The sequence below is a fragment of the Amycolatopsis sp. NPDC050768 genome, from assembly GCF_040654155.1.
Lineage (GTDB): Bacteria > Actinomycetota > Actinomycetes > Mycobacteriales > Pseudonocardiaceae > Amycolatopsis.
The window spans coordinates 1-45558 of the sequence record NZ_JBFAHL010000035.1 but is presented as its reverse complement, the minus strand read 5'-3'; the positions used below and the strand labels follow the sequence as shown (position 1 = coordinate 45558).

Here is a 45558-nt window from a genome sequence, read left to right as displayed (position 1 = left end):
GACGTCACCCTCCCGCAACCCACCCCCCGTCCCACCTACCTGGCCGACCTGCCGACGTATCCCTTCCAGCACCAGCACTTCTGGCTCACCCCGGACACGCCCGAACCGCTCGACGCCGAGTTCTGGTCCATTGTGGAGAAGAAAGATCCGGCGGCCTTCGCGGAAGCGGTCGGTGGCGACGTCCCGGCCGAGTTGTGGGAACAGGCACTGCCTGCGCTGAACCAGTGGCGCGACCGCCGGCGCCACACCCCCGACGACTGGTGCTACGACGTGGCCTGGAGCCGCGTCGACGAGCCCGCGCCCACCCCCCTGCGCGGCAGGTGGGCGCTCGTCGCCGAGCCGGATGACGTGGTTGCCGAAACGGTGGCCGGCGGGCTGATCGCGCGCGGCGCCGAGGTCGACCGCCTGAGCGTGGCCGACCTGCCGTCGGATCTGTCCGAAGTGGATGGCGTGATCGCTGTGCTGGGCCGGGCCGGGGAGACCGCGGACGCCCTGGTGCGCAAGGGGATCGAGCTGCTGACCGCGGCGCGCCGCGGGCCGGTCCCGATGTGGTGGGTGACCGCCGGTGCCGTGGGCATCGACGACACCGAAGCCCCGCGCGCCGTCGACGCGGCGGCGCTCTGGGGACTCGGCCGGGTCGCGGGCCTCGAGCACCCGCAGATCTGGGGCGGTCTTGCCGACCTGCCCCCGGTCGTGGACAACGCCATGGCCGCCCGGCTGTGCGCGATCCTCGCCGCCGGCGGCGACGAACAGGAGTTCGCGATCCGCCCGTCGGGCACCTTCGTCAGGCGGCTGGTGCGCCGTCCCCTCGGGACCGCGGCGCCGGGCCGGCCCTGGACCGTGCGCGGGACCGCGCTCGTGACCGGCGGAACCGGCGCGCTCGGTGCCCGGGTCGCCCGTGAGCTCGCCGTACGCGGTGCCGAGCACCTCGTGCTGACCAGCCGGCGCGGGCCGGCCGCGCCGGGCGCCGCTGAGCTTGTCGCCGAGTTGGGCGAGCTGGGCTGCACCGTCACCATCGCCGCTTGCGACGTGGCCGATCGTGCCGCATTGGCGGCGGTTCTCGCGGAGATCCCGGAGGACAACCCGCTGCGGGTCGTCGTGCACGCCGCCGGCGTCAGCGGGCGGGGTTTGCTGAAGGACGCGACACCCACCGCGGCCCTGCCGGAGCTCACGGCCAAAGTGGACGGTGCCCGCCACCTCGACGAGCTGACCACCAGCCTGGATCTGGACGCGTTCGTCCTGTTCTCCTCCGGCGCCGCGGTGTGGGGGAGCGCGGGATCCGGTGCCTACGCGGCCGGCAACGCCTTCCTCGACAGCCTCGCCCAGCACCGCCGCGCCCGCGGCCTGCCTGCCACCTCGATCGCCTGGGGCAGCTGGGCCGGTGGCGGCATGGTCGACGACGACACCGCGGCGGCGTTCGCCCGCACCGGCCTGCGGTCGATGCCGCCGGAGTCCGCCCTCGCCGTGCTGGGACGGGCGGTCGAGCTGGACCTCACCGGGCTTACCGTGGCCGACATCGACTGGGAGCTCTTCGCCCGGACGTACTCGCTCGCCCGGCGCCGCCCGCTGATCGCCGCGGTGCCGGAGGCGGCGGCCGCGCTCCGCGCGCAGCCGGTCGCGGACCCCGCACCCGGCGGTGAACTGCGCGAGAGCCTGGCCGAGCTGGCGCCGGGCGAGCGGCACCGGCGGCTGGTGGAGCTGGTGCGGTCGCAGGCGGCCGTCGCCCTCGGGCACGCGGCCGCGGTGGACATCGCCGTCGACCGCTCGTTCCGGGACCTCGGCGTCGATTCGCTGACCGCCGTGGATCTGCGCAACCGACTCGCCACCGCGACGGGGCTGACCCTGCCGGTGACCGTGGTGTTCGACCACCCGACCGTCGCCGCCGTCGCGGAGTTGCTGCGGGACGCGCTGTTCGGCGCGCGGGACACCGCCGCGCCGGTCGCCGCCCGGGCCGAGGAGGACGGGGGCGAAGGGGTCGACGAGGTGGTCGTGGTCGGGATGGCCTGCCGGTTCCCCGGCGACGTCGACTCGCCGGACTCCTTGTGGCAGCTGCTGCTCGCCGGCCGGGACGGGATCCGCGACTTCCCGGACGACCGGGGCTGGGACCTCGGCGCATTGCGTGACGGAGCGTCCGGCGGGTTCGCCCTGCGCGGCGGTTTCCTGGACGCACCGGCCGACTTCGACGCTGCCTTCTTCGGCATCTCCCCGCGAGAGGCGACGGCGATGGACCCGCAGCAGCGGTTGCTGCTGGAGACGTCGTGGGAGGCGCTCGAACGCGCGGGGATCGACCCGCGAGCGCTGCAGGGTAGCCGGACCGGGGTTTTCGTCGGCTCCTCGGCCCACGACTACGCGGCGGTGGTCGCCGCGGCCGACGACGGCGACGCCGCTCACGACTATGCGCTGACCGGCGCGGTGGGCAGCGTGATGTCCGGTCGCATCGCCTACGTGCTCGGCCTGGAAGGACCGGCGGTCACGATCGACACCGCGTGCTCGTCTTCGCTGGTGAGCGTGCACAACGCGGCGCAGGCGCTGCGCGGCGGCGAATGCGATCTCGCCCTGGCGGGCGGTGCGTCGGTGATGGCCACGCCGAACGCCTTCGTCGCGTTCGCCCGGCAGGGCGGGCTCGCGCCGGACGGCCGCTGCCGCGCCTTCGCCGACGACGCCGACGGCACGGGGTGGGGTGAGGGCGCGGGAATGCTCGTGCTCGCCCGCCGCTCGGACGCGGAACGGCTCGGCCGCCCGATCCTCGCCGTCGTGAAGGGGTCCGCGGTCAACTCGGACGGGGCCTCGAACGGGCTCACCGCGCCCAACGGCCGGGCCCAGCAACGGGTGATCCGGCAGGCGCTGGCGGCCGCCGGGCTCGGGCCGGAAGCCGTCGACGCGGTGGAAGCGCACGGCACGGCCACCCGCCTCGGCGACCCGATCGAAGCGGAGGCCCTGCTCGCCACCTACGGCGAGCGGGGACCCGACGCCCCTCCGCTGTGGCTCGGCTCCGTGAAGTCCAACCTGGGCCACACGCAGGCGGCCGCCGGGGTCGCGGGCCTGATCAAGGCCGTGCTGAGCCTGCGCCACGGCATCCTGCCGGCGACCCTGCACGCTTCGGTGCCCTCCTCGCGAGTGGAGTGGTCGGGCGGCCGGGTCGAGGTCCTCACCCGGCAGCGGCCGTGGCCGGAGACGGGACACGCGCGCCGGGTCGGGGTGTCCGCGTTCGGCATCAGCGGCACCAACGCCCACGTGATCCTCGAGCAGGGTCCGGAGCCCGTCGCAAATCCCGTCGCCGCGGCCGGGGGGTTCGTGCCGTGGGCCGTCTCGGCTCGCAGTGCCGCGGCGTTGTCCGCGCAGGCTCGCCGGCTGCGCCTGTTCGCGGGCGCGCATCCGGCTGACACCGCCCGGTCGCTGGCGTCCGGGCGGGCCGCGCTCGAACACCGCGCGGTGATCGTCGGCGACACTCCGGACCGGATCGAGGCGGCGCTGACCGCCCTCGCCGAGGACCGCCCGGCCCCCGGCCTCGTCCGGGGCGTCGCGGGCGGGGCACCGTCCGCGGTGCTGTTCTCCGGTCAGGGTTCGCAGCGCCCGGGGATGGGCCACGAGCTGTACCGCGCGTTCCCGGTGTTCGCGGAGACGTTCGACGCCGCGTGCGCCGAGCTTCAGCGTGACCTCGACGAGGACCTGCGGGACATCGTCTTCGGCCAGTCCGAACCGGGTCTGCTGGACCGGACCCGCTACACGCAGGCCGGGTTGTTCGCGCTGCAGGTCGCGTTGTTCCGGCTCGTCGAGCACGCGGGACTGCGGCCGGACTTCCTGGCCGGGCATTCGATCGGCGAGCTCGCCGCGGCGCACGTGGCCGGGGTGTGGTCGCTGGCGGACGCCTGCAGGGTGGTCTCCGCCCGTGGCCGGCTGATGCAGGCGTTGCCGGCCGGCGGCGCGATGCTCGCCGTCCGCGCGACCGAGGACGAGGTGCGCGCCCGGCTCGGCGGACGGTCCGATGTGGACATCGCGGCCGTGAACGGTCCGGCGGCCGTGGTGATTTCGGGCGAGAGCGACGCCGTCGCCCGGCTGGGTGCCGAGTTCGCGGAGCTCGGCCGCAAGATCACGGCCCTGACGGTCTCGCACGCGTTCCACTCACCGCTCATGGAGCCGATGCTCGGCCGGTTCCGGGAAGTCCTCGCCGGCATCGGGTTCGAGCGGCCCGCCCTGACGATCGTCTCCACCCTCACCGGCCGGCCCGCCGGACCGGAGCTGTGCACCCCGGACTATTGGGTCCGTCAGGTGCGAGAGACGGTCCGCTTCGCCGACGCGGTGCGGACGATGCACACCGAAGGCGTGCGGAGCTTCCTCGAGATCGGCCCGAGCGGCGCCCTTTCCGCACTGGTGCCCGACGTCGCCGACGAGGTGACCGGCAGCGCCGAGAGCCCGGCCGTGGCGTCGGCCACCGTCCTGCGGCCGAACCGGCCGGAGACGGAGTCGTTGCTGCTCGGCCTCGCCGAGATGCACGTGAGGGGCGCCGCCCTCGACTGGTCCGTGCTCGTCGAGGGCGGCACCGGCGAGCACGTCGAGCTCCCCACGTACCCGTTCGAACACCGCCGGTTCTGGCCGGAGCCGGGCACGGCGCCGGCGAACCTGGCGAGCGCCGGGCTCGCCGGGGCGGAGCACCCGTTGCTGCGGGCCGCCCTAACCCCGGCCGGGCGCGACGAACGCGTGTTCACCGGGACGGTGAGCCACCGCGACCAGCGCTGGCTCGCGGACCACACCGTGCTCGGCTCCGTCCTCGTGCCGGGCACGGCGTTCCTCGACGTCGTCGCCTGGGCGGGCCTGCAGGCCGGCTGTACCGAAGTCCGCGAACTGGCTCTGCCGGTGCCGCTGCGGGTCCCCGACGACCGCGCGGTGGCGATCCAGGTCCTCGTCGGGGCGCCCGACGACAGTGGTGTCCGCGCGGTGACCGTCCACTCGCGACCCGACGGCGACGCGGACGCGCCGTGGACCTGTCACGCCGAGGGAACCGTGGCCGAACCGGCCGGGCCGCCGGCCACCATGGACTGGGCCGCCACCTGGCCACCGGCGGACGCGGACCCGGTCGATCTGGACGGCTTCTACCCGGACCTGATCGCCGCCGGGTTCGACTACGGCCCGGCGTTCCGCGGCCTGCGCACCGCGTGGCGGGTGGGTGCCGACGTCTACGCCGACGTCGCGACCGAGACCGAGCCCCGCGCCGGGCACGCGGTCGACCCGGCCTTGCTCGACGCCGCGATGCACGCGCTCGGCCCGGCTCGCCGGCCCGAGGACGCCCCGGGCTCCGCGCGCTTGCCGTTCGTGTGGTCCGGCGTTCGGGTGGCCGGTCCGGGCCGCACCCCGAGCCGGGTGCGGCTCACCCGGGCCGGCGACGGCACCGTGCGGGTCGAGGTCGCCGACGGCACCGGCCGGCCGGTGCTCGAGGTCGGCTCGCTCGTGCTGCGCCCGGTGACCGCGGCCGCGCTGGCGGACGTCCCCGGCGCCGAGCCGGACCCCCTCTACCGCGTCACGCAGGTCCCGCACCCCGAGCCGGCCCCGATCTGTCCGGAGTGGACGGTCGTGCCCGTCGCGGCCGGGGCTGTGTCCGACCTGCCCGCGGTTGTGCCGGTCGTGCTCGCCCAGTGCCCGCCGCCCGGCCCGGATCCGCGCACGGCAGCGCACCGCATAACCGCCGACGTGCTCGCCCTCATGCAAGCCTTCCTGGCCGATCCGCGGGCCACGGACGCGGTGCTCGCGGTGGTGACCCGCGACGCCCGCACCGAACCCGCACACGCCGCCGTCGCCGGCCTCGTACGCACCGCGCACACCGAACACCCCGGCCGCTTCGTCCTGCTCGACACCGAGGAGGACGTGGAGCCCGCCGTGCTGGCCGGCCTGGCGAGCAGCGGTGAACCGGAACTCACGGTGACCGCGGCCGGCGTCACGGTGCCGAAGCTGCTCCCCGCCGGGAACCCGGCGCGCCTGGTCCCGCCCGCGGGCGCGGAGTCTTGGCGCCTCGACCGGACGAACGGGGACTCACCCGACGACGTCGCCCTGGTCCCGGCACCGGAGGCCCTGCGGCCGCTCGCGCCCGGCGAGGTGCGGATCGCGGTGCGGGCGGCGGGCGTGAACTTCCGCGACGTCCTCATCACGCTCGGCATGTACCCGGGGGACGCCCGCCCCGGCACCGAGGCGGCCGGGATCGTCGTCGAGACCGGCTCCGGGGTCGACCGCGTCGCCGTCGGCGACCGGGTGATGGGCCTCGTGCCCGACGCGTTCGCGCCGATCGCGATCACAGGACAGCACGCGGTCGTCCGGCTGCCCCGGACCTGGAGCTTTGTCCAGGGTGCCTCGGCGACCGTCGCCTTCCTCACCGCCTCCTACGGCCTGCGCGACCTGGCCGGGCTGCGCTCGGGCGAGTCGGTCCTCGTGCACGCCGCGGCGGGCGGGGTCGGCGGCGCGGCCGTGCAGCTGGCCCGCTCGTGGGGCGCGGAGGTGTTCGCCACCGCGAGCGAAGGCAAGCAGAACGCGTTGCGGGCCATGGGTTTGCCCGGCGACCACGTGGCGTCGTCGCGGACCACAGAGTTCGGCGCGGCGTTCCGCGCCGCCACCGGCGGGCGCGGGGTGGACGTGGTGCTGAACTCGCTGACCGGACCCGTCGCCGACACGTCTCTGGACCTCGTCGCCGACGGCGGGCGGTTCGTGGAGATCGGCAAACTGGACGTCCGGGACCCGGCGCGGCTGCGTTTTCCGTACCACACCTACGACCTCGGCGACATCCCGCCGGCGCGCACGGCGGAGATCCTCGACGAGCTGGCCGAGGGATTTGCCGGCGGTACTCTCGTCGCGCCTCCGGTCACGTGCTGGCCGGTGACCGAATCGCCGGCGGCGTTGCGCGCGCTGAGCCAGGCCGCGCTCGTCGGCAAGGCGGTGCTGACGTTCGGCCCCGGGTTCGCCCCCGGCGACACCGTGCTCGTCACCGGCGGCGCGGGTTCGCTGGGCCGCGTCGTCGCGAAACACCTCGCCGTCGAGCACGGAGTGCGGCACCTCGTGCTCACCGGGCGCCGTGAGCGGCCGGAGGTCGCGCGGCTGCGGACCGAGCTCGGTGAGCTCGGGGTGACGGTCGAGTTCGCGGCGTGCGACGTCGCGGACGAGGCCGCGATGTCTGCGCTGCTGGCGTCGATCACCGAGCGCGGGCGGCTGGCCGGGGTGGTGCACACCGCGGGCGTCACCGACGACGGCGTGCTCACCGCCCTCGGCCCCGATCGGCTCGCGTCCGTGCTCAGGTCCAAAGTGGACGGAGGCTGGCTGCTGCACCGGCTCACGGAAGGGCTCGGCCTCGACGTCTTCGCACTCTTCTCGTCGGCCTCGGCCGCGTTCGGCGCCGCCGGACAGGGAAACTACGCCGCGGCCAACAGTTTCCTCGACACGCTTGCCCGCTACCGCCACGAGCGCGGCCTGCCGGGCACGGCGCTGGCCTGGGGACCGTGGGAACAGGCCGACGGGCTCACCGCGGACCTGACCGAGCGTGACCGCGCCCGGATGGCCACGCTCGGGGTCGGCCCGATCACCACCGGGCAAGGACTTGACCTGTTCGACCGGGCACTCGCCGAGGCGGCCCCGGACTTCGTCACCGCGCGGATTTCCGTGGCGGGCCTGCGATCCCGGGCCGATACGGTGCCGGCACTGCTCACCGAGCTGGTCCCGGCCCGGCGCCCCGACCCGTCGCCGCGCCCGCAGCCCGGTCCGGCGCTCGACCTGCGGGCGCTGCCCGAGGCCGACCGCGCACAGGCGGTGCTGGGGCTCGTGCGTGAGCAGGCGGCTCTCGTGCTCGGCCACGGTGAGGCAGGGGAGGTCGATCCCGGCCAGGCGTTCCGCGAGCTCGGGTTCGACTCGCTGACCGCGGTCGAACTGCGCAACCACCTGCAACGGGCGACGGACCTGGTGCTGCCGGCGACGCTGGTGTTCGACCACCCGACGCCCCGGACCCTGAGCGAGCACCTGCTCGGCCTGCTCGTGCCCGAGCCGCGTGACCCCCGCGAAACCGTGGTGCACCAGCTGGACCGACTCGAACCGGCCATCGAGGCGCTCGAGGCGGCCGCCGGCGGAACCGACGAGATCGCCGGCCGGCTGCGGCGCCTGCTGCGCCGGCTGGAGCGCGTCGGCGGGCCTGCTCCCGCGAGCGCCGGGCCTGGGCAGGTCGATCCGCTCGAGGTGCTGGCCTTCATCGACAAGGAGTTCGGCGACGTGAGCTGACCCGGCCCGGCCCCGACCACCGTCCCGCCCATCCCGGCCCAGGAGCGAATCGCATGGCGAACACCGAGCAACTCGTCGCTTATCTGAAGCAGGTCACCGGCGACCTGCAGGAGGCCCGCCGCCGCGTCGCCGAACTGGAGGACGCGGCCGACGGCCCGATCGCCGTGGTCGGGATGGGCTGCCGGTTCCCCGGTGGGGCCGACTCCCCGGAGCGGCTCTGGGACCTCGTCGACACCGGTGTCGACGCGATCTCCGACTTCCCCGCCGACCGGGGCTGGCAGACGGCGCACCTGGGCGACGGTGTCCGCAAGCAAGGCGGGTTCCTCTACGACGCGGCCGAGTTCGACCCTGCGTTCTTCGGGATCTCGCCGCACGAGGCCCTCGCGATGGACCCGCAGCAGCGTCTGGTGCTGGAGACGGCGTGGGAGGCCCTCGAAAACGCGGGGATCGACCCGGAGACCCTGCGCGGCACCGCGACGGGGGTCTTCGTGGGAGCCGCCAACCAGCACTACGGCCTGGCCGACGCCGAGGCGCTGCAGCTGGTGCGGGGCCACGTGCTGACCGGCGGCACGACCAGCGTCGCGTCGGGCCGGCTGGCCTACGTCCTCGGTCTCGAGGGGCCGGCGGTCACGGTGGACACCGCCTGCTCGTCCGCCCTGGTCGCGCTGCACCTCGCGGTGCGCTCGCTGCGCGCGGGGGAGAGCACGTTCGCCTTCGCCGCCGGCGCGGCCGTGATGGCCGATCCCGGGCTGTTCGCCGAGTTCGCCCAGCAGGGCGGTCTCGCCGGCGACGGGCGCTGCAAGTCCTTCGCCGCGAACGCCGACGGCACCGGCTGGAGCGAAGGCGCCGGTGTGCTCGCGCTCTGCCGCCTCGAGGACGCCCAGCGGCTCGGGCACCCCGTGCTCGCCGTGATCGCCGGCAGCGCGGTGAACTCCGACGGCGCCTCCAACGGCCTGACCGCGCCCAACGGCCCTTCGCAGCAGCGCGTGATCCGCGCGGCGCTGCAGGACGCCGGGCTCGGCCCCGGGCAGATCGACGTCGTCGAGGCCCACGGGACCGGCACCCGCCTCGGGGACCCCGTGGAGGCGCAGGCGCTGATCGCGACCTACGGCGCCGCGCGGACCGCTGCGGAACCGCTGTGGCTCGGGTCGGTCAAGTCGAACATCGGGCACAGCCAGGCGGCCGCCGGCATGGCGGGTGTCATCAAGATGGTCCAGGCGATGCGGCACGGCACCCTGCCCCGGACGCTGCACGCCGACGAGCCCACCACGCAGGTGGACTGGACCACTGGCACGGTGCGGTTGCTGACCGAGGCCCGCCCGTGGCCGCGGACCGGCCGGCCGCGCCGCGCGGCGGTGTCCGCGTTCGGCATCAGCGGCACCAACGCCCACGTCGTTCTCGAGCAGGCGCCGGATTCCGCCGATACCGCCGCCGTGCCTTCGGTGCGGCTTTCCGGCGAGGGGCAGGCGCTGCCGATCGGTGGCGACGAGGTGGCCGGCTCAGCCGCGCAGGTCCCGGCCGGTACTCCGGTACCCCTGCCGCCGGGGTACCGGCTGCCGTTCGTCTTCTCGGCGCGGGGCGAAGACGCGCTCCGCGGGCAGGCCCGCCGCCTGGCCGCACTGCTCGACCAGCGCTCCGGCACCGAGCTCGCCGACCTGGCCACGTCGCTCGTGACGACCCGCGCCCGCCTCACCGACCGCGCGGTCGTGGTCGCGGACGGCGCCGAGGATCTTCGCTCGGCGCTGGCGTCGGTCGCCGAAGGGCGGCCGGACCCGCGGGTCCGGCGAGGCCGGGCGGGTTCGCCCGGTGGGCTCGCGTTCCTCTTCACGGGCCAGGGCTCGCAGCGCGCCGGAACCGGCGCCGAGCTGGCGGAGCTCGACCCGGTGTTCGCCGCGGCGTTCGACGAGGTGTGCGCGGCGTTCGGCGGCGAGCTCGGTGAACCGCTGCGGCCGCTGGCGTTCGGCAGTCCGGGGGCCGGGCCGCTAGACGACACCCGGTACGCGCAGCCCGTGTTGTTCGCCCTGGAGGTGGCGCTGTTCCGGGTGCTGGAGCACTGGGGGGTGCACCCGGATTTCCTGCTGGGGCACTCGATCGGCGAGCTGAGCGCCGCGCACGTGGCCGGGGTGCTGTCCCTGCCCGACGCGGCCCGGCTGGTCGCCGCCCGCGGCCGGCTCATGAGCGCGCTGCCAGTGGGCGGAGCGATGGTCGCCGTCGAGGCCGCCGAGGCGCGGATGCTCGAACTGCTGGCCGCCGAGGGCGGCGGTGAGCCGGTGTCGATCGCCGCGGTGAACGGTCCCGAATCCGTGGTCCTGTCCGGAGCCGAGGACGCCGTGCTGCGCCTGGCCGGCCTCGCCGCGGCACAGGGGCTGCGCACCCGGCGGCTGCGGGTGAGCCACGCGTTCCACTCGCCCCTGATGGAGCCGATGCTGGCCGAGTTCCGGGCCGTCGCGGAAACGCTGGCGTTCCGGTCGCCGCGGATCCCCATCGTGTCCGGCGTGACGGGCCGACCCCTGGCGGATGAGCTCTGCCGGGCGGACTACTGGGTCACCCACGCCCGTGAGGCGGTCCGGTTCCACGACGGAGTGCGGTTCCTCGCCGAGGCCGGAGTGAGCGCCTTCCTGGAGCTCGGCCCTGGCGGGGTGCTCACCGCGATGGCCCGGGACTGCCTCGGCGACTCCGTCGCGCTGACTGAGGCCACGCTCGTGCGCGACCAGGCCGAGCAGGCGTCGCTGCTCTCGGCCGTCGCCGGCCTGCACGTCCACGGGTCCGAAGTGGACTGGTCCACAGTGGTCGGTCGCGCCGGTGGCCGGCGCGTGGCTCTGCCGACCTACGCGTTCCAGCGCCGGCGGTACTGGCTGCCCGCGCACCAGCCCGACGTCTCGGGCACACCGGCGGCCGGCCGCGGAATCCGCTACCGCGAGGCGTGGGTGCCGATCACGCGGGACGACGGCCACCTGGCCGGAACGTGGGTGGCTGTGCTGCCCCGTGACGGCCGCGGCCTCCCGGCCGTCACGGGGGTGCTCGACGCCCTCGGCCGGCGAGCCGAGCGGCTGGTCAGGGTCGACGGGGCCGACGGGCTGGGCGAGGCGCTCCAGGCGCCGGCAGCCGGCGTTCTGTCGCTGCTCGCACTGGCGCCGGACACCGAGCCGCTCGGGCCGACGTCGGCCGTGCTCGAAGCGCTCGACTCGGCAGGCGCCGACATTCCACTGTGGATTATCACCGCCTCGGCCGTGGTGGCCACCGCCGACGACCGGGCCGTCGAGCCCGGGCAGGCGAGTCTCACCGGCGTGCTCCGCGGCCGGGGCGGCCTGGTCGACCTGCCGCCGGTCGCCGGCCGGCGCGACGCCGAGCTGCTCGTCTCGCTGCTCGCCGACCCGCGGGGCGAGGACGAGGTCGCGGTGCGCGCGGCCGGTCTCTTCGGCCGGCGCCTGTTGCCGGCCGGGGCACCGTCCGGCGCGGATCCGTTCGGCCGGGCCGGCGGCACCGTGCTCGTGACCGGCGACCTGGGCGGGTTCACCCCCGACGTGCTGGGCCGGCTGCGGGCCGACGGTCCCCGTCGGGTGCTGCTCGCGCTCCGGCCCGGCGCCGAGGTGCCGGCCGGTCTTCCCGAGGACGTCGAGGTGGCGCCTTGGCCGACCGGCGCCCCACGCCCTCCGGCGCTGGACACCGACCCCGTGCACGTGGTGCTGCACCTGGAAAACCTGAGCCCGGACGGGTCCGCGCGGCCTGGCCCCGACGAGGTGGCGGAGCGCACCGCGCTCGCCGAACTGGCCGCGACGTGGCCCGGCCTCGACGCGTTCCTCGTGTTCTCCACGGTCGCCGGGATCTGGGGCGGCGCCGGCGATCCGCGGCACCTGGCCGCACACACCCGCCTCGCGGCCCTGGTGCACCGTCGCCGGCTCGCCGGGCAGCCCGCCTGCCTCGTCGCGTGGGGCCCGTTCGCGGGTTCCGGTGAGCGAGCCGGCGCCGCGGGTCTCGTGCCGATGGAGCCCGCCCGCGCGCTCGGCGAGATCAACGCGGCCGGGGACGCGGTCCAGGTGATCGCCGACGTCGACTGGCCGGCGTTCCACCCGACGTTCGCCGCTCTTCGGCCGCGCCCGCTCGTGTCTCTGCTCGACGAGGTCCGCGCTCTGCCGGCCGCGCCGGCGCCACGGCCGGGACCGCTCACCGGCCTGCCGGCGGGCGAACTCGACGGCCGCCTGCTCACCGTCGTCCGGACGGCGGCCGCGCTGGTGCTCGGCCACCCGTCCGCGGACGCCGTGCCACCTGAGAGCCGGTTCCAGGAACTGGGTTTCGACTCGCTGCTCGCCGTCCGGTTCCGTGACGCCCTGGCCGAGGCGACCGGGCTGGCGGTGCCGGCGACGGTCGGCTACGACCACCCGACCCCGCTCGCCGTCGCCACGTTCCTCGGCGATCTCGTGCGCGGCGCCGACAGCGCCGACGGCGCCGACGAGCGCCCCACCCCGGCCGTGCACAGCGGCGACCCGATCGCGGTCGTCGCGATGGCCTGCCGGTACCCGGGCGGCGTGACCGCGCCGGAACAGTTGTGGGACCTCGTGTCCGACGGGCGCGACGCGATCGGGCCGTTCCCGGCCGATCGTGGCTGGGACCTGCGCGAGCTGCGGCAGGCCGGGGACGCCGAAGCGGGCCGTGCGCTGCCGCTCAAGGGTGGTTTCCTGGCCGGCGCCGCGGAGTTCGACGCCGCCTTCTTCGGTATCTCGCCCCGCGAGGCGACCGCGATGGATCCGCAGCAGCGGGTGTTGCTGGAGGTCTGCTGGGAGTCGCTCGAACGAGCCGGGCTCGACGCGGGCGCGCTGCGCGGCAGCCGGACCGGTGTGTTCGTCGGCGTCGCCGGCTCCGACTACCAGGGCGTGCTGGACCGGGCCACCGGGGCCGACGGCCACGCGATGACCGGCACCGCCTCGAGCGTCGTGTCCGGCCGGGTGAGCTACACGTTCGGCTTCGAAGGCCCGGCGCTGACGGTGGACACCGCGTGTTCGTCGTCGCTGGTGGCCATCCACCTCGCCGCCCGCGCGCTGCGGGCCGGCGAGTGCGACCTCGCGCTCGCGGGCGGCGTCACCGTGATGAACACGCCGGGTGGTTTCCTCGAGTTCGCCCGCCAGGGTGGCCTCGCGCCCGACGGCCGCTGCAAGTCGTTCGCCGCCACCGCGGACGGGACGGGCTGGTCCGAAGGTGCCGGAGTGCTTGTGCTGCAACGGCTTTCCGACGCCCGGCGCGACGGCAACCGGGTGCTGGCCGTGATCGCCGGCAGCGCGCTGAACTCCGACGGCGCGTCCAACGGCCTCACCGCCCCGAACGGGCCCGCGCAGCAGCGTGTGATCCGCGCGGCGCTGGCCGACGCCGGCCTCCGTCCGTCCGATGTGGACGCGGTGGAGGCCCACGGCACGGGCACCGTGCTCGGCGACCCGATCGAGGCGCAGGCGCTGCTCGCCACCTACGGCCGGGCCCGCGCGGACGAGCAGCCCCTCTGGCTCGGCTCCCTCAAGTCCAACATCGGGCACACCATGGCGGCCGCCGGCGTCGGCGGCGTGATCAAGATGATCCTCGCGATGCGGCACGGGCACCTGCCCGCCACCCTGCACGTGGACCAGCCGACCGGCAAGGTCGACTGGACGGCCGGGGCGGTCCGTCTGCTGACGGAGACCCGGTCGTGGCCGGAGACCGGGCGTCCGCGCCGCGCCGGCGTGTCGTCGTTCGGGATGAGCGGTACCAACGCGCACCTGGTGCTGGCGCAGCCCGACCCGGAGCCTGCAGCCGATCCGGTGTCCGACACCGCTACGCCGGACGCCCCGGAAACCGTTCTGCCCTGGGTGCTCAGTGCCCGCTCGCCGGAGGCACTGGCCGGGTTGGCGGGACGGCTGACCGAAGAGGTCGCCGGCGGTGCGCTGGCGGACGTGCCGCCCGCGCTGCTCGGGCGGGCGCTGCTGGATTCGCGGACCCGGCTGGAGCACCGCGCGGTGGTCCTCGGCCGGGATCGCGCGCAGCTGCTCGACCGGCTCGCCCGGCTCGCGGTCGAGCCCGAGCCCGCCGGTGTGGTGCGGGGTGTCGCCTTGCCCCCGGTTCGCGGGCACGTCTGGGTGTTCCCCGGCCAAGGTGGCCAGTGGGCCGGGATGGCGGCCGCGCTGCTCGAAAGCTCGCCCGTGTTCGCGGTCCGCTGGGCCGAGTGCGAACGCGCGCTGGCGCCCTACCTCGAGCGGTCGCTCACCGAGCTGGCCGCGGCGGACGAGGGGTACCTGGCGGGCGGCCGGGTGGACGTGGTGCAGCCCGCGTTGTTCGCGATGATGGTTTCGCTCGCCGAGGTGTGGCAGTCGTTCGGAGTCGAGCCCGCGGCCGTCGTCGGCCACTCCCAGGGCGAGATCGCCGCCGCGTGTGTGGCCGGGGTGCTGTCGCTCGAAGACGCCGCGAAGGTGGTCGCGCTGCGGGCCAAGGCTCTCACCGCGCTGGCGGGTGCCGGCGGCATGATCTCGCTCGCCGCGCCGGTCGACGTCGTCGCCGAGCTCGTGGGCGCCTGGTCCGGGCGGGCTTCCGTGGCCGCGGTCAACGGCCCGGCCGCCGTCGTCGTGTCCGGTGAGCCGGCCGCGCTGGCGGAGATCCTCGCCGAGGCGGGCGAGCGCGGCATCCGCAACCGGCGGATCGACGTCGACTACGCGTCGCACTCCGCCCAGGTCGAGGTGATCCGGGACGAGGTCGAGTCGGTGCTGGCCGGCATCCGGCCCCGCCAGGGAACCGTGCCGTTCTTCTCGACCGTGACCGGCGAGTGGCTGGACGGGACCACAGCGGACGCCGCCTACTGGTACCGCAACCTGCGTGCGCAGGTGCGGTTCCACGAAGCCGTGGAAACGCTGATGGCCGAAGGGTTCCGCTCGTTCGTCGAGGTCAGTCCGCACCCGGTGCTGGGTGTCGCGATCACGGAGGCCGCGGACCTGGCCGAGCTCGAGACCGCCGTCGCGGGAACGCTGCGCCGGGACGACGGCGGGCTCGAGCGGATGCTCACCTCCGTGGCCGAGGTGTTCGTGGCCGGTGCCCCGGCCGACTTCTCACCGGTGCTGCCCGCGGCCGCCCGGCCATTGCCCGAGCTGCCGACGTATCCGTTCCAGCGCAGGCGGTTCTGGCCCGAAGGTGCGCCGGCGACCGCGACCGGCGACCCCGAGGACGCCCGGTTCTGGGAGCTGGTCGACGGCCTGGACGCCGAGAAGATGGCCGGCACCCTGGGGCTCGCGGACACCGCCCCGCTGAGCGAAGTGCTGCCGGCGCTCTCGTCGTGGCGGCGTGGCCGCCGCGATCAGGCCGCGCTCGACTCGTGGCGCTACGCCGAGACCTGGCAGCCGCTCCCGCCCGCGGCGGTGCGCGGCGGCCGGTGGCTGGTGGTGGTCCCGGACCGGCTCGCCGCCGACCCGGCGGTCACCGTCGTGCTGAGGGCCGTCCCGGACCACGTGCTCGTGCCGGTCGGGGCGGAAGACGTCCGGACCGGTGGTGAAGGACCCGGCGGTGAAGAACACGGCGGTGAAGAACACGGCGGCGAAGGGAACACTGCCGCCGGCGCCCTCACGGAGCGGTTGCGCACCGCGTTGGCCGACCCGGCGATCACCGGAATCCTGTCGCTGACCGCGCTCGACACCGGCGCGCACCCGGCCGACGACGTGGTCCCGGCCGGGCTCGCACTCACTCTGGCGCTCGTCCAGGCCTTGGTGGACCTCGGCGCCGGCGTACCGCTGTGGTGCTGCACCGACGGGGCGGTCGGGGTGCCCGGCGACGGCGGCCCGCGCCGGCCCGAGCAGGCGGCGGCCTGGGCTCTCGGCCGGGTCGCCGCGCTCGAGCACCCCAAGCTGTGGGGCGGTCTGATCGACCTGCCCCGGCACCTGGACCAGCCGGTGATCGACGGGCTCGCGGCTGCCCTCTGCCGGGAAGACGGTGAGGACCAGCTCGCCCTTCGCGAGGACGGCCTGTACGGCCGGCGCCTGACCCACGGCGACGGCGGTCGCGTCACCGGCGGCGGCTGGCGGCCGTCGGGCACGGTGCTGGTCACCGGGGGAACGGGCGCGCTCGGCCTGCGCGTCGCCCGGGCGCTCGCCGCCGGCGGGGCCGGGCACCTCGTCCTGATCAGCCGGAGCGGGGACGCCGCGCCGGGGGTCGCCGACCTGGTTGCCGAACTCGCCGGTGCACACGGCGTCGGGGTCACCGTCGCCGCCTGCGACACCGCCGACCGGACCGAGGTCGCGGCCGTCCTCGACCGCGTGCAGCGGGACTCCGGGCCGGTCACAGCCGTGGTGCACGCGGCAGGCGCCGGCGTGCTGGGCCCGCTGGCCGAGGCGTCGTTCGCCGACCTGCGGACGGTGCTGGGCGCGAAGGTCGCCGGGATCGAGAACGTCGAGGCGGCGCTGGAGACCGCCCGGCTGGAGGCGGTCGTGTACTTCTCGTCGATCACCGCCGTCTGGGGCGCGGGTGACCACGGGGCCTACGCCGCGGCCAACGCAGTGCTCGACGCCCGCGCCCAGAGGCGGACGGCCGACGGCGTGCCGACCCTGTCGGTGGCCTGGGGCCCGTGGGCGGGTGGCGGCATGGTCGCCGACGAGATCCACGACACCCTGCGCCGGCGCGGGCTGCCGGTGCTCGACCCCGACCTGGCGGTCGCCGGTCTGCTCCGCCTGCTGGCCGAGGGCAGCGGTGCCGCGATCCTCGCGGAGGTCGACTGGGCGCGGTTCGTGCCGGTGTTCACCTCCGGCCGCGCTTCCCGCCTGCTCGACGCCCTGCCCGAGGCCCAGCCCGAGCCGGAAGTCGCGGAAACCGGCCCGGTGGCGGGAAACACGACGCTGCGCCGGCTGTCCGAACTGGACGAATCCCAGCGGGTGCGCGCGCTGCGCGAGCTGGTTCGCGAACACACCGCCGCGGTCCTCGGCCACCCGGACGCGGCGGCCGTCGAGCCGCGGCGCGCGTTCTCCGACGCGGGGCTCGACTCGCTTACCGCCGTCGAGCTGCGTGACCGGCTGACCAAGGCCACCGAGGTCCGGTTGCCGACCACGGTCGTGTTCGACCACCCCACGCCCGTCGCCCTCGCCGCCTTCCTGGACCGGTTGGCGTTCGGTGCGCGAACCACCGCCGCGGCGCCGGGCCCGGCACGGATCGTGGCCAAGCCCGAGACCGCCGACCCGATCGCGATCGTCGCGATGAGCTGCCGGTTCCCGGGCGGCATCGACTCGCCGGAGCAGCTGTGGCAGGCGGTGTCCGGTGAAGCCGACCTCATCACCCCGTTCCCGGCCGACCGCGGCTGGCCGCTGGGGAGCCTGTTCGATCCGGACCCGGACGCGCCCGGGACCAGCTACGTCGACCACGCCGGATTCCTGCGCGACGCCACGATGTTCGACCCGGAGTTCTTCGGCATCTCGCCTCGCGAGGCCGTGGCGATGGATCCGCAGCAGCGGGTGCTGCTCGAGACGGCGTGGGAGGTGCTGGAGCGCGCCGGGATCGACCCGAAGTCGTTGCGGGGCAGCCGGACCGGCGTCTACGTCGGCACGACGGACCAGGCCTACGGCGGCCGCCTGACGGCACCGGGCGCGGGCATGGAGGGCTACCTGGCCACGGGTGGCTCGACCAGCGTCGCGTCCGGCCGGATCTCCTACCTGTTCGGCTTCGAAGGACCCGCGGTCAGCATCGACACGGCCTGCTCGGCTTCGCTCGTCGCACTGCACCTCGCCGCGGGGTCGCTGCGCAGCGGCGAGAGCGACCTCGCGCTCGCCGGTGGCGTGATGGTGATGTCGGACCCGACGTCGTTCGTCGCCTTCAGCCGCCAGCGCGCGCTGGCCGCCGACGGGCGGTGCAAGTCGTTCGCCGCGGCGGCCGACGGGTTCACGCTGGCCGAAGGCGCCGGCCTGCTCCTGCTCGAACGGCTTTCCGACGCGCGCCGGCACGGCCATGAGGTCCTCGGGCTGGTGCGGGGGAGCGCGATCAACTCCGACGGCGCGTCCAACGGGCTCACCGCGCCCAATGGCCCGTCGCAGGAGCGGGTGATCCTCGGCGCGCTCGCCGACGCCGGGCTCGAACCGTCCGAAGTGGACGCTGTCGAAGCGCACGGCACCGGCACCCGGCTCGGCGATCCCATCGAGGCCCAGGCGCTGCTCGCGACCTACGGCCGGGCGCACTCCGCCGAGGCCCCGCTCTGGGTCGGGTCGGTGAAGTCCAACATCGGCCACACCCAGCACGCGGCCGGTGCCGCCGGGATCATCAAGATGGTCATGGCCATGCGCCACGCGACGTTGCCGCGGACCCTCCACGTCGACGCGCCGTCGCCGCACGTCGACTGGTCGGCCGGCGCGGTCGAACTGCTCACGGAGGCCCGGCCGTGGCCGGAGACCGGGCGCCCGCGCCGCTTCGGCGTGTCCTCGTTCGGAATCAGCGGCACCAACGCGCACGTGGTGCTGGAGCAGGCGCCGGCAGCCGAGCCGGAGCCGGCACCCGACCCCGTGGCGGAACCCGGACCGCTGCCCGTGGTCGTCTCGGCGCGCAGCCGGGCGGCGCTGGCCGAGCAGGCCGCACGCTTCTCGGCCCTGGTGACCGCGGATCCGGCCCTGCCTCCCGCCGACCTCGCGTTCTCCTCGCTGACCTCACGCGCGGTGCTGGACCACAGCGCCGTGCTGGTGGCCGAGGACCGCGACGAGCTGCTGGCCGGTCTGGCGCGCCTCGCCACACCGGACGGCTCGGACGTGATCCGGGAACGTTCCGCCGAGGGCGAGCTCGCCGTGGTGTTCGCCGGACAGGGTGCACAGCGGACCGGGATGGGAAGCGTTCTGTACCAACGGTTCCCGGTGTTCGCCCGAGCCCTCGACGAGGTGTGCGCTCAGCTCGACCGGCACCTGCGGCGGCCACTGCGGAACGTCATGTTCGCGAAGGCCGGCACCGAGGACGCGGCGCTGCTCGACCGGACCGAGTACGCCCAGTGCGCGCTGTTCGCGTTCGAGGTCGCGCTCTTCCGCCTCCTCGAACAGTGGGGCGTGCGCCCGGACGCGCTGCTCGGGCATTCGATCGGCGAGCTGACCGCGGCGCACCTCGCCGGCGTTTGGACGCTGGAAGACGCGGCTCGGGTCGTCGCCGCACGGGGCCGGCTGATGCAGGAGCTGCCGGCCGGAGGCGCGATGATCGCCGTCGCCGCCGCGGAGCCGGTGGTGCGCGAGTGCCTGGCCGGGCTCGCCGGGCAGGCGACGATCGCAGCCGTCAACGGACCCGAGGCCGTGGTCGTCTCGGGTGCCGAGGACGCAGTGCTCGCGGTCGCCGCCACCCTGGCGGAGCGCGGTGCCCGCACCCGGCGGCTGGCGGTCTCGCACGCGTTCCACTCGCCGCTGATGGAGCCGATGCTCGCGGAGTTCGCCGGGATCCTCGCCGGCGTCGAGGCCGCCGACCCGGCGGTGGTGGTGATCTCCGACGTCACGGGCGAACCCGTGAAGGCCGGGCAACTGGCCGATCCGGCGTACTGGGTCGACCAGGTCCGCCGCGAGGTCCGGTTCGCCGACGGGGTCCGCACCCTGGTGTCCCGGGGCGTCACCACGTTCCTGGAGGCCGGCCCCGGGGCCGAGCTGACGGCCGCGGTGCTGTCGGTGGTCGAGGAACCGGTGGGCGCGCTCGCGTGCCTGCGCCGCGACGGGGACGAGGTGCGGGCCTTGTTCACCACTCTCGGCCGGCTGCACGCCCGCGGCGTGGCCGTCGACGTTCCCGCGGTGTTCGAGGGCACCGGCGCCCGCCGGGTCGAGCTGCCGACGTACGCGTTCCAGCGCCGCAGGTTCTGGTTGCAGCGCGACCACGCGACGACGGATCCGGCGTCGGCCGGGCTCGCGGCGACCGGCCATCCGGTGTTCACGACGAGGGCCGATCTCCCGGGCGGCGCCCGGCTCTACCACGGTCGCGTGACCGGTGCGGGGGAGGCGGACCTGACTGCGGCAGCGCTGTGGGTGGCCGCCGACCTCGGCTGCGCGCGGATCGACCGGCTCGGCGCGCACCGGCCCGTTCCGGCCGGTGCCGACCTGGCCGTGCAGCTTCGGGTGAGCGCACCGGAATCGGACGGCCGCCGGGAGCTGACCGTGCACCACCGGCTCGCCGCCACTCCCGAGCAAGCCTGGGAGCACACGATCATTGCCACACTGCGGCCGGCGGCGGGCGAACCGTCGTTCGACCTCTCGGCGTGGCCACCGGCCGGTGCGCTGGAGCTCGACGGGACCGGCGGCACCGCGGTCTGGGCCGCCGCTGCGGACCTCTATGCGGAAGTGCGCCTCGAGTCCGGCGCAGGCGAGGCGGACACGCTCGGTGTCCTGGCCCCGGATCTGCTCGCCGCGCTCGACACGCTGGTCCCGCAAGCCGACCGCGCGCGAGGCGGGCAGGGGCGGCGGATCCGCGCCTGGCACGGCGTCACGCTCGTCGCGACCGGCGCCGAAACCCTGCGCGTCCACCTCACGCCCAGCGATCCCGATGGGCTCACCCTGCGGCTCGCGGACCCGGCAGGTCGGCCGGTCGCGGTGGCCGAACGCCTGGAGCTGGGTGATCCGGCACCCGTCCGGCCCACTGTGGCGGGGGCGGCGCTGCACCGGCTCGACTGGGTGCCGGCGGGCCCGGCCGCGGAGCTCGACGTCAGCTGGGCCGTACTCGGCGGGCACGACGGTGTGGACTTCGCCCGCGCGCTCGGATCGCAGCCGGGGCGACAGATCCGCAGCTGGCCCGACCTCGCCGCGTTGCGCGAGGACCTCGGCACCGGCCGAACCGACGCCGTCGCACCGGACCTGCTCGTGGTGGTCGTCGAGCCACCGGTGCGCGGTCTCGCCGACGCCGCGCACCACAGCGCCGAAGAGGTGCTCGAGCTGGTTCGTGCGCTCGTCGCCGAGGAGCACCTGGCCGGCACGCGGTTCGTGACGCTGACCCGGGGCGCGACCGGCGCCGCGACGAGTGCCCGGCCCGCCGCGGCGGCCGGGTGGGGGCTGCTGCTCTCCGCCCAGGCCGAGTACCCGGACCGGTTCGTCCTCGTGGACCTCGACGACTGGGCGGGTGACGCCGAGCAGGTTCCGGCGGCGGTGGCCGTCGCACTGGCCACCGGTGAGCAGCAGCTGGCGATCCGCGCAGGTGAGGTGCTCGTGCCGCGGCTCGCGGTCGAGGTGCCCGGCCCTGATACCGAACCCTGGCCTGCGGGGACGGTGCTCGTCACCGGCGCCACCGGCGCGATCGGCGAGGTGATCGCCCGGCACCTGGCCGCGGCGGGTGCCGAGCGGCTGCTGCTGCTCAGCCGCGGCGGGCCCGGTGCCCCGGGTGCCGACCGGCTCGTGGCCGACCTCGCGACGCACGGCACCGTGGCCGAAGTCGTCGCCTGCGACGTCGGCGACCGGGACGCCCTCGCGGCGGTGCTCGACGACATCCCCGCCGAGTTCCCGCTCAGCGCGGTCGTGCACGTGGCCGGCGTGGTCGACGACGGCACCCTCACCGCGCTCACCCCCGCGCGGTTGCACGCCGTGCTGCGGCCGAAGGTCGACGCGGCGGTGAACCTCCACGAGCTGACCGCGGGGCTCGACCTCGCCAGGTTCGTGCTCTTCTCCTCCGCGGTGGGCACGCTGGGTGCCGCCGGGCAGGCGAACTACGCGGCCGGGAACGCCTTCCTCGACGCCCTTGCCCGGCAGCGCCGCGCGGCCGGGTTGCCCGGGACGTCGCTCGCGTGGGGGCTGTGGGGCACCGGCGGCGGCATGAGCGGTGGGCTCGACGAGGTCGACCGGCGGCGGATGGCTCGCGCGGGTGTCGTCCCCCTGACCGAGGACGCCGGGCGCGGGCTCTTCGAGGCGGCCTGGGCGTCCGGCGAGGCGGTGCTGCTGCCGATGCACCTCGACCTGGGGGTGCTGCGCGGAAACGCGCGGTCCGGCACGCTGCCCGCCGCCTTGCGGGGCCTGGTGCCGGCCCCGTTGCGCCGGGCCGCGACCGCGGAGGTCGCCCAGTTGCCGTTCGCCGAACGCCTCGCGGGCCTCTCAGCGCAGCGCCGCGCCGAGGAACTGCTCGACGTGGTGCGCCGGCAGGTCGCCGCGGTGCTTTCCCTCGGCGACCCCGCCGGCGTGGACGAGCGCAAGCAGTTCCGCGACCTCGGCTTCGACTCGTTGACCGCGATCGAGCTGCGCAACGCCCTGACCGCCGCCACGGACCTGCCGCTTTCCGCGGCCGTCGTGTTCGACTACCCGACCCCCGCGGAGCTCGCCGCGCACCTCGAAGCCGGCTTGCGCAAGGCGGAACCGGGTGGCCCGCCGCCGGTGGTGGCGACCCAGCTGGACCAGCTCGAGGCCACCGTCGCCGGGCTCGCCGCGGACGACCGTGAGCGCTCGCGCATCGCGGAGCGGCTCAAGGCGCTGGTCCTCGCGTGCGAGCAGGCCGACCAGTCCACTTCGGACGTTTCCGTCGAAGCGCGGCTCGACACCGCGTCCGACGAAGAGATCTTCGATTTCATCCGCACCGAGCTCGGGCGGGACCGATGACGAGGAGTGCTTTCGATGGCCGATGAGCAGGAGCTCCGGGACTACCTGAAGTGGGTCACGACCGACCTGCACCGGACCCGGCAGCGGCTGGCCGAGCTGGAGGACGGAGCCACCGAGCCGATCGCCGTCATCGGCATGGCGTGCCGTTACCCGGGCGGGATCAAGTCGCCCGCCGATCTGTGGCGCACGGTCTCCGAGGGCGTCGACGTGATCGGGCCGCTCCCGGACGACCGCGGGTGGGGAGATCTGGACGCGCTCTACGATCCCGACCCGGACAACCCCGGCACGTGCTACGTGCGTGAAGGCGGCTTCCTGACCGATGTGGCGGAGTTCGACGGCGGGTTCTTCGGGATCTCGCCCCGCGAGTCGACCGCGATGGACCCCCAGCAGCGGCTCCTGCTGGAATCCTGCTGGGAGGCCGTGGAACAGGCCGGCCTTACCGCGGACGCGTTGCGCGGCAGCCGCACCGGGGTGTACGCCGGAGTGTCGCAACAGGACTACGCGACGCTGCTGGCGTCGTCGGAGATCGGCATCGACGGGTACGCCGCGACCGGCATCGCGAACAGCGTCCTGTCCGGCCGGGTGTCGTACGTGCTCGGGCTGGAGGGCCCGGCGGTCACCGTGGACACCGCGTGCTCGTCGTCGCTCGTGGCGCTGCACCTCGCGGTTCAGGCCTTGCGCACCGGTGAATGCGATCTCGCGTTCGCCGGTGGTGCCACGGTGATGTCGACCCCCGCGGTCCTCGTCGCGCTGTCGCGCCAGCGCGCGCTCGGCCAGGACGGGCGGTGCAAGGCCTTCTCGGCCGACGCCGACGGCGCGGGCTGGAGCGAGGGCGCCGGTGTGCTGCTCGTGGAACGGCTGTCCGACGCCCGGCGGCTGGGCCATCCCGTGCTGGCCGTGGTGCGCGGGAGCGCGGTGAATCAGGATGGCGCGTCGAACGGCCTGACCGCCCCGAACGGCCCCGCGCAGCAGCGGGTGATCCGCGCTGCGCTGGCGCAGGCCGGGCTGACGCCGGCCGACGTGACGGCTGTCGAGGCACACGGCACCGGCACGAAACTCGGCGATCCGATCGAAGCGGACGCGCTGCTCGCCACCTACGGCCAGGCCCACACACCGGCCGACCCGCTGTGGCTGGGCTCGGTGAAGTCGAACCTCGGCCACACGCAGGCCGCGTCCGGGGTGGCCGGGGTGATCAAGATGGTCGAGGCGCTGCGCCGCCGCGAGCTGCCCCGGACCCTGCACGCCGACGAGCGGACTCCGTTCGTGAACTGGGATTCCGGTGCCGTCGAGCTGCTCACGCACGCCCGTCCGTGGCCGGTCGCCGAAGACGGGCCGCGTTCGGTGCGCCGCGCCGGGGTGTCGTCGTTCGGCATCAGCGGGACCAATGCGCACGTCGTGCTCGAGGAGGCACCGGCCGGCCAGACGCCGGTCGCCGGCCCGGCCCCCGCGTTGCTGCCGTGGGTGCTGTCCGCGCACTCACCGGCCGCGCTGCGCGGGCAGGCCGAGCGGGTGGCCGCCCGGGTCCGTGCGGACGCGGACCTCGACGTGGCGGATCTCGGGTTCGCGCTCGCGACCACGAGGACGGCTCTCGAACACCGCGCCGCCGTGGTGGGCGAGGACCGCGAAGGCCTGCTGCGCGGGCTGGACGCGATCGCGAGCGGCGGCCGCGCGGACGGTGTGGTCGACGGCACGGCCGTCGGGGGCAAGGTCGTGTTCGTCTTCCCTGGCCAGAGCTCGCAGTGGCGGGGGATGGGCCGGCACCTCCTGGAGTCCTCGGAGGTGTTCGCCGAGTCGGCGCAGCGGTGCGCCCGGGAGATCGAGCGGCTGGTCGACTGGCGCGTGCTCGACGTGCTGCGTGACGAGCCGGGCGCCGCCTCGCTCGACCGGATCGACGTGATCCAGCCGGTCCTGTTCACCATGATGGTGTCGCTGGCCGAGGTCTGGCGTTCGCTGGGTGTGGTGCCGGACGCCGTCGTCGGCCATTCGCAGGGCGAGATCGCGGCGGCCTATCTCAGCGGCGGGCTCTCGCTCACCGACGCCGTCCGCGTGGTGGTGCTGCGCAGCAAGGCGTGGGTTCCCTTGGAGGGCAAGGGCGGGATGGCGTCGGCTCTGTTGTCGCCCGCCGAGGCCGAGGCCCGGATCGAGAAGTGGGGCGACCGGCTTTCGGTGGCCGCGAAGAACAGTCCGCAATCGTGCGCGGTGGCCGGTGAGGCGCAGGCGTGCGACGAGTTCGTCGAGGCGTGCCTCGCGGATGGGATCCGTGCGCGCCGGCTCCACGGGATCGGTGGTGCGGCAGGACATTCGCGTGGGGTCGAGGTGGTGCGCGACCACATCCTCGACGTGCTGGCGCCGGTGGCGCCGGTGTCCGGCACGGTGGCTTTCTACTCGACGGTGACCGCGGGGCCGCTCGACACCACGGAGCTGGACCACACCTACTGGTACCGCAACATGCGGGAGCCCGTCGCGTTCGAGGGCGCCGTGCGCGAGCTGCTGGCCGACGGCCACCGGCATTTTCTCGAGATGAGCCCGCACCCGTTGCTCGCGTTGTCGCTGCAGCAGACCATCGACGACGCCGGCGTGACGGCGCGGGTGGTCAGCAGCCTCCGCCGGGACGAGGGTGAGCTCGCCCGGCTGCTGCGGTCGGTCGCGCAGGCGAACGCGAACGGCGTCGCGCTTGACTGGGACCGGGTCTTCGGTGGTGCGCGGCCGCGGATCGACCTGCCGACGTACGCGTTCCAGCGGAGCCGGCACTGGTCGGACGTGCGCGCGGAGACCGCAGACGTGTCGGCCGCGGGGCTGGACGCGGCCGAGCACCCGATGCTCGGCGCACTGGTCCGGCTGGCCGACGGCGACGGGATCGTGCTCAGCGGGCGGATCTCGGTGCGGACCCACGAGTGGCTGGCGGGCCACCGCGTCGGCAACGACGTGATCTTCCCGGGCACCGGGTTGGTGGAACTCGCGATCTTCGCGGGCGACCAGGTCGGCGCCGGCCGTCTGGAGGAGCTCGTGCTGCACACGCCCCTGGTCGTGCCCGACGGGGCCGGGGTGTTCGTGCAGGTGCGGGTGGAAGCCCCGGACGAGTCGGGGCAGCGGGCGATCGGTGTCTACTCGCGCCCGGCCGGTACCGGGCTCGATCCCGTGTGGACCCGGCACGCCGCAGGCACCGTCACCGCCCCCGGTGCCGCGACGGCCGCGCTGCCGCCGGGGCAATGGCCACCGTCCGATGTGGATACTGTCGATGTCGGTGCGCACTACGAGCGGATGACCGGGTCCGGCTACGGGTACGGCCCGCAGTTCCGTGCCCTGTCGGCATTGTGGCACCGCGGCCGGGAAGTCTTCGCGGAGGTGAGCCTCGGCGCGGACCTGCCGGTCGACGGGTTCGGCATCCACCCGGCGTTGTTCGACTCCGCCCTGCACGCGATGTACGTGCTCGGCTCCGGCCAGGACGGCGTGCGGCTGCCGTTCACGTGGACGGGTGTCCAGCTGCACGCCGCCGGGGCCGGCCGGCTGCGAGTGCGGATGACCGCGCGTGACGACGACTCGGCGTCGGTCGAGCTGTTCGACGAAACCGGGCTTCCCGTCCTCACCGCGGAATCGCTGGTGGTCCGCCCACTGCGCGACACCGCCCGGCCGGACCGGGCCGATTCGCTGTACCAGGTTCGCTGGCAGCCGATGCCGATCGCGGAACCGGTGTCGGTCGCCGTGCTCGGCGACTGCCCCTCGCCCGACGGCGCGGTCGTGGTCGCGGACCTCGCCGGCGTTACCGCCGCACTCCCGGCCGGCGGCCACGTCCTGCACCGGATCGCACCGGCCGGACCGGGTGAAATTCCTTGGCAACCGGCCGAATCCGCGCTGGAGTTCGTACAGACGTGGCTCGCGGACGAGGCCTTCGCCGATACCCGGCTGGTGCTCGTCACCCGCGGCGGCGTCGGCGTGACGGACGAGGACGTGCCCGATCCCGGTGCCGCCGGTGTCTGGGGCCTCGTGCGGTCGGCGCAGTCGGAACACCCGGGCCGGCTCGTGCTCGCGGACCTCGACGACACGGCCGAGTCGCTCGCCGCACTGCCCGGCGCGCTCGGCACCGGAGAAGATCAGCTCGCCTTGCGTGGTGGGGCTTTGCTCGTGCCGCGGCTCGTGAACTGGGACCCCGGGCAGAAGCTGCTGCCGCCGGCGGGCGAAGCCGCGTGGCGGCTCACGAACACCCGGCCGGGCACCTTCGAAGGACTGGAGCTCCTGCCGTACCCGGAGGCGCTGGCACCGCTCGGGCCGCGCGCGGTCCGGCTGCGGATCCACGCGGCCGGCATCAACTTCAAGGACGTCGTGGTCGCGTTGAACCTCGTGCCGGGGCTGACCGGCCTCGGCGGTGAGGTGGCCGGTGAGGTCCTCGAGATCGGCGACGAGGTCACGTCGGTCGCGGTCGGAGACCGCGTGCTCGGCCTGAGCACGGAGACGTTCGGTCCGATCGGGACCACCGACGAGCGGTACCTCGTGGGGGTTCCGGAGGGCTGGGGCTGGGTGGAAGCGGCGTCGGTCCCCGTCGCCTACCTGACCGCGTACCTGGGCCTGACGGAGCTCGCGAAGATCGGGCCGGGTTCGACGGTGCTGATCCACGCCGCCGCGGGTGGCGTGGGGACCGCAGCCGTGCAGATCGCGCGCCATTCGGGGGCCACGGTGTACGCCACCGCCAGCCCCGGCAAACACGCCGCCGTCATCGCGGCCGGTGTCCCGGCGGAGCGGGTGTTCAACTCCCGGACCGCGGATTTCGAGGATGAGGTGCGAGCCGCGACGCAGGGCCGGGGGGTGGACCTCGTCCTCAACTGCCTGACCGGTGAGCTCACCGACGCCGGCCTGCGTCTCGTCGCCCCCGGCGGCTTTTTCCTGGAGCTCGGCAAAACCGACCGGCGCGATCCCGGCACCGTCCACACCGGCTACCCGGGGATCCGTTACCAGGCCTACGATCTGCGCGACCTGACTCCGGACGACACCCACACCCTCCTGAAGCGGCTGACCGCCCTGTTCGGCGAAGGGCAGCTCACTCCTCCGCGGGTCACCGCCTACGACGTCCGCCAGGCCCGGACCGCGTTCCGCCACCTCGCACAGGCCACCCTCACGGGCAAAGCGGTGCTGACCATGCCGGCCGCCGATCCGCTGTCAGGGACCGTGCTCATCACCGGTGGCACCGGCACCCTCGGCTCGTTGCTGGCCCGCCACCTCGCGACCCACCACCGCACCCCGCACCTGCACCTGGTCTCCCGCCGCGGCCGCGCCGCTCCCGGCGCCACCGCGCTCGAACACGACCTCGAACAACTCGGCACCACGGTCACCATCACCGCCGCCGACGTCACCGACCCGGAGACGCTCACCGGCCTCATCGCCGGTACCGACGACCTCACGGCGATCGTCCACACCGCGGCCGCCCTCCTCGACACCCCCTTCCACACTCAGACTCCCGCCACCCTCACCACCACGGCGCACCCCAAAGTCACGCCGGCGCTGACGATCCACCACCACGGCCACCGGCCTCCGCCGACCCTCATCACCTTTTCCTCCCTGGCCGCGACGATGGGCGGTCCGGGGCAGGCCAACTACGCGGCGGCGAACGCGATGCTCGACGCGCTGGCGCAGCACCGCCGGGCTCAGGGCCTGCCGTCGCTTTCCCTCGCCTGGGGTTTCTGGGAGCAGCGCAGCGAAATGTCGGCGCACCTGGACGAGGTGGACATGAGCCGGCTCAGCCGGGGTGGCGTGCTGCCGCTGTCCACAGAGGAGGGTCTCGCGCTGTTCGACCTGGCGCTGCGCACCGGCGAACCGTTCCTCGTCCCGGCGAAGCTGGACGTCGGACGACTCGCCTCGTCGACCGAACCGGTACCCGCGATGCTGCGGGCCCTTGTGCGCCGGCCGGAGCGCCGGCGGATCCGTGCCACCGCCTCGGCCGGCGAGGAATCACTGCGCGACCGGCTCGCCGCCATGACCGAGGGCGAGCGCCGCCGGAGTGTGCTCGCCCTTGTGCGGGACAACGCCGCCACCGTGCTCGGGTACGGCGACGCCGACGCGATCGGCGCGGACCGCGCGTTCAAGGAGCTCGGTTTCGACTCCCTCACGGCCGTGGAGTTCCGCAACCGCCTCACTACGGCCACCGCGCTCAAACTCCCCGTGACCCTCGTTTTCGACCACCCGACACCGGACGAGCTCACCGAGTTCCTCCACACAGAGCTGCTCGGTGACACCCCGGCCGCGCCCGCCGTGCCGGTGCGGGCCACACCGGTGGTGTCCGAAGTGGACGATCCGGTGGTGATCGTGGGCATGGCGTGCCGGTATCCCGGCGGGGTCGCCTCGCCCGACGAGCTGTGGCAGCTCGTGCTCGACGAGCGCGACGCGGTCGGCGGTTTCCCGGCCGACCGCGGCTGGACCGGGCCGGAGCGGGCCGGTGGGTTCCTCACCGAGGCCGCTTCGTTCGACGCCGGCTTCTTCTCGATCACGCCCCGCGAAGCACTGACCATGGATCCGCAGCAACGCGTGCTGCTCGAGATCTCCTGGGAGGCGATCGAGCGGGCCGGAGTCGCTCCCAGTTCATTGCGGGGCAGCAAGACGGGGGTGTTCGTCGGTGCCTCCGCCCAGGGGTACGCCACGCTGTTCGCGCCCGGCTCGGAGAACATGACCGGCTACGGCGTCACCGGGACGTCGACGAGCGTCGTGTCGGGCCGCGTCTCCTACGCGCTGGGACTCGAAGGCCCGGCGGTCACCGTGGACACCGCCTGTTCCTCGTCGCTGGTCGCCCTGCACATGGCGGCGCGGTCGCTGCGCTCGGGTGAGTGCGACCTCGCGCTGGCGGGGGGCGTCGCGATCATGGCCGGCCCGTTCCTGTTCGACGACTTCGCCAAGCAGGGCGGGCTCGCGGAAGACGGCCGGTGCAAGGCCTTCGACGCCTCGGCCGACGGCACCGGCTGGTCGGAGGGCGCGGGCGTGCTGGTGCTGGAGCGGCTTTCGGCCGCCCGCCGCGCCGGGCACCGGGTGCTCGCCGTGCTGCGGGGTTCCGCGATCAACCAGGACGGCGCGTCGAACGGGCTGACCGCGCCCAGCGGCCCCGCGCAGCAGCGCGTGATGCGGGCGGCGCTCGCCGACGCGGGCCTCGACCCGTCCGATGTGGACGCGGTCGAGGCGCACGGCACCGGCACCGTGCTCGGGGACCCGATCGAGGCCCAGGCGGTTCTCGCGGTGTACGGCCAGGACCGCGCGGGCACCGGGCCGCTGCGGCTCGGCTCGCTGAAATCGAACATCGGCCATTCCCAGGCCGCGGCGGGGGTCGGCGGGGTGATCAAGATGGTGCACGCGCTCACCGAGGGCGTGCTGCCGAAGACCTTGCACCTGACCGAACCCACGCCGTTCGTGGACTGGACCGACGGTGCGGTCGAGCTCCTCACGACCGCGCAGCCGTGGGCCGGAGACCGGCGGCGTGCGGCGGTGTCCTCCTTCGGGATCAGCGGAACCAACGCCCACGTCATCCTCGAACAGGCGCCCGATCTCGCCGCCCCTGCGGGCCCGGAAGCAGTGACCACGCTGCCGGCCCTGCCCTGGGTTCTTTCCGGACACGACGAGACCGCGCTTCGGGCTCAGGCCCACCGGCTGCACGAGTACCTGGAGCGGAACCCGGAACTGTCCTCTGTGGATGTCGCATGGTCGTTGGCCACCAGCCGCGGCCCGCTCGCCTGCCGGCTCGGCCTGCTCGCCGCCGACCGGACGGCCGCGCTCGCGGCTCTGGCGGGGTACGCCGCCGGTGAGGCGCCGCGAGAGATCTTCGCGGGCACCTCGGCGACCGGCGGTCCGGCCTTCGTGTTCTCCGGCCAGGGCGCCCAGCGGCCCGGGATGGGCGCGCAGCTCTACGACACGTTCCCGGTGTTCGCGGCGGCCTTCGACGAGGTCTGCGCACAGGTCGACGAGCCGATGGGCGCGTCGCTGCGGGAGCTGGTTTTCCGCGCTGACGCGGCGGAACTGGACCGCACGGCCGTGGCCCAGCCGGCGTTGTTCGCGGTCGAGGTGGCGCTGTACCGGCTGGTCGAGTCGTGGGGCGTCACGCCGGACTACGTGCTCGGGCACTCGGTCGGCGAGATCACGGCCGCGCATGTCGCCGGCGTGCTGAGCCTGGCCGATGCGGCCGCGATGGTCGTCGCCCGCGGCCGGCTGATGCAGGCGCTGCCGGCCGGCGGCGGCATGCTGGCGGTGGCCGCTCCGGAAGCCCAGGTGCGCGCCCTGCTCGGCGACGGTCCCGTGGTGATCGCCGCGGTGAACGGCCCGGCCGCCGTAGTGCTGGCCGGACCGTTGCCCGCGCTTGCCGAGATCCGGGTCCGCGTCGAGGCGGCCGGGTACCGGGCGCGGGAGCTGGCGGTCAGCCACGCGTTCCACTCGCCGCTGATGACGCCGATGCTCGGCGAGTTCGAGGCCGTGCTCGGCGAGCTGACGTACCGGCCGCCGCGGATCCCGGTCGTGTCCGCCGTGACCGGCGCGGTCGCGGACGCCGACGAGCTGTGCTCACCCGGGTATTGGGTCCGGCAGGTCGAACGGACCGTCCGCTTCGCCGACGGCGTCAGTGCCCTGGGGCGCGCCGGGGTCCGGGCGGTCCTGGAGCTCGGTCCCTCCGGCGCGCTCGCGGCGGCCGCGGGCGAAGTGCTCGACCGCGACCTGCCCGCTGCCGCTCTCACCTGTGTGGGGGCGGCGCGCCGGGACCGGCCCGAGGTGGAGAGCCTGCTCGGCGCAGTGCTCGGACTGCACGTGCACGGCTGTGCGGTCGACTGGGCCTCGGTCCTCGGCGGCACGGGCGGGCGGACGATTCCGCTGCCGACGTACGCGTTCCAGCGGCGCCGGTACTGGCCCGACCACGAACGGGGCGCACGCGCGGATCTCGGCTCGGCCGGGCTGCGCGGCACCGGGCATCCGTTGCTGGCGGCGGAGGTCGCCGCCGCGGGCGGCGAGTCGATCTTCACCGGCGAGTTGTCCGCGGCCGCGCTGCCGTGGCTCGCGGACCACGTCGTCGGCGGCCGGATCCTGTTCCCCGCCACCGGTTTCGCGGAGCTGGCGCTGGTCGCCGGACAAGCGGTGGGCTGCGAGACCCTCGACGAGCTCACCCTGGCCGCGCCACTCGTGCTGCCGCCGCGTGAGGGCGTGCAGGTGCAGGTCGTGGTCGGCGTGCCCGACGAGGACGGCGCGCGGGCCGTGACGGTGTACGCGCGGCCGGAAGAAGGGGAGTGGACCGCGCACGGCCGCGGTTTCCTGCGGCACGAGTCCGCGCCGGCGCCGGCGGCGGCACCCGGTGCGTGGCCGCCGGCCGGGGCGGTCCCGGTTGACGTCACGACGTTCCACGAGAACCTGGCCGAGGCCGGATTCGCCTACGGGCCGGCGTTCCGAGGCCTGCGGACGGCGTGGCGACGCGGTGGCGAGATCTTCGCCGAGGTCGCGGCGCCGCCCGCGGTGGCCGGCGGAGAAGCGGCGTTCGCCCTGCACCCGGCTCTGCTGGACGCCGCCCTGCAGATCCTCGCGTTCCGCCCGTCCGCCCCGGCGGGTGGCCGGCCGCAGCTGCCGTTCTCCTGGCGCGGGGTCACCGTCCACCGCCGCGGCGCGGGCGAGCTGCGCGTGCGGTTGACCGAAGCCGGGCCGGACACGGTTTCCGTGCAGCTCGACGACGCCGCGGGGCAGCCCGTCGCGCGGGTCGACGCGCTCGCGCTGCGGGAAGCCGTCCTCGACCGCCTCGGCGGCGGGACGCCCGGCGGCGCACTGTTCACTGTGGACTGGTCGCCCGCGCCGGAACCCGAAGAGGCGGGCGATCCGGCTGGAGCGGTCCCGGGGATCCTGGAAGCTCCGGTGCCGCCGGACGCGTCCGGAGAGAGCGCGCCCGGGGAAACTGCGCCCGGAGAAACGGTCGCCGAGCGCGTGCACGACGCGGTGCACGAGACGCTGCGCCTCGTGCGCGCACGGCGGGCGGACGGTCCGATCCTGGTCCGGACCTCGGCCGCGGTGCGGGTCGGGGCCGGTGACTCCGCGCCCGACCCGGCCGCCGCGGCCGCCTGGGGTGTCCTGCGCTCCGCCCGGCTGGAACACCCGGACCGGTTCGTCCTCGTCGACTCCGAAGGAGCCCTCGACGACGTGATGGCCGGCCGGGCGCTGGCCGTCGCCCGCACCACAGGGGAGACCGAGTTCGCGCTGCGCGACGGACAGCTGCTCGTACCGCGGCTGGTCAAGACCGTCGCGGACGCACCCGCCGCGGTGGCGCCGTTCGGACCGGACCCGGCGGCCGGCACGGTGCTCGTGACCGGAGCCACCGGTCTGCTGGGGGGCTGGGTGGCCCGCCACCTGGTGGCCGAACATGGCGTGCGGCACCTCCTGCTCGCCGCGCGGTCCGCGGCCGGGGCGGCGGACTCCGCGCTCGCCCGGGACCTGGCCGCACTGGGCGCGACGGCGCGGTTCGCCGCGTGCGATGTCACCGACCGCGAGCAGCTCGCGCGGTTGGTCGAAGCGATCCCCGCCGAGCGGCCGCTCACCTCGGTCGTCCACGTGGCGGGCGTGGTCCGCGACGGGGTGCTCGAAACGCTCGGCACGGAGCAGGTGGACGAGGTCCTGCGCGCGAAGGTCGATGCTGTCGCCCACCTGCACGAGCTGACGCGGGAGCTGCCGCTCTCGTCGTTCGTGGTGTTCTCCTCGCTCGCGGGCACCCTCGGCTCGGCCGGGCAGGCCAACTACGCGGCCGCGAACGCCGCGGTCGACGCGCTCTGCGAGCAGCGGCACGAGGCCGGGCTACCGGCGTGCTCGTTGGCCTGGGGCCCGTGGGAAGGCAGCGGCGGCATGGTGGCCGCGCTCGCCGAGTCCGACCGCCGGCGGATCGAGCGTGGTGGCCTGCGCCCGCTCACGGAGGAGCAGGGCCTGGCCCTGTTCGACCGCGGTTTGGGCGCGGGTCAGGCGGTGGTCGTGCCTGTGCGGGTGGACACTCGTGCGCTCGAGGAGCTTCCCGCGGGAGCGGTGCCGGCGTTGCTGCGCGGCCTGGTCCGGCCGGGCCGGGCGGTCACCGCACCGGCCGTCGGACCGGCGCTGCGCGACCGGCTGGCCGGACTGTCCGAATTGGACCGAATCACTACGCTCGTGGATCTCGTCCGATCGGAGGCGGCGGCCACGGCGGCGCTGGCCGTGCCGGAGGTCAGCGCCGGGAAGACGTTCGCCACCGTGGGTTTCGACTCGCTGATGGCGCTCGAACTGCGCAACCGCCTCACGCAGGTCACCGGTCTGCGGCTGCCCGCGACCATGATCTTCGACCATCCGACCCCGGCCGCGCTGGCGGAGTTCCTCCGCGCGGAGCTGAAGCTGGATCCCGTCCCGGTGCTCACCCCGGCGTTGACCGCGCTCGCCGCTCTGGAAGAGGTGGCGCTGGGCCCGGACGCCGACGGCGGTGAGCACGTCGCGGTGGCCGCGCGGCTGCGCCTGCTGCTGGCACAGCTGGAAGACCGCTCGGCGGGTGCGGCGCCCGATCGGGTGCCGGACGCCGATCTGGCGTCGGTCAGCGCCGAGGAGCTGCTGGACATGATCGGCGACGAGTTCGGAATCCGATGAGGGCAACAGTGGGAACAGCGGCGAACAGTGGGAGCCCCGTGATGAGTACTTCCGCCACCGAGGTCGTCGACGCCCTGCGTGCGTCGCTGGTGGAGAACGAGCGCCTGCGCCGGCAGAACCAGCGCCTGGCCTCCGCCGCGGCCGAACCCGTCGCGATCGTCGGGATCGCGTGCCGGTTCCCGGGCGGGGTGCACGGGCCGGAGGAGCTCTGGCGGCTCGTCGCGGACGGCCGGGACGCCATGACGGCGTTCCCGGCGGACCGCGGGTGGGACGGTTTCGACGTGCCGACGGCCCGCGAGGCCGCCTTCCTCACCGAGGCGGGGGAGTTCGACGCGCCGTTCTTCGGGATCTCGCCCCGCGAAGCGCTGACGATGGACCCGCAGCAGCGGCTTCTGCTGGAGGCGGCCTGGGAGGCGGTGGAACACGCCGGTGTCGACCCGGTTTCCCTGCGGGGCAGCCGGGCCGGGGTGTTCGTCGGTGGTGCGTCGCAGGAGTACGGCGCCTTGCTCGCGGAGTCCGGCCAGGCGCCGGGTTACGCGCTCACCGGGGTGCCGGGAAGCGTGATGTCCGGCCGGATCGCCTACTGCCTCGGGCTGGAAGGTCCCGCGGTCACGGTCGACACCGCGTGCTCTTCTTCGCTGGTGGCTCTGCACCTGGCGACCCGGTCGCTGCGGTCGGGGGAGTGCGACCTCGCGCTCGCCGGCGGGGTGCTGGTGATGTCCACTCCGGCCATCTTCGCCGAGTTCGCGGGCCAGGGTGGCTCGGCGGGCAATGGGCGGTGCAAGCCGTTCGCCGACGCGGCCGACGGTACGGGCTGGGGTGAGGGGGTCGGGCTGCTCGCGGTGATGCGGCTGTCGGACGCGCGCCGGCGGGGGCTTCGCGTGCTCGCGACGGTTCGCGGCACGGCCGTGAACTCCGACGGCGCCTCCAACGGCCTGACCGCGCCGAGCGGCCCGTCGCAGCAGCGGGTGATCCGGGCGGCGCTCGCCGATGCGGGCCTGTCACTGTCCGATGTGGACGCCGTCGAGGCGCACGGGACCGGCACGCGGCTCGGTGACCCGATCGAGGCCCACGCATTGCTCGCGACGTACGGCCAGGACCGCTCCGGCGACCGGCCGCTGTGGATCGGTTCGATCAAGTCGAACATCGGGCACACGCAGTACGCCGCCGGGGTGGCCGGGGTGATCAAGATGGTGATGGCGCTGCGGCACCGAGTGCTGCCGCGGACGCTGCACGTGGACCGGCCCACCTCGCAGGTCGACTGGACGGCCGGCGCGGTGGAGCTGCTGGGGGAGAACCGGCCGTGGCCGGATCCGGGCCGGGTCCGCCGGGCGGGGGTGTCCTCGTTCGGCATCAGCGGCACCAACGCCCACGTCGTCCTCGAGCAGGCCGAACCCTTCGAACCCACGGAACCCTCGGCAGCCGAGCCGGCCCAGATCCCGCTGCCGCCGGTGCTGGTGTCGGCCAGGGGGAGTGACGCGCTGGGCGAGCAGGCCGCGCAGCTGGCCACCTGGCTGAGCCGCACCCCCGACGCCGATCCCGGTGACGTCGCGCGGGCGATGGCGGCCGGCCGGGCGAGCCTCGAGGAGCGGGCCGCCGTCGTCGCGGGGGATCGGGCCGGCGTGCTCGCCGGGCTCCGCGCCCTGGCCGGCGGCGAGGTCGTGCCCGGCGTCGTGCGCGACCGGGTGCGGGAGGGCCGGCTCGCATTTTCCTTTGCGGGACAGGGAGCCCAGCGCCCGGGGATGGCCCGGTCGCTGTACGAGGCGTTCCCGGTGTTCGCGGCCGCGTTCGACGAGATCTGCGCGGCGTTCGCGCCGGGGCTCGACCGGCCGCTCGCCGACGTCGTTTTCGCCGTCGAGGGCACGGACGCCGCGGCGGCGCTCGGCACCACCACCTACACCCAGCCGGCGTTGTTCGCGGTCGAGGTCGCGCTGTACCGGCTGCTCGAGAGCTGGGGTGTGCGGCCGGACGTGGTGCTCGGCCATTCGATCGGCGAGCTGGCCGCGGCGCACGTGGCGGGGCTGTGGACGCTCGCCGACGCCTGTGCCGTGGTGCTGGCCCGCGCCCGGCTGATGGGGGAGCTTCCGGCCGGCGGGGCGATGGTGGCCGTCGGGCTGCCCGAGGAGCAGGTGCGGGCCGTGCTCGCCGAGCACGGGGACCAGGTCGGCGTGGCGGCGGTGAACGGGCCCGCCTCCGTGGTCGTGTCCGGCGTCGAGCCGGCGGTGCTGGAGGTGGCCGCGCAGTTCGCCGCGCAGGGTGCTCGCACCCGGCGGCTCGCGGTGAGCCACGCGTTCCACTCGCCGCTGATGGCACCGATGCTCGACGCCTTCCGCGCCGTCCTCGAGCGGGTCACCTTCGGTGTCCCGCAGCTGCCCGCGGTCTCGGGTCTCACCGGTGCGCTCGTCACCGCGGAGCAGTGGCGCGATCCGGGCTACTGGGTCCGGCACGTGCGCGAGACCGTGCGGTTCGCCGACGGCGTGGGCACGCTCGTGGACCGCGGGGTCGCCACGATCCTGGAACTGGGACCCGGCAGCGCCGGTACCGCGATGGCCGAGGAATGCCTGGCGTTTCGGGAAACCGAGCCCGACGCTGTGGTGTGCGCGGCCGGGATGCGCGGGGATCGCGGTGAGGTCGACGCCCTCTACGCCGCCGTCACGCGCGCCTACGTCCGAGGCGCGGCCCTGGACCGGGAAGCCTTCACCGGCGGGCGGCCGCGCTCGGCCGTCGAGCTCCCGACATACGCGTTCCGGCACCGCCGCTACTGGCTCGACGGCGAACCCGGCTCGCGAACCCCGAACCCGCCCGCCGATGCCGAATTCTGGGCCGCGGTCGAGCAGGCCGAGCCGGTGCGGTTCGCGGACCTGCTGGGCTCCGACGCGGCGGTGTGGGAACCGGTGCTGCCCGCGCTCGCGCGGTGGCACCGTGACCGCGACCGGCACGCGCTGCTCGGGTCCTGGCGGTATCGCACGGACTGGTCGCCCGTGCCGGTGGCCTCCGCCCGGGCGCTCGGTGACTGGCTGGTGATGCTGCCCGAGGGCGAGGACGAGTTCGCGGCCCGCGTGACTGGAGCGCTTCGGGAGCACGGCGCGACGGTGCGCACGGTGTCCGCGACGTCGGCCGAGGACCTGGCGGCCCGGCTTTCCGGGGCGTTGGACGGTTTCACCCCGGCCGGTGTGCTGTCGTTGCTCGGCCTGGCCGAGGGCGCGGATCCCGAATTCCCGGCGCTGTCTTCGGGCCTGAGCACCACGGTGTCGCTCTTCGGGACACTGGCCGGTGTCGACGCTCCACTGTGGATTCTCACGCGGTCGGCCGTGGCCGTCGGCCGGACCGACGAGGTCGTCTCCCCGGCGCAGCGACAGCTGTGGGGTCTTGGCCAGGTCGCGGGGCTGGAGCTGCCGCGGTCCTGGGGTGGGCTGGTCGATCTCCCGGCGGATCCGGACGAGCGGGTGCTGGACCGGCTGGCCGGGGTCCTCACCGCGACCGGCGGCGAGGACCAGGTCGCGATCCGCGCCGCCGGGGTGTTCGGCCGCCGGCTGGTCCGGGCAGCGGGCGGGCCGGGGCGCGGGCGGGGCGGCTGGCGGCCGCGGGGCACGGTGCTGGTGACCGGTGGCACGGGCGGCCTCGGTGCGCAGGTGGCCCGCTGGCTCGTCGCCAACGGCGCGGAGCGGCTGGTGCTCGCGAGCCGGCGCGGACCGGCGGCCGCCGGGGCCGGCGAACTGCGTGCGGAGCTGTCCGCGGCGGGCGCCGAGGTCGTGATCGAGGCGTGCGACGTGGCCGACCGCGAAGCTGTCACGGCGTTGCTGGCCCGAGTGCCGGACGAGCAGCCGTTGCGCGCGGTCGTGCACGCGGCCGGAATTGCCGAGTACCGAGATCTGCTGAGCAGCTCGGCGGCCGATTTCGCCGTGGCCGCGGGGGCCAAGGCGGCGGGCGCCCGGCACCTGCACGACCTGACCGCGCAGCTCGACCTCGACGCGTTCGTGCTGTTCTCCTCGGGCGCGGCCGCCTGGGGAGGTGCCGGTCAGGCCGCGTACGCGAGCGCGAACGCCTACCTCGACGGCCTTGCCGAGCACCGACGAGCACGAGGACTCACGGCCACCTCGATCGCCTGGGGCCCTTGGCGGGCCGGAGGGATGGCCGCCGACGTGGACGACGAGGCGCTGCTGCGACGTGGCCTGCGCGCCATGGACCCGGAGCCGGCGCTCGCCGCGCTCGGCGAGGCGGTCGGGTCCGGAGCGGCGACTTGCACGATCGCGGCGATCGACTGGGCGCGGTTCACCCCCGCGTACACGATGGCGCGGCGCCGTCCACTGATCGAGGGCGTGCCCGAGGTCGTGGGAATCCTGAGTGCGGAGGAGGAGCCGGCCGGCACCGAGGCCGGCGACGAGCTGCGGACCCGCCTCGCGGCGATGGCGGAGGCCGAGCAGCGGATGAGCCTGCTCGAGCTGGTCCGCCGCGCGGCCGCGGAGGTGCTGGGCCTGCCCGGGCCTACCTCGATCGGGGCCGGCACCGCGTTCGGCAGTCAGGGGTTCGACTCGCTGACCGCCATGGAGCTGCGGACCCGCCTCGGTACCGCGACCGGCCTGACCCTGCCCGCGGCGCTCGTGTTCGATTTTCCGACGCCTGCGGAGCTGGCCGACGCGCTGCGCGAGCGGCTGCTGGGCGTCACCACCGCACGGGAAGCGGCCGTGGCCCGGGCCGTCGCCGACGAGCCGGTGGCAGTGGTCGGGATGGGGTGCCGGCTGCCAGGCGGGGTGAGCTCGCCGGAGGATCTGTGGCGGCTGGTGTCGGACGGGGTCGACGCTGTGTCGGGGTTTCCGGCTGACCGCGGCTGGGAGGCGTGGCCTGGTTCTGCCGGTGGCCGTGGCGGGTTTCTTGCCGAGGTGGGTGGGTTCGACGCGGGGTTTTTCGGGGTGTCGCCGCGGGAGGCGTTGGCGATGGATCCGCAGCAGCGGTTGTTGTTGGAGGTGTCGTGGGAGGCGGTGGAGCGGGCGGGGATCGATCCGTTGTCGTTGCACGGCAGCCGCACCGGCGTCTACGTCGGCGGGACGGTGCAGGAGTACTCGACCGTCCTGGTGAACTCCGCCGAATCCGACTCCGGCTACGTGCTGACCGGTGCCGCCGGGAGTGTCCTTTCCGGACGGTTGTCGTACTTCCTCGGCCTGCAGGGCCCGGCGGTCTCGGTGGACACGGCGTGTTCGTCGTCGTTGGTCGGGCTGCACCTGGCGGCGCAGGCGTTGCGCGGCGGTGAGTGCGACCTGGCTCTGGCCGGTGGGGTCGCCGTGATGTCGACGCCGGGCAACTTCGTCGAGTTCTCGCGGCAGGGCGGGCTGGCCGCGGACGGCCGGTGCAAGGCGTTCTCCTCCGCCGCCGACGGGACCGGCTGGGCGGAAGGCGTCGGTGTGCTCGTTCTGGAGCGGCTGTCGGATGCGCGTCGCAATGGGCATCGGGTGCTGGCGGTGGTGCGGGGTTCGGCGGTGAACCAGGATGGTGCGTCCAATGGTCTGACGGCACCGAACGGTCCTTCGCAGGAGCGGGTGATCCGGGACGCGCTGGCCGCTGCCGGCCTTGAACCGTCCGAAGTGGACGCGGTCGAAGGGCACGGGACCGGCACGAAACTCGGGGACCCGATCGAGGTCGAGGCGCTGCTGGCGACCTACGGGCGCGACCGGCTCGGTGGTGAGCCGCTGTGGCTGGGTTCGCTCAAGTCGAACCTCGGCCACACGCAGGCCGCCGCGGGCGTGGCGGGAGTGATCAAGGCCGTGGCGGCGCTGCGGCACGGAAGGTTGCCGGCGACGCTGCACGTCGACGCGCCGTCGGGAGAGGTGGACTGGTCGTCGGGCGCGGTGGAATTGCTCACGGAGGCCCGAGAGTGGCCGGCGACGGGCCGCCCCCGGCGGGTGGGGGTGTCGTCGTTCGGCATGAGCGGGACGAACGCGCACGTGGTGCTGGAGCAGGCTCTTGAGGAAGAGCCGGTGGTTTCCGAGCCGTCGGACGGTGTGGTGCTGGTGCCGTTGTCGGGGGTGACGGACGCGGCGCTGGCCGGTCAGGCCGGGCGGCTGTCCGCGCATCTGGCTTCACATCCGGATGTTTCGGAGGTGGCGGTCGCGCACACGCTCTCGGTGGGGCGGTCGCGGTTCGAGCATCGTGCGGTGGTGATCGGTGACCGGACGTCGATGCCGGCGGGATTGTCCGCGGTGGCCGAGGGCGCCGAGTCTCCGGATGTGGTGCGCGGGACGGTGTCGGGTTCCGGTGGTGTGGCCGGGATTTTCGCTGGGCAGGGCGGCCAGTGGGTCGGCATGGGCCGGGCGCTGTGGGAAGCGTCGCCGGTGTTCGCGGAGTCGATGGCCGCCTGTGAACGGGCTCTTGCTCCGTGGGTCGACTGGTCGTTGTCCGACGTGCTGGACGATCCGGTGGCGATGGGCCGGGTCTCGGTGGTGCAGCCCGTGTCATGGGCGGTGGCGACCTCGCTCGCGGCGCTGTGGGCGGACGTGGGTGTGGTTCCGGCCGTGGTGGTGGGCCATTCGCAAGGGGAGATCGCGGCCGCGTGTGTTGCCGGGGCGCTGAGCCTCGACGACGCGGCACGGGTCGTCGCGGTGCGATCGGGCTTGATCGAACGGTCCTTGTCCGGGCTGGGCACGATGGGGTCGATCGCGTGGCCGGCCGAGCGGGTCGAGGAAGCGATCAGCACGTTGGGCCTGGCCGGTGTCGGCGTTGCCGCGGTGAACAGCCCGGCCGCGGTGATCGTGTCCGGGCCGGTCGGCGAACTCGAAACCTTGGTCGCGCACTGCGCGGCCAAAGGCGCGCGGGCGCGTCGGATTCCGGTGGACTACGCCTCGCACTCGGCCCAGGTCGACACGATCGCCGACGAACTGCGTACCGCGCTGAAGGGAATCACCCCGCAGACCTCGGTCATCCCGATGGTCTCCAGTGTCACCGGGCAACGCATCGACACGACCACCCTCGACGCGGACTACTGGGTGCAGAACTTGCGCTCCACCGTGCGGTTCGCCGACGCGATCACCGCCGTCGCCGAGAGTGGGTTCAGCCGGTTCCTCGAGATCAGCGCCCACCCCGTGCTGAGCGCTGCCGTCGAAGACACCACGTACGAGTCCGGGGCACCGGCCACCGTGCTCACCACCCTCACCCGCGACAACGGCGACCACCGCCAGTGGCTCACCGCCGTGGCCACGGCCTACGTCAAGGGGATCGACCTCACGTTGCCCCAACCGACGCCTCGGCCGGCGTACCTGCTCGAACTGCCGACGTATCCGTTCCAGCACCAGCACTTCTGGCTCACCCCGCGGACCACGGCCGCGGGCGGCGCGGCGGACGACGCGTTCTGGTCCGCGGTGGAGAAGCACGACGTGCCCGCGTTCGCGGAAGTCCTCGGCGGCGACCCGCCGGCGGAGTTCTGGGGGCAGGCCTTGCCGGTGCTGGCGCAGTGGCACGAAGGGCGCCGGCGCAGCGAGCGCCTCGACGCGTGGCGCTACCGCCTCACCTGGAAACGGCAGACCGGAGACCGACCGGCGAGGCCGTCGGGAACCTGGCTCGTCGTCGCTCCGGCCGCCGAGCAGAGCACGGTCGACGCACTGCTCGCCGAAGGCCTCGACGGCTTCGTCGTGCCGGCCGAGGCCGAGGCGACCCGGGAGCGGATTGCCGAGGACATCACGGACGCCCTGGCGCGGCACGGGAACCAGGCCGGCGACCTGACCGGTGTCCTCTGCCTGACGCCGCTGGACGAACGTCCGCTGACCCGGCACCCCGTGGTCCCCGCCGGTCTCGCCGGCACCGTCGCGGTGACGCAGGCGTTGGGGGCGCTGGAGATCGAGGTGCCGGTGTGGCTGTTCACCCGGGGCGCGGTCGCGGTCGACGACGCCGAGCCGGTGTCGGCCGGCCAGCGCGAGAGCTGGGGCCTCGGGCAGGTGCACGGGCTCGAGAACCCCCGGTCCTGGGGCGGCCTGGTGGATCTCCCGGCCGCGCCGGACGAGCACACCGCCCGTCGGGTGCTGGGCGTGCTCACCTCCGGTGAGGACCAGGTCGCGGTGCGAGCATCGGGCGTGTGGGCGCGCCGGCTCGTGCGCGGCGCGGGCGGCCCCGGGACGTGGACCCCGCGAGGGACGGTGCTGGTCACCGGCGGGACCGGTGGCGTGGGCTCGCACCTCACCCGCTGGCTCGTCGCGAACGGCGCCGACCGGGTAGTGCTGGTGTCGCGCCGCGGTGCCGACGCCGTGAGCGAGCCGGATTCGGTGGGTTCCGTGGTTTCGGTGGTCCGCTGTGACGTGGCCGATCGGGATGCGCTGGCGGAAGTTGTGGCCGGCCTTTCGGATGAGCTCACCGCCGTTGTCCATGCCGCCGGTGTCGCCAGCTACGGGCCCACTGCCGGCCTCACCCCGGACGATCTCGCCGAGGCGACGCTCGGGAAGGTCGCGGGCGCGCGGAACCTCGACGAGCTGACCGCGGATCTCGACCTCGACGCCTTCGTGCTCTTCTCGTCGGGCTCGGCGGTATGGGGCAGCGCGGGCAACGGCGCCTACGCCGCCGGCAACGCGTTCCTGGACGGGCTGGCGGAGCAGCGGCGGGCCCGCGGTCTGCCGGCCACGGCGATCGCCTGGGGCGCGTGGGGATCCGGCGGCATGCTGCAGGACAACGAAGGCGCGGCCGAGGCACTGACGCGGCTGGGCCTGCGGATGATGGACCCCGAGCTGGCCGTGGCGGCGATGGCCGAGGCCGTGGCCAGCGGTGAGACGGCGTTGACGGTGTCCGATATGGACTGGGCCCGGTTCACCCCGGCTTACACGATGGCGCGGCGCCGTCCGCTGATCGAGGACATCCCCGAGGTCGCCGCCGTGCTGAGGGAGCAGGCCGAGACCACAGCGGACACCTCGACCGGAGACGAGCTGCGCGAGCGCCTCGCCGGTCTGCTGGAGGCCGAGCGTCACGCGGTGCTGCTCGGCCTCGTCCGCAAGCATCTCGCCGCGGTGCTGCGATACGACTCGCCGGACGCCATCGCCGACGACCGGGCACTGGCGGAGCTCGGGTTCGACTCGCTCACGGCGGTCGAACTGCGCACGCGCCTGGGTGCCGAGACCGGGCTCGTCCTGCCGGCCACGCTCGTGTTCGACCACCCGACACCCGCGGCGTTGGCGCGGTTCGTGCTCGCGCGACTCGTGCCGGCCGAGCAGTCGCTCACCGACTTCGTGGACGTCGCCCGCGAGCTCAACCGGATCGCCGGCGCGCTGCCGGGCCTCGGCGCGGCGCGGGACGACGTCGCCCGGCGGCTGCGGGAGCTCCTGGCCGCGCTCGACGGCCCCGGCGAGGACCCGGACGCCGACGTCGACCTCGACACCGCGTCCGACGACGAGATCTTCGACTTCATCGATCACGACCTGGGTGTGTCCTGACCCGTCCCCGCTTACGCGACCATCACCCCGGAATGAGGAAGCATGACCGAGGACAAGCTGCGCACCTACCTCAAGCGCGTGACGACCGACCTGCAGCAGACGCGTCAGCGGCTGAAGGAGAGCCAGGAGCGGCAGCGCGAGCCGATCGCCGTGGTCGGTATGGCCTGCCGGCTGCCGGGCGGGGCCGACACGCCTGAGCAGCTGTGGCAGCTGGTCGTCGACGAGGTGGACGCGGTCGGCCCGTTCCCGACCGACCGCGGCTGGGACCTGGCCGCGCTGTACGACGCCGACCCGGACCGGTCGGGCACCACGTACACGACGCAGGGCGCGTTCCTGCGCGGCGCGGGCAACTTCGACCCGTCGGTGTTCGGCATTTCGCCGCGCGAGGCCTCGATGATGGATCCGCAGCAGCGGTTGCTGCTCGAGATCTCGTGGGAAGCGGTGGAGCGGGCGGGGATCGCGCCGTTGTCGTTGCGGGGCAGCCGGACCGGGGTGTTCGTCGGCGGCGCGGCGCTCGAACACACCGCGGCGCTGATGGGCGTGCCGGGCGGGGAGGCGTACGCGCTGACCGGCGGCACGGGCAGCGTGATGTCCGGCCGCATCGCCTACGTCCTCGGGCTCGAGGGACCGGCCGTGTCGGTCGACACGGCCTGCTCTTCGTCGCTCGTCGCGATGCACACGGCCATCCAGTCCCTGCGGCAGAACGACTGCTCGCTCGCCCTGGCGGGTGGGGCCGCGATTCTCGCCACCCCGTCGGGATTCGTGGCGTTCGCGCGTCAGCGCGGGCTGGCGGTCGACGGCCGGTGCAAGGCGTTTTCCGACGCGGCCGACGGGATCGGCTGGGGCGAGGGTGCCGCGGTCGTGCTGCTGGAGCGGCTGTCGGATGCGCGTCGCAACGGGCATCGGGTGCTGGCGGTGGTGCGGGGTTCGGCGGTGAACCAGGATGGTGCGTCCAACGGGCTCACGGCACCGAATGGTCCTTCGCAGGAACGGGTGATCCGCGACGCGCTGGCGAGTGCCGGGCTTTCGGCGGCCGAGGTGGACGCCGTCGAGGCCCACGGGACGGGCACGAAGCTGGGCGATCCGATCGAGGCGCAGGCGTTGCTGGCGACGTACGGGCAGGACCGGCTCGGGGGCGAGCCGCTGTGGCTGGGTTCGGTGAAGTCGAACATCGGCCACACGCAGGCCGTTTCCGGTGTGGCCGGCGTGATCAAGATGGTCGAGTCGTTGCGGCATGGGGTGCTGCCGGCGACGTTGCACGTCGGGGAGCGGTCGGCGGAGGTCGACTGGTCCGCGGGCGCGGTGGAACTGCTGACCAAGGCGCGGGAGTGGCCGGAAACGGATCGGCCGCGGCGGGCGGCGGTGTCGTCGTTCGGGATGAGCGGCACGAACGCGCACGTCGTGCTGGAGCAGACACCCGAGGAGGAGCCGGCCGAGGCGGGCGCCGGTTCCGGCGGGCCGGCGTCGTGGGTGGTGTCCGCTGGGTCGGAAGCCGCCTTGCGGGAGCAGGCCCGGCGGCTGGACACGGTGGCGTCGGAGTCGGCGTGGCAGGCCGGTGACCTCGGGTGGGCGCTGGCGGCGGGGCGGTCGCGGTTCGAGCATCGCGCGGTGGTGATCGGTGGCGACCGTGCGGCGCTGGTGGCGGGTGTGCGTGCGGTGGCCGAGGGTGTCGAGTCTCCGGATGTGGTGCGGGGGTTGGTGTCGGGTTCCGGTGGTGTGGCTGGTGTTTTTGCTGGTCAGGGTGGTCAGTGGGTTGGCATGGGTCGGGCGTTGTGGGAAGCGTCTGCGGTGTTTGCGGAGTCGATGGTTGCGTGTGAGCGGGCTCT

The 45558-nt window shown here is 74.6% G+C and carries 5 protein-coding genes; all 5 read left to right on the top strand.

Going from position 1 to position 45558, the window contains the following annotated elements:
* Positions 1-8244: SDR family NAD(P)-dependent oxidoreductase (locus AB0H62_RS49575; RefSeq protein ID WP_360592852.1), on the top strand; the 8244-nt coding region annotated here is incomplete at its 5' end.
* Positions 8245-8297: 53 nt separating this feature from the next.
* Positions 8298-22745, top strand: a complete 14448-nt coding sequence (locus AB0H62_RS49570; RefSeq protein ID WP_360592851.1) for a type I polyketide synthase — start codon at positions 8298-8300, stop codon at positions 22743-22745.
* A gap of 15 nt (positions 22746-22760) precedes the next feature.
* Positions 22761-34331 carry an SDR family NAD(P)-dependent oxidoreductase gene (locus AB0H62_RS49565; RefSeq protein WP_360592850.1) on the top strand — a complete coding sequence of 3857 codons (11571 nt, stop codon included), beginning with the start codon at positions 22761-22763 and terminating at the stop codon, positions 34329-34331.
* A gap of 41 nt (positions 34332-34372) precedes the next feature.
* On the top strand, positions 34373-43732 hold the full coding sequence (locus AB0H62_RS49560; protein WP_220238837.1) for a type I polyketide synthase: 9360 nt from the start codon (positions 34373-34375) through the stop codon (positions 43730-43732).
* 42 nt (positions 43733-43774) lie between these two features.
* On the top strand, positions 43775-45558 hold a 1784-nt coding region (locus AB0H62_RS49555), incomplete at its 3' end, for a type I polyketide synthase (RefSeq protein WP_360592849.1).

Excerpts from the sequence above, each read along its gene's own strand:
- AB0H62_RS49560 (WP_220238837.1), top strand. The coding sequence starts at position 34,373 with ATGAGTACTTCCGCCACCGAGGTCGTCGACGCCCTGCGTGCGTCGCTG.
- AB0H62_RS49570 (WP_360592851.1), top strand. The coding sequence starts at position 8,298 with ATGGCGAACACCGAGCAACTCGTCGCTTATCTGAAGCAGGTCACCGGC.
- AB0H62_RS49565 (WP_360592850.1), top strand. The coding sequence starts at position 22,761 with ATGGCCGATGAGCAGGAGCTCCGGGACTACCTGAAGTGGGTCACGACC.